Genomic DNA, 57,488 nt, shown 5'->3' on the forward strand with positions numbered 1-57,488 from the left:
GAATCATCAAGTTCATGATTTGTGCTCACCAGGCCAGCTCACCCGCCGGCCATAGTGGCGGATGCTACATAAGTCCGCTGTTTTCCCGCCTTCCCGCCCACGCCGCGCTCATTGAATCCTGGATCTCGGCGATGCAGAGCGCCATAACCCGCCCCTGATCCGCCTGCTCTTCGCCCCTCCGCTCATCGCACAGTGTTCTGGAAAGTCCAATGACCGACACCCTTCGCCCCGTCCACGTCATCGGCGGCGGTCTCGCCGGCTCGGAAGCCGCGTGGCAGCTCGCCTCCCGCGGCGTGCCCGTCGTGCTGCACGAGATGCGGCCGGTCCGCAAGACCGAGGCCCACGACACCGACAAGCTGGCGGAGCTGGTCTGCTCCAACTCCTTCCGGTCGGACGATGCCGAATACAACGCGGTGGGGCTGCTGCATGAGGAGATGCGGCGCTGCGGCTCGCTGATCCTGCGTTGCGCCGACGCGCACAAGGTGCCGGCCGGCGGCGCGCTCGCCATGGACCGCGACGGTTTCGCCGATGCGGTGACGGAGGCCGTCTCCACCCATCCCCTCATCACCATCCAGCGCGAGGAGGTCGCCGGCCTGCCGCCGGAGGAGTGGGACAGCGTCATCGTCGCCACCGGCCCCCTCACCTCGCCCGCCCTTGCCGAGGCTGTGCGCACCCAGACCGGCGAGGAGTCGCTGGCCTTCTTCGACGCCATCGCTCCCATCGTCTATCTGGAGAGCATCGACCTGTCGAAGGCGTGGTTCCAGTCGCGCTACGACAAGCCCGGCCCCGGCGGCACCGGCAAGGACTACATCAACTGCGCCTTCGAGAAGGACGAATACCGCGCCTTCATCGCTGCCCTGATCGAGGGCGAGAAGCTGGACTTCAAGGAGTGGGAGAAGAACACCCCCTACTTCGAGGGCTGCCTGCCGATCGAGGTGATGGCGGAGCGCGGTGTCGACACCCTGCGTTACGGCCCGATGAAGCCGGTCGGCCTGACCAACCCCCACAAGCCGGAACGACGCCCCTATGCGGTGGTCCAGTTGCGCCAGGACAATGCACTTGGCACGCTCTACAACCTCGTCGGCTTCCAGACCAAGCTGCGCCATGCCGAACAGGCCCGCATCTTCCGCATGATCCCCGGCCTGGAGAATGCCGAGTTCGCGCGGCTGGGCGGCATGCACCGCAACACCTTCCTGAACAGCCCGCGCATCCTCGATGGCGCCCTGCGGCTGAAGTCGCTGCCCCGCCTGCGCTTCGCCGGGCAGGTCACCGGCTGCGAGGGCTATGTGGAGAGTGCCGCCGTCGGCCTGCTCGCCGGCCGCTTCGCCGCGGCGGAACGGATGGGCCAGGAGATCAGCACGCCGCCGGTGACCACGGCGCTCGGCGCCATCCTCGGCCACATCACCGGCGGGGCGGAGGCGGAGACCTACCAGCCGATGAACGTCAATTTCGGCCTGTTCCCCCCGGTGGACGACAAGATCCGCGGGCGTGACCGCAAGCTGGCCTACACGCGCCGGGCGCTGGCCGATCTCGACGGCTGGCTGAAGGGCTGACTGGCAACCGCAAGCGCGGGCGTCAGTAGCGCCCGCGCATCGCCGCCCAGCCCAGCCAAAGCTGACGGAATGGGTTGGCCAGCATCACGCGCGGGGCGAACACATCGTTGCCCTCCCGCGCGATCACGCCCAGATGCAGGTCGGCGAGCGTCGCCGGCAGCAGCGCCGGGACGGCGGCCTTGGGCACTTCGCGACGCAGGGCGCGGGCCTCGGCCAGATGCTTGCGGGCGACCTCGGCCACCTCCCCCACCACCGGCCGCAGCTGCGGCGTCGAGCGGCCGGCGAACAGGTCCTCGCTCTTGGCGCCATGCCGCTGCATCAGGTCTTCCGGCAGGCGCTGGCGATTCTGGCGGGCCAGGAATGGTACCGCGCGCAGGATGCCGGCGAGGGCGTAGGCGATGCCGACATGGCGCCCGGCCGCCATCGCCGCCGCGTCCCGCACACCCAGGATCTCCAACGCCAGCTGGACCAGCGGCGCCCCGGTCACCTCGGCATAATTGACGAGACAGGTCAGGTCGGCCGGCGGGGTGTCGTCCAGGTCTGCCTCGCGCGCGTCGATCAGCCGGTCGAACAGGGTGCGGCTCAGTTCCAGCCCGCGGGCGGCTTGCGCCAGCGGCTCCATCACCTCATGCCGCGGTACGGGTCCATCCTCATAGACGGCTTCGATGCCGTCGCGCCAGAATTGAAGTCTCATCTGGCCCAGGATCGGTTCGCTGACCACCTCCCGCGTTTTCGCGATCTCCAGGTTGAAGGCGTAGAGTGCGAATGTCGCCTCGCGCCTGTCGGCGGGGGTGAACAGACCTGCCAGAAAGTGGTCGTTGTCATATTTCCGAACCTCCCGTCCGCAATAGGACAGGTCGGTCGCAGCCTTCACCATGGGATGCCCGATTGGAAAAAGAGGGGAGGAGCGTTGGAAGGACGGGCCAAAGCCTGTTGCTACGCCTATATGAAGCACACACGGTCGCACCGCCAGCCCCGACGCGCAGCAGGCAGGGATCCCATGACGGATTTCAACATCGCCCCGACGAAACCCCGCAAGACCGGCCCGGTCGCCCGCAAGGATGAGACAGGTGAGAATTTCCCGGTCGCCTCGCGCCTTATTCCGAAGCACCTGCGTCCGCATGTGATCGCCTTCTACCGCTTCGTGCGTCTGGCCGACGACATCGCCGACGATCCGGATCTCGAACCGGAGACCAAGCTGGCCTATCTGGAGGCGCTGGAACGGGCGCTGACCTCCGGCCAAGCCAAGCACGCCTATCTGAAGCCGGCCACCGAGTTGCGCGAGAGCCTGCAGAAGACCGGCGTCAGCGACCGTCATGCCCGCCAGATCCTGCGCGCCTTCCGCCGCGACTCCGTCGGTGCCCGCTGCCACAGCTGGAGCGATCTGCTTCTCTACTGCCGCTTCTCCGCCAACCCGGTCGGCCGCTACCTGCTGGATCTGCATGGCGAGGGCGTGGCGGCCGGGCCGGCGTCGGATGCGCTGTGCTCCGCCCTGCAGGTGCTGAATCATCTGCAGGACGCGCGGGAGGACTGGACCCAGCTCGGCCGCTGCTACATCCCGCTGGGCTGGTTCGACGAGGCCGGGATCAGCGTCGAACGACTGGTGGAGGTCGAAAGCGACGTCCGCCTCCGCGCCATCTTCGATCAGGCGCTGGAGCATACCGACCGGCTGCTGGAGCGTGCCGCCGCCCTGCCCGGCCTGATCCAGCATCGTGGCCTGCGGATGGAGGCGGCGGTGATCCTCAGCCTCGCCGAATCGCTGTCGCGCCGGCTGAAGGCCCGCGACCCGATGAAGGCGCGCGTGACGCTGGGCACGCACCACAAGCTGGCCGCGGTGGCACGGGGGCTGGCGCGGAGCTTCTCCGCCGCATAAACTCCGGGGTCACACGTCGCGACATGTCGCTATAGGCACGTCAGGACGGGCAATGCCCAGGATGCTACAGATGACCCCTCCGCCGCTGGAGACGGCCCCGCTGGAACCGGTATCCACGACGTTGCCGGACGACAAGGCACCCGATACGGCGACCAGCGTCACCGCGAAGTCGGGCAGCACCTTCTACTGGCCGATGCGTCTGCTGCCCGCTTCCAAGCGGGCGGCGATGTTCGCCATATATGCCTTTTGCCGCCGCATCGACGACATCGCCGACGAACCGGGCGAGCCCGCCGCCAAACGGGCGGCGCTGGACCTCTGGCGCTGCGACATCCGCGATCTCTATGGCGGCGGGGCTCCCAGCGGACCGCTGACGGCCGCGCTGAAAGGCGCGATCGAACGGTACGGCCTGCCGCGGGCTGAGCTGGAGGCGCTGATCGACGGCATGGCGATGGATGTCGCCGGGGAGGACTCCGGTTCCTGCGGCATGCGGGCGCCTGACCTCGACACGCTGCGGCTCTATTGCCGCAGGGTCGCCGGTGCCGTGGGCATGCTGGCCATCCGCGTGTTCGACCGCGCCGATCCGGCCACCGAGCGCTTCGCCCTGGCATTGGGCGAGGCCTTGCAACTGACCAACATCCTGCGCGATCTGGCCGAGGATGCGGAACTCGACCGGCTCTACCTGCCGCGGGAACTCCTGCTGGCCGCCGGCATCGACGGCGACCGCCCGGACGAAGTCCTGGCCCACCCCGCCCTGCCCCGCGCCTGCGAAGCGCTGGCCGAACTGGCGGAGGCCCGTTTTGCCGAGGCGCGGGCCGCCATCGCCGGCCATGGGCGCGGATCGCTGTGGGCGGCCACCGCGATGATGGTGCTGTATCACCGGCTGCTGAGACGGCTGCGTGCGGCCGGCTGGCGCGATCTGAACGCGCGCGTCCGGGTTGGCCGGCGTGAAAGCGCTTGGGTGGCGGTGCGCTGCATGCTCGGCTTTCCCCCGGCCGCCTGATGAGCAAGGTTGGCACCGTCCATGTGATCGGCGCCGGGCTGGCCGGGCTGGCGGCCGCCATCAGACTGGTGGAGGCGGGCCGGCGCGTCGCGGTCTATGAGCAGGCACCGCAGGCCGGCGGGCGCTGCCGCAGCTTCCACGATGCCACGCTCGGCCGGTCGATCGACAATGGCAGCCATATGGTGCTCAGCGGCAACCGGGAACTGCTCGACTATGCCCGTCGCACCGGCGGCGGCGATGCGCTGGAGGAACTGCGCCCGGCCGCCTTTCCCTTCCTCGACTTGCGCACCGGCGCCGCCTGGACGCTGCGCCCCGGCGGGTTGTGGCTGTTCGATCCGGCCCGTCGGGTGCCCGGCAGCCGGCCGCTCGACTATCTGGCATCCCTGCGTTGCCTGACCGCCCGGCGCGGGCAGTCGGTCGCCGATTGCCTGTCACCCGACGGAGCGTTGTTCGAGCCGCTGTGGCGCCCGCTGGCGGTCTCCGCACTCAACGGGCCGGTGGAGCGTGTCTCCGCCCGGCTGTTCGGTGCGGTGCTGCGAGAGACGCTGCTGCGCGGCGAGGCGGCCTGCCGGCCGGTACTGGCGCCGCGGGGCCTGTCCGCCGCCTTCGTCGACCCGGCGCTGGCGCGGCTGCGGGCCGCCGGTGCGGCGCTGAATCTGGGCGCGCGGGTGGAGGGGCTGACCTTCGACGATGGCCGCGTGACCGGCTTTTCCGCCGGCGGCAATGCCGTGACGCTCGGTGCGTTCGACAGCGTGGTTCTCGCGGCTCCGGCCTGGGTGTCGGCGCGGCTGGTGCCGGGGCTGGCCGTGCCGCCGCCGGGCGCGGCCATCGTCAACCTGCATGTCCGGCTGGACGGGCCGGTGCGGCTGCCGGGCGGCCTCCCCTTCGCCGGGCTGGTCGGCGGCACCGCGGAATGGCTGTTCGCCCGCGACGACCTGCTGTCGGTCACCGTGAGCGATGCCGACGCCTTGGCCGACCTGCCGGCCGAGGAGATCGCCGCAAGGCTGTGGACGGAGGTCGCCCCTCACCTGCGACTCGGGGGTGCGATTCCTCCCTTCCGCGTGGTGAAGGAGCGGCGGGCGACGCCGGATCAGTCTCCCGAATCGGTGGCGCGCCGTCCGGGTGCCCGCACCCGCTGGAACAATCTGACGCTGGCCGGCGACTGGACGGAAACGGGGCTTCCCGCGACGTTGGAGGCAGCCGTGCGCTCGGGAAACCGGGCGGCCGAGGTCACTTTGTCGAACGGAAATAACCCTATACGACGTTCGAGAGTGTTTCCGGCCTTCACAAGCTTCCGTCATCGGCCTATTTGGACGGACGGAGGTGCCGTGCTCGCAAGGCCCGGCCCGGAAGGACAATCAAAGAAGAGAGGGTAAATCAAATGGCGTTCGAACTTCCGCCGCTTCCGTATGCGTACGACGCTCTGGCTCCGTATATCTCGTCGGAGACCCTGCACCTGCACCATGACAAGCACCACCAGACCTACGTCACCAACCTGAACAACCTGACCAAGGACACCCCGCTGGCCAACGCCAGCCTGGAGGAGGTCATCAAGGCCTCTGCCGGCGATGCGTCCAAGGTCGGCATCTTCAACAACGCCGCCCAGGTGTGGAACCACACCTTCTTCTGGCAGTGCCTGAAGAAGGACGGCGGCAAGATGCCGGCGGCCCTGGAGCAGCGCATCGTCGCCGACTTCGGCAGCGTCGAGAAGTTCAAGGAAGAGCTGACCCAGGCCGCCCTGACCCAGTTCGGTTCGGGCTGGGCCTGGCTGTACCTGGACGGCGGCAAGCTGAAGGTCGGCAAGACCGGCAACGCCGACACCCCGCTGGCGCACGGCCAGAAGCCGCTGTTCACCATCGACGTGTGGGAGCATGCCTACTACGTCGATTTCCAGAACCGCCGCGCCGATTTCGTCAAGGCGGTCATCGACAACCTCGCCAACTGGGACTTCGCCGCCGAGCAGCTGGCCGCGTGATCCTTCCCGTCGAGGGTTGTGAGTGCAAAGGCGCCCGAAAGGGCGCCTTTGTCGTTTCCGGGGTCAAGCGTCCCTGCCCGCCTTCAGCATCCCGGCAAGATGGTGGCCAACCTGCCGGCTGACGGCCCCGCGATCACCGGCGGCAAGCGAGCCGAGCAGTTCAGCATCACGGGCGTCGATCACCGCGACCTTGGCCGTGCGCACGACGGAGGGGGCCGGAAGCCCTGCCGTTTCAAGGTCGCCGACAGGCACATCCGATGGCCATCCGCGGTTTTCGGCACTGGTGATCATCAGAACCCATAGCAGGCTGTGACTTGCCTGCAGGTCTTCGGCCGCGACGACCAATGCCGGTCTACGCTGGCGAACCGGACGGTCGGCGTAGGGGAACGGGACCTTGACGACGTTCCAGGTTTCAAAGGTCGGCATAGGCCTGCCGATCCGCTTCGCTGTCCCATTCCGTGAAGCAGCGGAACGGGTCGTCCGCAGCAGCCGGAGCGGCGCGGGTCAGGATGACGCGGCCGTCTTCGATGCGATAGGCGATCTCGTCGCCCTCATGCAGACCCAACGCAGCCCGCACCGGCTGTGGAATCGTCGTTTGGGCCTTGCTGGTCAGCTTGCTGGTGATCATGGGGGGCACCGCGGTAAGGAACATCCTTACATTAGTACCCGGTCGCTACAGCTTCAATGGATGTTAAACCGGCAGCATCGCCGCGGCGACGCGCCGACCCTCGGCCAGCAGGACGTTGTAGGTGCGGCAGACCGCCCGGCTGTCCATCAGTTCCACCACGATGCCCTGTTCGCGCAAGCCGAGGCGCAGGTCCTTCGGGATCATCCGCATGGTGGGACCGGTGCCGAGCAGCAGGATTTCCACCTTCGGCTCGGCCTCCAACACGGACGAGAAGTCGCCCACCGACAGGGAGGCGGCATCGGTCGCCTCCCATGCCAGAGTGCGGTCGGGCAGGACGATCACCGCGCCAACGCGCCACTGGCCGGAAATGCAGAACTGTCCCGGACCGTAGCCGTCGATGACCTGACGGTCCGACGGGATCATCGGCATGATGTCGGCCATGCTGCCCTCTCCTTCGCTAAACGCCCGGCCTTACGGCGTGGTTGCCGGAGTGTTGCCCGCCGAGGCGGCATCGGGAGTGCCGCGCCGCAGGCGGTTCTCGCCAAGGAACAGCAAGATTGGTGCGGCGATGAACACCGACGAGCTGGTCGCAAGGATAACGCCGAAGATCAGCACGATGCCGAAGTCCTGCAGCGCCTCGCCGCCGAACAGCGCCAGCGGAATGATGGACAGCAGGGTACAGACCGAGGTGCCGACGGTGCGGTTCAGCGTCTCGTTGATCGACATGTCGATCAGGTCGCGCAGCGGCATCTTCTTGTAGATGCGCAGATTCTCGCGCATGCGGTCATAGACCACGACCTTGTCGTTCACCGAATAGCCCATGACGGTCAGGATCGCCGCCACGGCCGTCAGGTTGAACTGGATGTCGGTGATGGCATAGAACCCGACGATCTTGGTGATGTCGAGGATCAGCGTCACCACCGCGCCGAAGCCGAACTGCCATTCGAAGCGGAACCAGATGTAGACCAGCATCGCCAGCATGGCGAGGCCGAGCGCCAGCATGCCGTTGGCGAACAGTTCACCGCTGACCGAGGCGCCGACCGCTTCGACGCGGCGCACCTGGGTGCCGGGGATCGCCTGCGCCAGCGTGTTGCGCACCTTGTCGGCGGCCACCTGCTGGGCGGCATCGTCGCCGGGCTGGCGTTCCAGGCGGATCAATACGTCCTGAGTCGATCCGAACTCCTGCAACGCCACCTGCCCCATGCCGAGGCCGGACAGTGTGTGGCGCAGCGACGCGAAGTCGGCGGCCTGGGGCGTGCGGGCTTCGATGACGATGCCGCCACGGAAGTCGATGCCGTAATTCAGGCCGGGGTGGAAGAACAGGATGACGGATGCGATGGACAGGATCGCCGACACCACGAGGCCGGCGATGCGGCCGTTCATGAACGGGATCTTGGTGTTGTCGGGGACGAGGCGGAGATGGAACATCGGATGACCTCTCAGACCGGCAACACGGCCGGACGCGTCCGGCGCAGCCACGTCACCATCATCAGGCGCACGAGCACCGTCGCGGTGAACATGGAAATGAGGATGCCGAAGGTGATGGTGACGGCGAAGCCCTTGATGGTGCCGGTGCCGAAGATGAACAGCAGCGCCATCTTGATGGCCGTCGTCAGGTTGGAGTCGACGATGGTGCTGTAGGCGCGGCTGAAACCGGCCTCCATCGACGCGAAGACCCCACGGCCCTTCTTCGTCTCTTCGCGGATGCGCTCGTTGATCAGAATGTTGGCGTCGACCGCCAGACCCAGTGTCAGCAGGATGCCGGCGATGCCCGGCAGCGTCAGCGTGGCGTGCAGCAGCGACAGCGCCGCGATGGTCAGCACGATGTTGACCAGCAGGGCGAAGCAGGCGAAGGCGCCGAACAGCCCATAGCAGGCGATCATGTAGACGCAGACCATCAGGAAGCCGACGACCACGGCGGTCAGGCCGGCGCGGATGGAATCGGCGCCAAGGTCGGGACCGACCGTGCGTTCCTCGATCACCTTCAGCGGGGCCGGCAAGGCGCCGGCGCGCAGCAGCACGGCAAGGTCGTTGGCGCCGGCGGCGGTGAAGTTGCCGCTGATCTGGCCGCGACCGCCGGTGATCGGCTCGCGGATGACGGGGGCGCTGATGACCTTGTTGTCGAGCACGATGGCGAAGGGCCGGCCGACATTCTGCTTGGTCACTTCGGCGAAGCGGTTGGCGCCGGCGCTGTTGAACTCGAAATTCACCACCCACTCGCCGGTCTGGCTGTTGGTGCCGGCCGATGCGTTCTGCAGCGTGGCCCCGTCGACCTCGACCTTCTTGCGGATGACGTATTTGGATTGGTAGCGATCGCCCTCGGCCGACGGCAGGATCTCCGAACCCGGAGGGGCGCGGCCGGTGTTGGGATCGGCATTCACGTCGACCAGACGGAAGGTCATCTTGGCGGTGGTGCCCAGCAGCCGCTTGATGCGGTCGGGATCCTCCACGCCGGGCAGCTGGACCAGGATGCGGTCGTTGCCCTGGCGGGCGATGGTCGGCTCGTTCACGCCGGTCTCGTCGATGCGGCGACGGACGATCTCAATCGACTGTTCGATGGCCTGGGTGGCGCGGTCGCGCAGCGCGACCTCGCTCAACGCCACGGTCACCGTACCGCCATTCACGGTCACCTCGAGGTCGGGCTGCCCACCGCCCAGACCGGTGCGGCCGACCGGGCTGGCGAGCTGGCGCAGGGCCTTCACCGCCTCCTCGGCCTGGGCCGGGTCGCGCAGCTGGACGGTCACGGCGCGCTCACCGGCGTTAAGCGCGGTGTAGCCGACATTGGCGGTGCGCAATTGCTGCCGGGCGCCGTCGACCAGACCTTCCACCCGGTCGCGGATGACGGTGGCCATATCGACTTCAAGCAACAGATGCGATCCGCCGCGCAGATCGAGACCCAACGACACCCGGGTGTTGGCGTACCAGGACGGCAGCGCCGCCAACGTGTCGCGGCCCAGGAAGTTGGGCAGCATCAGGATGAAACCGGCGATGCAGGTCGCCAGGATCAGGTAAATCTTCCAGCGCGAAAAATAGAGCATGCGTCACTCGAATCCGATCAGACACCCGGTCCGGGCGACCGGTCCGCCGCTTGCGGGCGGACGACGGCCGGGCCGGACGGGAAGCGCCTTCGGGCCGACCCGCGGAAGAGGGGCCCGGCTGCGGCTTACTTGCGGCCGAACAGCTTGCCGATCCCGCCGGCGGCGGGGGTCTCGGCCGGCTTGGCCTCGCCCTCGGTGGCCGGGGTGGCGTCGCCGCCGGACTTGCCGGCCGGCTCGGTCTTGGCGAGCACGAGGTTCACGGTGGAGCGCAGGCAGCGCACGCGCACGTTCTCCGCGATCTCGACGGTGATCTCGTCGTCGGTGCCGACCTTGGTCACGGTGCCGATGATGCCGCCGCCGGTCACGACGCGGTCGCCGCGGCGGATGGCCGACAGCATGGTCTTATGCTCCTTCATCTTCTTCTGCTGCGGACGGATCAGCAGGAAGTAGAAGACGACGAAGATCAGGATCAGCGGCAGAAACTGGACGAGCATGTCACCGCCGCCGCCAGCCGGGGCCGCCGTCTGTGCATAAGCCGTCGAAACGAACATCTGGAAGCTCCTTACAGGTTTGGTCTCGGCACCGGATCGGCGTTCCGCCGGGACGCCGCGACTATAGCCGCCCATGATCGGGATGCAATGGTGATGCGCCACAATCCGCAGGGCGGCCACAGCTTGTGTGCTTGCCCTGCTGTGTTACCGTGCGAAGGCGTCGGAAAGATGGCTGCGCGGGCGCCCACTTTCCATGGAACATCCTGAAAAAATATCCGGAAAATTATGTCGCAATCCGTCAATAGCTCAGGCATGGGCGCTGGTGCAGATCAGTCGCTCGCCCCCCTGCTGACCCGCATCGCCGAGGCGCTGGAGCGTCTGGCCCCGCCGCCCGACCGGCCGCTGGACTTCGGCGCGGCGGACGCCTTCGTCTGGCATCCCGATCCCGACCGGCTGGAAGCGGTGCCGGTGGTCAACCGCGTCGACATCATGCTTCTGCAGGGGATCGAGCGGCAGCGGGAGATCCTGCTGGACAACACCCGCCGCTTCGCCGCCGGGCTGCCCGCCAACAACGCCCTGCTGTGGGGAGCGCGCGGCACCGGCAAAAGCTCGCTGGTCAAGGCCGCCCATGCCGCCATCTGCGCCGAGCGGCCGGGCGAACTGGCGCTGGTGGAAATCCATCGCGAGGACATCCCCACCCTGCCCCGCCTGCTGACCCGGCTGAAAGGCGAGGCGCGCCGCTTCATCCTGTTCTGCGACGACTTGTCCTTCGACCATGACGACGCCCATTACAAATCGCTGAAGGCGGTGCTGGACGGCGGGATCGAAGGGCGGCCGGACAATGTGGTGTTCTACGCCACCTCCAACCGCCGCCACCTGATGCCGCGCGACATGATCGAGAACGAGCGGTCGACCGCCATCAACCCGGCCGAGGCGGTGGAAGAGAAGGTGTCGCTGTCGGATCGCTTCGGCCTGTGGCTGGGCTTCCACAACTGCGACCAGGACACCTATTTCGCCATGATCGAGGGCTATGTCCGCCATTTCGGCCTGGACATCCCGGCTGACCGGCTGCGCGCGGAGGCCGTGGAATGGTCGGTCACGCGCGGAAGCCGGTCGGGCCGGGTGGCTTGGCAGTTCATCCAGGACCTGGCTGGCCGCCTCGGGAAGCCCCTTCGCTGACCTTGCGGTCCATCTGGTCGCTCGGGTCGACGGCCTGGCTGCCCTTGCGCAGCTCGAAATGAAGCTGGGGCGAGGACACGCCGCCGGTCTGGCCGACCCGGGCGATCACCTGTCCCCGCTTCACCGTGGCTCCCCGCTCCACCTCGATCTTGTCGAGATGGGCATAGGCGGTGATCCAGCCGTCGGAATGCTTCAGCAGCAGCAGGTTGCCGAAGCCGCGCAGCTCGTTGCCGGCATAGGCGACCACGCCGTTGTCGGCGGCGACCACCGCCGTGCCCTTCGGCGCCGCGATGTTCAGACCGTCATTGTGCAGCCCGTCGGGCTTCGGCCCGAAGCCGGAGATCAGCTTGCCCTTCACCGGCCACAGGAAGCGGGCGCTGCCGCGCGGCGGCGGCGCGCCGACTTCGGCCTTCGGCTCCGGCTTGGGCGGCGGCGCGGCGGTGGCCACCTCCTGCTGGGGCGCCGCCGGGGGCGGCGTGGTTGCCGCCGGGGCCGGGATCGGCGTCGGAGCCGGCTTGCTGCCGGGCGGGCGCAGCATGGTCGGCGCCTGCCCCGGCTGGTAGGGCGTGTCACCCTGGACGGACGGCGCGGACGGCGTCTGTTGGACGGACGGCTCCGGCACGGTACCCGGCTTCGACGGTGGCGGCAGCGGCGTGGCCGAGATACCGCCCGACGGGGAGGATGCACCCGGCGGCGGCAGGTCGGCCGACTGGATCGAGCCATGCCCGGCCGTCGAGCCACCCGGCGCATTCCCCTGCGGCGTCAGGGCGACGGCACCGCCGCTCGCCACGCCGCCGGATGCCATCATGGTGCCGCTGCCGTCGTTGGCGCCCGGCAGACGCAGGGGCTGGCCGACCTTCACGGCATAGGGCGGCGTCAGGTTGTTCAGCCGCGTCAGTTCGCTGACGTCGACATTGTACATGCGGGAGATGCTGTAAAGGCTGTCGCCCTTCTGAACGATGTACTGGCGCGAGGTCGGCAGGACCAGCCGCTGGCCGACCTCCAGCCGGTAGGGCGCCGCCAGCTTGTTCGCCTCGATCAGGTCGCGCAGGGGCACATTGTACCGGCGCGACAGGCTGTAGGCGCTGTCGCCCTTCTGCACCGTGATGGCGCCGCCGGCCGAATCCGGCACATCGGAGACGGTGGTGAAGGGCGCCAGCCCGCCCACCCGTTCGCAGGCGCCAAGCGCCAGGACGGCTGTGGACAGGACCATTGCGGACAGCAGGTGCTTGGGCATGGCGGATTTCATGCGGAACGGACCGGTTGCGGCGGGTCGGACAGCAGCGGAACGAAACGGACGGGCCACAGGTCCTCCCGGATAAGGCCAGCTTCGGAGCGCCGGAAACGCACGACCCTCTGGCCGCGGTGATCGGTCCCCAACGGAATGACCAAGACACCACCAACGGCGAGTTGATCCGTCAAGTCTTTTGGCGGCTCCGGCCCACCGGCGGCTGTGACCAGTATACGGGCGAAGGGCGCCTGCTCCGGCCAGCCCCGCGTCCCGTCGCCGAGCCGCGTGGTGATGTTGCCGATGTCGAGCGCCTTGAACCGCGCCTCCGCCTCGCACAGGAGCGGTTTCAGCCGCTCGATGGTGAAGACCCGGCGGCAGAGCCGCGACAACACCGCCGCCTGATAGCCGGAGCCGGTACCGACCTCCAGGACAAGATGCCGCGGCTGCAGCTCCAGAGCCTGGGTCATCAGCCCGACCACCAGCGGTTGGCTGATGGTCTGGCCAAGGTCGATCGGCAGCGCCGTGTCCTCCCACGCCCGGTCCTGGAAGGCTTCCGGGACGAACAGCTCGCGCGGGATCCGCTCGATCGCCGCCAACACCTTCGTGTCGGTGACGCCGGCCCCGCGAAGGGCCATCAGCAAGCGGATCTTGCGCGGGTTGTATGTCACACGAAAGCCTGCCTCAACGTCTGCAATGTCGGCGTGTGGGTGAGGTCGAGATAGACCGGCGTCACCGAGATGCCGCCGTTGAACACGACATGGATGTCGGTGTCGTCCGCCACGTCGGCCTCGCCGCGCAGGGTGCCGATCCAGATATAGGGCTTGCCGCGCGGGTCCACACGCTCGAACAGCTCGTCGCCGATCTTGCGCTTGCCGTGACGCACCACCTGGATGCCCGTCACCTCCGCCGCCGGACGGGCCGGGAAGTTGACGTTCAGCAGCACGTTCTTCGGCCAGGCCACCGTCACCGCCTTGCGCACCACGTCGGCGCCATGGGCCGCTGCGGCGGACCAGTCGATGGGTTGGCCCGGCTCGTAATGCTGGCTCATGGCGATGGCCGGGACGTTCAGCAGCGTCGCTTCCATCGCCGCGGCGATGGTGCCGGAATAAGTCACGTCCTCGCCGATGTTGGAGCCCTGGTTGACGCCGGACAGCACCAGCGTCGGACGGGCGTCCCTCATCACATGGTTGACCGCCAGCAGCACGCAGTCGGTCGGCGTGCCGTCGACGGTGAAGCGGCGTTCGTCCAGCTTGCGCAGGCGCAGCGGCCGGTTGATGGTCAGCGAATGGCTGGCCGCCGACTGCTCCATCTCCGGCGCGACGACCCAGACGTCGTCGGACAGCTCGCGCGCGATGGCTTCCAGGACCTTCAATCCCTGCGCATGGATGCCGTCGTCGTTGGTGACGAGGATGCGTGTCCGGGACAGGTCGAGCGGCAGGTCGAACATCAGATGGAAATCCTCTCCACTCCGCGCATGTAGGGGCGGAGCGCTTCGGGAACCAGGATCGAACCGTCGGGCTGCTGGTAGTTCTCCAGCACCGCGATCAGGCAGCGCCCGACCGCCACACCCGATCCATTGAGGGTGTGCACGAATTGAGTTTGCTTCTCGCCCTTCGGCCTGCAACGGGCTTTCATCCGCCGCGCCTGGAAATCTCCGCAATTGGAGATGCTGGAGATCTCGCGGTAGGCGTTCTGGCCGGGCAGCCAGACCTCGACGTCATAGGTCTTGCGCGAGGAGAAGCCCATGTCGCCGGTGCACAGGACGATGGTGCGGTAGGGCAGCCCCAGCCGCTCCAGGATCGTCTCGGCGCAGCGGGTCATGCGCTGGTGCTCGTCCTCCGACTGTTCCGGCGTGGTGATGGCGACCATCTCCACCTTCCAGAACTGGTGCTGGCGGATCATGCCGCGGGTGTCGCGCCCGGCCGACCCGGCTTCGGCGCGGAAGCAGGGGGTCAGCGCGGTGTAGCGCAGCGGCAATTCCTCAGACGCCACGATCTGGTCGTTGACCAGATTGGTCAGCGGAACCTCGCTGGTCGGGATCAGGTAATGGTCGGTCGAGGTGGTCTTGAACAGATCCTCCTCGAACTTCGGCAGCTGGCCGGTGCCGAACAGCGCGTTGTCGCGCACCATCAGCGGGGGGGCGATCTCGGTGAAGCCGTGCTCCGACGTGTGGATGTCCAGCATGAAATCGGCGAGCGCGCGCTCAAGACGGGCCAGCCTGCCCTTCAGCACGGTGAAGCGGGCGCCGGACATGCGGGCCGCCGCCTCGAAATCCATCAGGCCCAGCGCTTCGCCCAGCTCGTAATGCTGCTTGGGGTTGGCGATGTCGGGCGGGGTGCCCCAGCGGCGGACCTCGACGTTGGCGGTCTCGTCCGGCCCGTCCGGCACATCGTCGGCCGGGATGTTGGGCAGGCCGGCGAGCAGCCCGTCGAGTTCGGCGCCGAGCGCGCGTTCCTCCTCCTCGACCTGGGGCAGCCGCTCCTTCAGGGTCGCCATCTCGTCGAGGATCGGCTGGGCGTCGCGGCCCTCGCGCTTGGCGAGACCGATTTCCTTGGCCGCTTCGTTCCGGCGGGCCTGCATCTCCTGCATCTGGGTCTGCGCGGCACGGCGGCGGCCGTCGAGGTCGAGCACGGAGGACGACATCGGCGCCAGTCCCCGGCGGCCAAGGCCGCGGTCGAAGGCTTCGGGATTCTCACGGATGGCGCGAAGGTCGTGCATGGCTCGAACAATCAACGAATTGTGTGGGGGATTGGTTATACGGCGCGACCCCGCCAAGGTCCAGTGCAAGCCCGTCCATCGACATGATCCAAAGGGATCTGCGCAAAAGGGATCTGCGCGGACGGCATGGCCGCTGCGCCCCGGCTGTTGTTGGAACCGACGGGCACGACAGGGCAATGTCCGTTGTGCGCCGCAGTGGACGGCGCCAATGCCAGAAAAACGGAGCCGAGCGCGTGCGCGACGAGATCGAGACCGGTGCTGAGACCGATGCAGAGGTCGCCTATCTGCAGGCCGGCACCCCCGCCTATCGCCGCGCCAGTCGCATTCTGTTCGTCGCCGGATTCTCCACCTTCGCCACGCTGTACTGCGTGCAGCCGCTGCTGCCGGAGTTCGTGCAGGAATTCGGGGTGACGCCGGCCGAATCCAGCCTGTCGCTGTCGCTGACCACCGGCGTGCTGGCGGTGGCTTTGCTGGTGGCGGGCGCCATCTCCGACGGGATCGGGCGCAAGCCGGTGATGGTGGCGGCCTTGCTCGGCGCCGGCATCCTCGGGATCATCGGCGCGCTGATGCCGGGCTGGCACGGATTCCTCGCGGTGCGGGCGCTGGAGGGGCTGGCCCTGAGCGGCCTGCCGGCAGTGGCGATGGCCTATGTCTCTGAAGAGGTCGATCCGAAATCGGCCGGCGTCGCCATGGGGCTCTATATCGGCGGCACCGCCATCGGCGGCATGTCCGGCCGAGTGCTGACCGCTGTGGTCACCGATCTCGGCACCTGGAGGCTGGCGGTGGGGGTGGTCGGGGCGCTGGCGGTGGCAGCGGCCTTCACCGTCTGGCTCGCGCTGCCGCCGTCGCGCCATTTCGTCCGCCGCGCCGCCGGGCTGCCGGCACTGGTGCGGGCGTGGCGCGGGCTGCTGACGGATCCGGCGCTGCTCGGACTGTTCTCGCTCGGCTTCCTGCTGATGGGCGGCTTCGTCACCGTCTTCAACTATATCGGTTTCCGCCTGAGCGAGCCGCCGTTCGAACTGCGGCCGGCCATCGTCGGCGCGGTGTTCCTGGTCTACAGCTTCGGCGTCGTCAGTTCGCCGCTGTTCGGCGGCTGGTCGGGGAGGTTTGGATCGCACCGTACGCTGGCGGCGGCGGTGGCGCTGATGGTGGGCGGGCTGGCGCTGATGGAGATCGACAGCCTGTTCGCCATCGCCCCCGGCATCGCCCTGTTCACCTTCGCCTTCTTCGGCGCCCATTCCATCGTGTCGGCCTGGATCGGGCGGCGCGCGGCAGTGGCGCGCGGGCAGGCCTCGTCCATCTATCTGTTCTGCTACTATCTGGGTTCGACGGTCGCCGGAACGCTGGGTGGGCTGTTCTGGCACGGCTTCGGCTGGACCGGGGTCGCCGCCTTCGTCGGGCTGCTGATCCTCATCGCAGTGGGTGTGACGGCCGGGCTGCAGCGCAGCCGCTGACGGCGCGGCGAAGGGTCGCGCTTGTCGTTCGCCATATTGCGTTGCGCACGGGCGCGCATCAGGCTGGAAGGGTTCGTTGGGCAGGAGTGCGCAGGGTGAGTGACCTGACCGTCTATCTGGAAAACGATGCCCGCCGCCCGGAATTCCGCACCGCCGACCCGGCGTTGATGGCCGGCCATCTGGCCCATATCGGAATCCTGTACGAACGCTGGACCGCCGACACCTCCCTGCCCGCCTCCGCCGACGCCGACACCGTGCAGCGGGCCTATGCCGCGCCAATCGACCGGCTGAAGGCGGCCCGCCGTTTCTGCACCGCGGACGTCGTTCGCGTCACTCCCAAGACCGAGGGTGTCGAGGCCCTGCGTGCAAAGTTCCTGCACGAACACACCCATGCGGAGGATGAGGCGCGCTTCTTCGTGGAGGGTGCGGGCGCCTTCTACATCCATCTCGACCGCCGTGTCTTCCGCGTGCTGTGCGGGGCGGGTGACCTGCTGAGCATTCCCGCCGGCACGCCGCACTGGTTCGACATGGGGCCGCGGCCGCGCTTCACCACCATCCGCTTCTTCAGTCGCCCCGAAGGCTGGATGGCGACGCCGACCGGCGACACCATCGCCGCGCGCTTCCCGCTTTTCGAACCGGAGGCTGTGGAGGCGGCCTGACTCCGCCCCATTTCCGTCCCAAAAAATTCACTTGAATCACGGACGGAAAAGCGTAAATCAATCGACACGACGCACCCGCACGTGCCTATGGCCCTCTGTGGTTATGCTACGACGTACCGCGTCCTTTTTGGCAGAACCGGCCATTCCAGTGGGCCGGTCCCGAGAGGGAGGTCAGTATGTACGCTGCCCACGGTGGGGCTGTGAGACGGTAGCCCTTTAGCCGGTAAACGACGCGCTGTTGCCTGGAGCTTCACAGCCCGGGGCCGCTGCTCGCACCGGCTATTTCCGTCTCCCCCTTTCCAAAATCCGATCAACCGCCGATTCCGCTGCGCCACCCGCGCCCCAGCCCTGTGCTGGCCGGTTCGTGACGCGGCTGGGGATCGCCGTCTGCTCACCGGGCCGGCCTGCACGCCGCTGTCCGGGGATAGGAGTGCGCCATGGGTTTCCTGCGTTCCCGTTCCGCCGTCACCCCGCTCCGCCGCGTCGGCCTGAACGACAGCAGCGTCGTTTCGCTGTCCACCGGCCGCCGCTCGACCGTGACCCAGGCTGTCGCCCTGCACCGCCCGGAAGAGCCGATGCACTGCATCCGCCCCGGCGTGCTGGCCGACACCGCCGGCAGTTTCCTGACCGCCTTCAACGGGGCGACCGACGCGGTCGGCCGCGGCGGCGACGTGCTCTATGCCGTCAAGTGCAACCCTGAGCCGGCCGTGCTGCGCGCCCTGTGGGCCGGCGGCGTGCGCCGCTTCGACGTCGCCTCCCCCGGTGAGATCCGCCTGATCCGCCAGATGTTCCCCGACGCCGTCCTGCATTACATGCACCCGGTCAAGGGCCGTCTGGCGATCCGCAACGCCTATCACCAGTATGGCGTCCGCGACTTCGTGCTCGACAGCCGGGAGGAGCTGGACAAAATCCTGGAGGAGACGGACGGTGCCGCCGACCTCGGCCTCGTCGTGCGCCTCGCCCTGCCGAAGGGCAACGCGGTCTACGACCTGTCGGGCAAGTTCGGCGCCGCGATGGCCGATGCGGTGGAGCTGCTGCGCGCCGCCCGCGCCGTGGCGCCGAAGGTCGGGCTGTCCTTCCATGTCGGCTCGCAGATGCTCGACCCGTCGGCCTACGAGCGCGCCATCGCGCTGGCCGGCCGCGTCATCGCGGAGAGCGGCGTCGCCATCGACGTGCTGGATGTCGGCGGCGGCTTCCCGGTGTCCTATCCGGGCATCACCCCGCCGCCGCTCGGCGACTTCATGGCCGCCATCGCCCGCGGGATCGCCGCCCTCGACCTGCCGGCGCACTGCCGCCTGTGGTGCGAGCCCGGCCGCGCACTGGTCGCCCCCGGCGTCTCGCTGGTGGTGCAGGTGGTGAAGCGGCGCGGAGCCGAGCTGTTCATCAACGACGGCGTCTATGGCGCCCTGTCGGATGCCGGCGTGCCCGGCTTCCGCTTCCCGGCGCGGCTGATCCGCCCGTTCGAGGCGATGACCGACGCCGAGAGCGAAGCCTTCAGCTTCTACGGCCCGACCTGCGACAGCGCCGACAAGATGGCCGGCCCGTTCCACCTGCCGGCCGACGTGAAGGCCGGCGACTGGATCGAGCTGGGCCAGCTCGGCGCCTATGGCTCCTGCCTGCGCACCGCCTTCAACGGCTTCGATCAGGCGCGTGTCGTCGAGGTGTCGGACGCGCCGCTGCTCGCCACCCCCGGCTACGTGCTGCGCTCCTGCGCGGCCTGAAAAAGAAGCCGGATTCTGTGGATAAAGCGTAAAGACATCCGTAACATTCAGTGGCCCGGCGCGCCCCGTTTCCTCTTCTCCGAAGTGGGCGGGCGCGCCGGCTCATGTCGTTGGCCTAAACTACCTCGGGGAGACAAAAAATCATGGCCCTGGACACGAAGCTCTGCACGTTCACAGGCCGCATGGTCATCGTTGGATTCGGTTCGATCGGCCAGGGTGTCTTGCCGCTGCTTCTCCGTCACATCGACGGACTTACGGCCGACCGAATCACCATCGTCACCGCCGAGGAGCGCGGACGGGAGGAGGCGGAGCTTTACGGCGTCGCGTTCCACAACAATCCGCTCGACAACGACAATTTCTTCCAGGTTCTGAAGCCGCTGATCGACAAGGGCGATTTCCTGGTCAACCTGTCGGTCGACGTGTCGTCGATCGCGCTGATCGAATTCTGCCAGCGGGTCGGCGCCTTCTACACCGACACCTGCACCGAACCGTGGGCCGGCGGCTATACCGATTCCAGCCTGTCGCCGTCGCTGCGCTCCAACTATGCGCTGCGCGAATCGGCGCTGGCGCTGCGCAGCCGCTATGAGAGCGGCCCGACCGCGTTGATCACCCATGGTGCGAATCCGGGTCTGGTTTCGCATTTCGTCAAGCAGGCGCTGCTGAACATCGCCGCTGACACCGGGGTCGAGACCGATGTCCCCACCGACCGCGACGGCTGGGGACGGCTGGCGCAGAAGCTGGGTATCAAGACCATCCATGTGGCGGAGCGCGACACCCAGGTGTCGAACCAGCCCAAGCAGATCGGCGAGTTCGTCAACACCTGGTCGATCGACGGGTTCGTCAGCGAAGGCTGCCAGCCGGCCGAACTCGGCTGGGGCACGCACGAGAAGCAGCTGCCGCCCGACGGCCGCCGGCACGAGTTCGGCTGCGACGCCGCCATCTATCTGATGCGGCCGGGCGCGGCCACCCGCGTGCGCACCTGGACCCCGCTGGAGGGGCCGTTCCACGGCTTCCTCATCACCCACAGCGAAGCGATCTCGATCTCCGACTATTTCACCGTGCGCGAGGGCGACACCGTCGTCTACCGCCCGACCTGCCACTATGCCTATCATCCCTGCGACGATGCGGTGATGTCGCTGCACGAACTGGCCGGCAAGAACTTCAACATCCAGGCCGAACAACGGCTGATGATGCACGAGATCACCGGCGGCATGGACGAGCTTGGCGTGCTGCTGATGGGGCATCCCAAGGGCGCCTACTGGTACGGCTCGCGGCTGGACATCGACACCGCGCGGTCGCTGGCCCCCTACAACAACGCCACCTCGCTGCAGGTGACCTCCACCGTCCTCGGCGGCATCGTCTGGGTGCTGGAGAACCCGAATCGGGGCTTGGTCGAACCGGACGAGGTGGACTTCCGCAGGGTGCTGGACATCGCCGACCCCTATCTCGGCGAGGTGGTCGGCGCCTATGGCGACTGGACGCCGCTGCAGGACCGCAATGTCCTGTTCCCCGAGGACATCGACGAGGATGACCCCTGGCAGTTCAAGAACTTCCGGGTCGTTTGAGAGAAATCGGATGAAGTGCCGCAGCCCCCGCTGCCCCGTCGGCGGCGTCGGCTGCGGCAGTGCTGCCACAGGGCGCATGGCGACACGGTGACATTGCCCGCCGAAGGGCTTTGAAACCGTTGACTTGGGCTTTCGCTTCCCCCAATCGTTCAGCCATGCCCAAGCACGTCTCCCGGCGCGCCCGCGCCAAAGCTCCGACCGCCGCCACCCTCATCATGCGCTCCGGCATCGTCGGGCTCATGGCGACTTGCGGGATTGCCGTGGTGGATCTGGCCATTCCGGATCCGGCGAACGCCCAATCGCCCGCGACCCAGGTTCCGGGAACGAAGCCGGACGCCGCGGCCGTGCGGGGAAGCGCCGACGGCACTGCGTCCAAGCAGGAACCGGTCCTGCTGACCGCCGATCAGGTCACCTTCGACGAGGTGAACAGCGTCGTCACCGCCAGCGGCAATGTGGAGCTTGCGCAGGGCAAGCGCAGCGTCCGCGCCGACAAGATCACCTACAACCAGAAGACCAAGGTCGTCACCGCCACAGGCAAGATCCGCCTGGTGGAGCCGTCGGGCGACATCATCTTCGCCGATTATGCCGAACTGACCGACAACCTGAAGGACGTGTTCATCGAGAACATCCGCGTCCTGATGACCGACAACGGCCGCATGGCCGGCAACGAGGGCGAGCGGCGCGAGGGCCGGCTGACGCGCGTCAACCGCGGCGTCTACAGCCCTTGCGACCTTTGCAAGGAAGACCCGACCCGTCCGCCGCTGTGGCAGATCCGCGCCGTGCGCATCGTTCACGACAACGAGGAGCACGAGGTCCGCTACAAGGACGCGACGATGGAGATCTTCGGGATCCCCGTCGCCTACACGCCCTACCTGTCGCATCCCGATCCGTCGGTGGACCGCAAGAGCGGCTTCCTGACGCCGTCCTTCGGCAACAACTCCAATCTCGGCGCGATCCTCAAGACCCACTACTACTGGGACATCGCGCCGGACCAGGACGCCACCTTCGACCTGCATTACTACTCGCAGCAGGGGCCGCTGCTCGGCGGCCAGTACCGCAAGCGGTTCGAGAGCGGTCGCCTGGAACTGGAAGGCGCCATCACCCGCGGCGACGTGGCCAACACCACCATCGTGCCGAAGGAAACGCGCACCCGCGGCTATGTCGCGGCGCGCGGCCTGTTCGACATCGACGAGACCTGGCGCGCCGGGTTCGACGTGAAGCGGGCCAGCGATCCGACTTTCCTGCGCCGCTATTACGATTTCCGCGAAGACTACCTGACCAGCAAGGCCTACGTGGAGGGCTTCCGCGGGCGGAACTATGCGGCGGTCACCGGCTACAGCTTCCAGGACATGCGGTACGGGAACACCGTTCCCGAGCCGGTCGCCCTGCCCTATGCGCAGTACAACGCGCTGGGCGAGCCGGGCAGCCTGCTGGGCGGCCGCTGGTCGTTCGACACCAGCCTGCTGGCGGTGTCCCGCTTCAAGAATGCGGGCCCGGACACGCAGCGCTTCATGGCGCAGCCGGGGTGGGAGCGCAACATCGTCTCCAATGCCGGCTTCGTCACCACCCTGTCGGGCAGCGTGCTGGTCGCAGGCTATACGGCGCAACAGTTCAACACGGCCGATCCCACCACCCGCGGGAACGACAATGTCAGCCGCTTCCGCTTCTTCCCGCAGGGGCAGGCCACCGTCCGCTATCCGTTCGTCCGCTACGGCGAAAGCTCGTCCCAGCTGGTGGAGCCGATCGGCCAGCTGACCTTCGCGCCGAAGCTGCCGAACGGCCGCGTTTTCCCGAACGAAGACAGCCTGGATGTCGAATTCGACGATGTGAACCTGCTGCAGCCCAACCGCTTCACCGGCATCGACCGGCTGGACGACGGCATGCGCTTCACCTATGGCCTGCGCACGGCGATCTACGGCCATACCCAGGGGTCGGCCAGCCTGTTCCTGGGCCAGAGCATCCGCCTGACCGACAGCAATGTCGGCTTCACCGGCGATTCCGGCCTGGAAGAGCGGGTGTCCGACTATGTCGGCCGCCTGGACCTGCAGCCGGCCGACTGGCTGGACGTCAATTACGGCTTCCGCGTCGACCACGAGACCTTCCGTCCGCGTCGGCATTCGCTGAACGCATCCGCCGGTGTGCCGCTTCTGCGGCTGTCGACCTCCTACACCTATGTCGACCAGACCACCGCGCGCAACGCGGTGACCCGCAACCGGGTGGAGCAGGCAAGCTTCGGGGTGTCGTCGCAGTTCACCGATTACTGGAGCCTGGGCGTCAGCCACACCCAGGCGATGGAGCCGCAGCCGGGGCCGCGCTCCAGCCTTGCCGTGCTGTCCTATTCCGACGAATGCCTGGTCTTCCAGACCATCGCGCGCCGCGATTACACCGTCAGCACGACCGGTGAGAAGGACGGCAACACCATCTTCTTCCGTCTGGTCTTCAAGAATGTCGGCGAGTTCAAGAGCCCCGGCATCAACGCCAGCTTCCTGGGCGGCGGTTCGGCCAACCAGTAAGCGCGGATCGGTGGGAAAAGGCGGCAGTTACCGACGGCCAGGGGGTTGCATCCCTTGGCCGTTGCCGTTAGCCATTAACGCCCGACGAGACAGCCCGCCGCGACCGGAATCATGACCCTGGGACGTTACGACTACGAAAGACGCTACCGCAAACGCATGCGGGCCGGCGTGATCAAGTTCGCGCTGCTGGCGGCACTGGTGCTCGGTGTCGGGTTGTTTTCCTACCAGATGGGGATCGAGCAGCTGAAAGGCCGCGATGTCACCCTGAGGGAGGAGATCGCCACCCTGTCGCGCCAGAAGGCCGAGCTGGAGCTGCTGGCGAGCCAGATGCAGCACGCCGCCCGCACCGCCGAGGCGCGCGTGGCCGAACTTGACGGCCGTCTCCAGCGCGAGGTGCCGACCGGCGACCTCGCCAAGCTGACCCAACTGGTTGCGGAGCGGCTGAAGGGTGGGCTGGACGCCAACCGCCTCGCCTTCGTCATTTCGCAGGCGCAGGTTCCGCGCAACTGCCAGCCGACCGACACCAAGCGCTTCACGCTCAGCACGCCGCTGCTGAAGGGCGGCGCTCGCGGCGTCACATTCGGCAACGGCACCGTCACGGTCACCGGCGAGGGTCAGTCGGCCCACAACCCCCAGGGCAACGCCGAAAGCTGGTTCGATCCGGGCCAGCCGGTGACGATTCGCATCACCGGCATGGGCGGCAAGGGCACCACGGTCAGCGGCGTCCTGCCGCTGCACCAGTCGCTGGTGGTAGACAACAGCGAATACCGCTTCACCATCGCCGCCGCCCAGCGCTCCTTCGTCGAGGTCACCGCCGACCGCTGCGCCTATCCCTGAGGCGGGACGGCGAACCCGCGCGGCGGCTCGCCGGCCGCGTGGATGTCCCACATCGTGGCATAGGCCGCTTCGATGGACCGGGTGAAGCGGTCGGTGTCGAACAGCGGGGCGGTCGCCCGCGCCTGTTCCAGCCGCAGCTTCAACGCCGCCAGTTCGGCGGGCTGTTCGGCCAAGCGCCGCGCCGTCGCCTCATACGCGTCCCAATCCGACACCGCCAACTCCGGCAATCCGATCGCGTGCAGCAGGCTGGCGGCCACCCGCCCGGCGAAGGAGCGGCCGAGGACCGTCAGCACCGGCAGACCGGCCCACAGCGCGTCGCTCGCAGTGGTGTGGGCGCCGACCGGGCTCGAATCGAGGAACAGGTCGGCCAGCCGGTGGCGCGCCAGATGCGCCGGACCCGGCAGGCGCGGGGCGAAGACCAGCCGCTCCGGCGCCAAGTTTCGCCCCGCCGCCGCACGCCGCAGGTTGACCGCGACCTCCGCCGGTCCTTCCAGAAGCCACAGCACCGATCCCGGAACGCGCTCCAGAATCCGGCACCAGCGGCCGAACAGCTCGGGACCGATCTTGTAGGATGCGTTGAAGGCGCAGAAGACCACCGCTTCCTTGGGAAGCCCGCAATCGGCGCGGGCCGGCACCGGACCGATGGCGCGCTTGCGGTCGTTCGGCTGGTAGCTGTCGGGCAGATGGACGATTCGCTCGCTGTAGAAGCGCTGATGGTCGGCCGGGACCACGATTGGATCGGCGATGACATAGTCGATGGCCGGGCTGCCCAGCGTGCCCGGATAGCCCAGCCACTGCGCCTGCAGCGGCGCCGGCCGATGGGCGGCGATGCCGGGGCGGGCGTTCTGGGTGTGGCCCTTCAGGTCCACCAGGATATCGATGCCGGCCTCGTGGATCAGGCCGGCCGCCTGCTCGTCGGTAAGGGCGGACAGGTCGATGAAGCGGTCGAACCCGGCGACCAGACGGCGGCGCAACGGACCGCCGTCGTCGGGACCATAGGAGCAGCCGACGACCTCGAAGCGGTCGCGGTCGTGTCGTTCGATCAGTTCGGCGATCAGAACCGCGGTCGCATGTTCGTGGAAGTCGGCCGAGAGATAGCCGATGCGCAGCTTCGGTCCGCGGATGCTGCGGGTCGGAAAGGCCGGACGGATGCCACGCGTCTTCCAGGCTGCATAGCGTTCGGCGCAGGCGCGCTCCAGCGCCGGTCCCGCCCCTTCGCCGAGGAAGATCCAGGGATGGGCCTGCTGCGTCCTCCCCTCCCGCACCAGTTCGACCAGCTTGCCCGATAAAGCGGTCAGCCCGTCCCAGCGGCAGAGGTGGCGGCGCTGCTGAACCAGCTGGGCAAGCACCCCGCCGACGTCGGGCAAACCGATGCGCAACGCGCGTTCGAAGCCGACGATGCTCGCCGCGCCGTCTTCCGCAGGGCCGCCGCGCTGCCCACGTTCCTTCAACGTCAGGGCGAGGTTCGCCTGCCCCTCCGCCAGATCGGGCCGCAGGCTGAGGCAGGCGCGGAATGCCGCGACGGCGCTGTCCATGTCACCGCGGTCGCGGTGGAGGGCGGCCAGAGCCAGCCGGGCCGGCACCAGGGTGGCGTCGAGCGCAAGCGCCCGCCGCAATGCCGCCTCGGCCTCGTCGAGCCGGCCGAGGTCGCGCAGCAGGACGCCCTGGTTGCAGGGGGCGGGCGCGAATTGCGGCATCAGTCGGGCCGCCTCGCCATAGGCCGCCGCCGCCTCAGCCGGACGGCCCAGCGCCTGCAGGGTCACGCCCCAGTTGTAATGGTTGCCGCCGAAATCGGGCAGCCAGGCGAGCGCCTTGCGGTGATGCGATTCCGCTTCCGCAAGCCGGCCCTGGCGCCGCAACGCCTCGCCGAGATTGGAGCGGGCGACCGCTTCCTCCGGCGTGCCGGCCTGCCCCAACGTGTCGAGGGCCGAGAACAGGGCCGACATCAGCGCGCCGTCGCCGGGCTTGCCGGCCAGACGGCGGCGCAGATCGGCGACGGCGCGCTGGCCGGGCAGAGACGCGGAGGTCACTTGCGCTGCCACTGGCCCGCGGCGGTCATCACGAACTGGCCGGCCGGGGTACGCTCGATCAACTGCTGGCCGGCGACCGCCTGGACCTTGTCCAGCGCCGTGCCGTTGCCCTTGGCGATTTCCTGATAACGGGCGAGGCGCTGGGCGTTCACCTGCTGCGCCAGCGCCTGGGCCGAGGCCGGCGCGCCGGGGACGACGCCGACCAGACCGTCGGGACGCTCGCCCACCTGACCGGCGGCCTTGGCGGCGGCCAGCGCATCCTGCGCCAGGGCCAGTTGCGGCAGGGCGGACACCAGCAGTCCGGCGGCCAGCGCGGACAGCGCGAGCCGGTTGAAACGGCGGCGGCTGATGGGATCGGTCTTCATCACTTCTTCCCCTTCGTGGAAGAGGTCGTGGAGTCGGTTGGCAGGCCGAACAGGGCGGGATCGTTGCGGATGGCGTCGTCGACGTCGCGTTCCAGCTTGACCCGCACCTCCTGTTCGATCCGGACGTTCAGGTTGATCTCGATGGGCTTGTCGGGCGCTTCGATCTTCACCGTCGGGGAGCAGGCGGCAGCGGCGGCCGAGATCAGCAGAGCAGCCGCGAGGGCCCCAGGTGGATTTTTGGCAGGTCGGATTTTGGTCTGCATAATGGCGGTCAGGGGTCCTTCTGGTCGAAGCCGGTCATCCGGTCCCGCAGCGTGTCGGGGATCCGGTAGACGTCGAGGTTCTGGCGCAGAATCCGGTCGAGCGCGCCGGACAGCTTAAGGTTAAGCGCGACCGGATAGCCATCGTAGAATGACGGGTTCGATCCGCGCAGCGAGAGGCCGGCGCTGAGCTCGCCGCCGGCCTGCCCGTCGATGGTGATCCGCAGGGTGTCGAAATGGAAATCGGTCATCGCCCCCATCAACATGGCTGTCGGGCTGCCCTCCTCCCCCTTCATGGCGGGTGGCGGCTTGTCCGGGTCGTAGCGCAGGGTGCCGGGGCCCGCCGATTCGAGCACGCCGCCGTCGAGCGTCACCTTATCGCCGGCGAACACGACCGGCAGGGATCCCGCCAGCGTGCCACTGGCCGCCAGCCCGTCGAGCGCGATCAGGTCCAGCAGCTTGGCGGCATCGATGCCGTCGGCATGCAGGGTGACCCGCCCCTTGGGCTTCTCGGGCGACAGCACGAACGGGTCGGCGCGCAGAAGGCCGCCGGCCCAGTTCCATTCCGCCCTGTCCACATCCAGCCGCCCGTCGCGGCCATAGCCGAACAGCAGCGTGCCGTCGGTCAGCGGTATGCCGACGTCCAACAGTCCGATCGACAGCTTCTGCCCATCCGGGATCACCGGCGGCGACAGGCTGGACAAGGCGATGGTGCCGCTGACCCCGGCGACGGTCACCGGCCCGGCGGCCCCGGCAAGTCCCTTCACCACCGCCTGTCCGGCCGTAGTCACGCCCTTCGCCGTCAAAGCGACCGTCGCCTTGCCCGACAGGGTGCCCGACGCCTTTTCCAGGAACGTCGCGGCGAGCGGCGAAACGGCGCCGAGGCCGGGGCCATCGGGGGCAAGGCGGAACGGCTTCGCCACCACCTGCAGCGTGCCGGTGCCGGCGATCTGGTCATAGGTGCCGTCGAGCGTGAGGGAGAGGAGCCCGTTCGCGCCCTTGGCGGTGCCGTCGATCGCCCATGGCCCCTGCCCTGCCTGCACCGCCTGCACCGTGACGGCCAGCGGCACGACGGGCGCCGGCTTGGCGGTGTTGGTCAGTTGCCCGACCACGGCATCAGCGTGCCGTCCGTCGCCATCCTGCGCCAGCCGCAGCAGGACCTTTTCAGCGCGCACTCCACTGGCGGGGGCATCGAGACGCGGCGCCTGCAACTCCGCCATGATTGTCATGGCGTCGGGCGACCAGCGCACGAGCACGGCTTCGCCCACCGGACACAGCGTCGCCCCCTGCGGCAGGCCGAGCGGCTGCCCGGCAACCGTGAGCCGTTCCGCCTTGGCCGGCAGGCAGCCGACGGGTGCGACGGTCACCGCGCCGCCGTCCATCCCGATCACCAGCGCGCCGGACAGCGTCACGCGCCCCGACATCGGCAGGTCGAGCGCCGGGGCCGCCGCCTCCAGCGGGCCGCTGTCGACGGCGAACTCCAGCCGCAGGCCGCGCCAGCCATCGGCGATGCGCAGGCTGGTGACCGTCATCGCGGCCCCGGTGAAGCCGGCGTCGCGCAAGGTCTGCGTGGCCATCCCGCCGATCAGCGCCGGACCGGCCAGGATCGCACCGCCCAGCCCGACCACGGCCAGCGTGACCGTGACCGCCACCGTGCCGGCTATCGCCCGTCCCAGCCTCAAGCCCATGCCCTTTCCGTAAAATTCCGTCATGACCGGCATGCCATGTCCATGTCCGGATGAACACCCGGACGAGTGGCTGTCATCCGTGACTTTTGGCGGAGACTTTCGGCGGATCGCCATCCCCGCCAGCGCGGCTTTGCATTCCGACGCTTTTCCCCTATGGTCCGTGGCGCGGATTTCGGCTCATCGGAGTGTTTCGCATGAAGCGGTGGACCCGCGCGTTGCTGGCGGCCCTGTTCGCCACAATCTTCACTGTCTCGTTCTTTACAGTTTCTCAAGGGGAGGCGAAGGCCTTGGATCCGGAAAACACCATTTACCTCGACCTGAAGGACGGTCGCGTGGTGATCGAACTGCGGCCCGACCTGGCGCCGAACCACGTCGCCCGCATCAAGGAACTGACCCGCCAGGGCTTCTATAACGGCGTCGTCTTCCACCGCGTCATCGACGGCTTCATGGCCCAGACCGGCGACCCGACCGGTACCGGCATGGGCGGCTCCGGCAAGAAGCTGAAGGCCGAATTCTCCAGCGCTCCGCACATCCGCGGCACCCTGTCGATGGCCCGCGCCCAGGATCCGGACAGCGCCGACAGCCAGTTCTTCATCTGCTTCGCCCCGTCCCAGTTCCTGGACCGCCAGTACACCGTCTGGGGCCGCGTGGTCGAGGGCATGGAATTCGTCGACATGATCAAGAAGGGCAGCCAGTCCCGCAACGGACAGGTCACCGACCCGGACAAGATCATCAAGATGCAGGTCGCGGCCGACGTGAAGTAACGCCTCCTCCGCAGCCGTTCAGGGAAAGGGGGACCGGTGCGCCGGTCCCTTTTTTCTTGGCGCCGGTTTTCGTCCGTCAACCGCCGGCGAGCGAATTGGTCATGGCCCGCAGCAGATCCTTCATCGATTGCGGCCGGTCCTGCCAGCGCATGGCCAGCCCGGACAGCAGCACCTTCTCGAATCCGGGGGCCAGCGCCACGCCCAACTCGGACGGCTTCGGCACCTTGTCGTTCATGAAACGGGAGGTGGCATCGGGAGGGGTGCGGCCGGTCAGCGCCAGATAGATCGTGGCGCAGAGCGCATAGACGTCGGACCAGGGCCCCTGCCGCCCCTCGTTGGAATATTGCTCCGGCGGGGCGTAGCCGGGCTTGAGGATCACGGTCAGGCCTGCGCCTGGACGGGCGGTCTGCCTCGCGGCACCGAAATCCAGCAGCTTGCGATCGCCCGCGTTGGTCAGGAAGATGTTGTCCGGGCTGATGTCGCGGTGGATCAGTCCCTGCTCGTGAATAGCCTGCAGCGCCTTGGCGATCGGCATCACCACCGACAGCGTCCGTTTCACGTCGATCCGGCCGCCGCAGTCGGCCAGGTATTTCTTCATGGTGCGGCCTTCCAGCAGCTCCATGACCAGATAGGCGGTGGCGTTCTCTTCGAAGAAATCCTGGATGCCGACGATCTCGCGCACGTCGCGCAGGCGGGCGAGCGTCCGAGCCTCCTCCAGGAACTTGGCGAGGCCGGCGGCGAAGGTCTCGGCATGCTCGTCGGAGAAGGGGGAGACGGCGGCGGCGTTGGGAACGCGGGAGATCAGGTTGGATGGATAGTATTCCTTGATCGCCACCTTCACCTGCAGCCGGTCGTCCCATCCCAGATAGGTGGCGCCGAACCCGCCCTGCCCCAGCACGCGCCCGGCACGGTAGCGGCCATGAAGCAGCGTCCCCGGCACCAGATGCACACCCGGCCGGTTGTCCGATTTCGCCGGGAAACCGCAGGCGCCGCAGATCTCCGTCCGGCCTTTCGCGGAATAGCAGCTTGGGCATAGTCCCGCCGTATCGTCGGTGACCACGGGGGTGGTGCCGGCCGCACCGCGCTGCTGGCTGGCCGGATGAAGAATTGTCTCGGCGTTGCGAACCGCCCTGGACGGCGGTGGCGCCACCTCCACGGTGGCCGGCAGAGCGGGCGGCAATACGGGGGGCAGAACGGGCGGCGGGGCGGGCGCGGTCGCCATCTGGCGCAGCCGATCCAGCAGTTCCAGCAGCCTTCGCACCTCCGCCTGGGCGACCTCGCTTTCGGGCTGGGCGAGTTCGGCCTGGAATTGCGGCTGGCGGACGATTTCCAGGATGTGCTGGCGCATCAGCGGCAGGGCGCCGTCCTCGCGGATCAGGCCGGAACAGGCGACCTCCGCCAGCCGGACGGTGCGGCGGCGCAGGACCGGTTCCACCTGCTTCAGGCGAACGGCGAGCTGTCCGGTCTTCACGAAATCGTCGACCGCGCGTTCGGCGCGTCCGGCGATCCGCTCGCAGGCGTCCGCCGGCAGCGGCGCGGCGCGGATCGCCGCCAGCGCGCGGACGAAAGCGCGTTCCAGCAGGGCCGTGTCCGGCGTCTGCACCAGCATGTTCTCGATCAGCAGCTCGTTGCAGACCGCCGCGTCGAGGGACGCGAGGATCTCGTCGGCATGGCGCTCGGCGGCCGGCACGGCGGCGATCCGGGTCAGGTAATGGATTCGGCAGATCAGGTCCGATTGCCCTTCGCCCATCCCGATGATGGAGCGGCGGTAGGCGCTGGCCCCTCCCTGCTCCAGCCGGCGCGAATAGCGGACGGTCAGCGCATCGGCCATCGCCGCTCCGCCGACCAGACCGTCGCGGGTCAGCAGATGCCCGACCAGCGTCTTCAGCATCTCCGCCTCCTGGTCGAAGGCGCCGCGGCCCAGCGGCTGGGGTGCCTTCAACTGGCGGCGGATGCGGTCGAGCACCGCGGCCTTCGCATGGGGCAGCTTGCCCTGGCGGAACAGGGCGTTCAGCACGCCGATGCGGTTCGGCCCCATGGCCTCCATGCCGATCCGGCCGAACAGCATGTCGCAGAGGGTGGACAGCAGCGTTCCGGGCAGCAGATTGGTTCCGAACAGGTCAGACCCGGCGGCGGTGGAGGCCAGGACGTCGCCGATAACTCCGTCGACGGCCGCCGCCAGGCGCTCGTCCCGGTCCCATTGGTGCAGTTCGAGGAGGCGGTCCAGCTTGCCGTTCCAGCTCTTTATCTCCACCAGTTCCAGGGCGATGGCGACGCGCTGGTCATACTCGGCATCGCCGGTGGGAGTCCTGGCTCCCTGGGAGAGCAGCCAGTCCACCGGCTTGCGGCCGCGCGGCATGGCGGCGAATGCGGCCTGGGCGGCGCGCGCCTTGGCCCAGCTTTCATCCACCGCGGCGCGGATGGCGCGTTTGCGCGTCTGCTGCTCCTGCCCCGGCGCGCGGGCCTGGGCCGCCGCGACCTTGCTCAGGGCCGCTTCGATCAATGTCCCCTGTTCCAGACAGGCTTTCAGCGGCTTGGCGAGATGGATCACTTCCGTCGGGGTCAGGAACAGCGGGTCCAGGTACGACCGCAGCACCGTGCCGATCACCAGCCGGGCCGGCAGCGCGTGGTAGTCCGGCAGCGAATCGCACGGCTCCACCTCGTCGAGCGTGGCCATGGCCGACGACGAAGTCGGCATCGCGCGGCTGAGTTGGGGAGTGGACACTCCGGGCCTTTCCTGGACGTGACGGACTGCGCAGCCGGGCTGCAACACCGGCGCCACTTCCGCGTTGTCGATACAACCGGCATTCCGCATCCGCCGGGGAGCGGTGCCGGACGGGCATCGTCGCGCAACGAGGGTAAATGACGAGTGTACGATACCCACATTTTTCGACAAAAACAGATGAACTGTGTCAGCGTCGAGGCAGCGGGCGCCTTGCCGGCGGCGACCGTTTCCTTCGGCCTTCGCATGTGCGATAAGAATCGGGACGCCGACGATGGGAGAATCGCATGATCCGGACGGGCACCATCATCGCGTTGCGGCACGGGCCGATGACACTCACCGCGGCCCCCCGGTGCGGCGGTTCGCTGGCGAGTTGGAGCCTGTCCACCGCCGATGGCCCGGTCGAGCTTTTCCGGCGGGCCTCCGACCGCGCGCTGGCCGGAAGTTTCGCCCCGGACATGGCCTGTTTCCCGCTGGTCCCCTTTTCCAACCGCATCGGCGGCGGCCGGTTCGTCTTCCAGGGCCGTGAGGTCGTGCTCGCCACCGATCCCGGATCGCCCCACCGGATCCACGGCCATGGCTGGTCATCTCCCTGGAGCGTGGAGGCCGTCACCGACGACGCCCTGCGCATGGGGTTCGCCCACCGGGCCGACGACTGGCCCTGGAGCTATCGCGCGGCGCAGACGGTGGCGCTGGACGGCGAAGGACTGACCGTCACGCTCGACCTCGTCAACGACTCGGACAGCGACATGCCGGCCGGGCTGGGGCTGCACCCCTATCTGGTCAGGTCGCCGGGGAGCCGTGTGACCGCCGGCGTCCGGACGGTCTGGGAGAACGACGACACCATCCTGCCCTGCCGCAACCGGCCGCTACCTGCCGCCTGGGATTTCCGCCATGGCGTGACCATGGACCATGTGGCTCTGGACAACGGCTTCACCGGCTGGAACGGCTCGGCGACGCTGGACCGTCCGCGCGAGCGGCTGCGCCTGACCATGCTGGCCGACGGTCCGGCCGGACACCTGATCGTCTACGCACCGCCCGGCGAACCCTATCTATGCCTGGAGCCGGTCACCCACATGACCGATGCGCTGAACCGTCCGCAGGAACCCGATGCCGGGGTGATCGCCCTGCCACCGGGTGAACGGCTGTCGATGACCGTGCGTTTCCTCGTGTCACGACCCTAGAGCGCCGCCCTTCGTACCGAGTTCGCGAGCAAGGCCGATGAAGGCCCTGAAGGCGGCCGACGGGTTTCGCCGTCCGGAATAGTAGAGGCAGAGACCGGAACGCGGCGGCGTCCAGTCATCGAGCACGCGAACGAGACGCCCCGCCTCTATGTCGGCCCGCACGTCCGGCTCCATGAAGAAGCCGAGGCCTACGCCTTCGAGGACGGCGATTCGCGCCAGACTGGCCTCGTCCAGCGTGATCGGTCCATTTACCTCGATCTGCGCCGACTGCCCGTCCTTCTCGAACTGCCACCGGAATAGCGCTCCGTTCGGCAGACGGACACGAATGCACGGGTGAACGAGCAGGTCGGGCGGCCGGCGCGGCCGCTCATGCGCCGCGAAATATGCCGGCGACCCGACGACTGCATAACGCTGCGGCCGACCCAGGGGAACCGCGATCATGTCGCTCGGTACGAGGTCTGCCGCACGCACACCAAGGTCGAACCCCTCGGCGACGATATCCACCAGCCGCCCTTCGGTGACGAGGTCGACATGGACTTGCGGATGACGGCGAAGGAACTCCAGCACCAGCGGCGAGAGGAGTTCGCGCGCTGCTGTGGCGAAGGCATTGATGCGAAGTGTGCCCGACGGAATGATCTGCTGCGACCGCACGGCTTCCAGGGCGCCGTGGACATCCTGCAATGCCGGACCAACCTGCTCGACGAACACCCGCCCGGCATCGGTGAGAGAGACGCTCCGCGTCGTCCGGTTGAACAGGCGAACGCCAAGGCCCGCTTCGAGTTTTCCGATGGCATTGCTGAGCGCCGTCGTCGACATACCCAGGTCGAGCGCCGCTGCGCGAAAGGTGCCCCGTCGCGCGATGGCGATGACCGCATCCAGATCGTTCAGTTCAGCCTCGCGCATTGTCCCGCCAATCGAAACGCCTCATCCAGCTTTATCCCGATTATCGAAACACATGTCCAAACCTAATTTGGAAAGGGCAAGGAGACTTCGATCAGGAGGAATGGCGCGATGACACTCCCTTCACCGGTCTTGGCCTACATCGATGCAGACGGAAGGAACGACGGCGTGGCGCTGATCGACGCCTTCGCGCCCGATGCCGCCGTCAAGGATGAAGGTCGCACTCACGTTGGTCAAAAAGCGATCGGCGCGTGGTGGCGGGCTGCGAAGGCCAAGTACCAACACGTGATCGAACCGCTCGAATCGACCAAAGACGGCCGGACCACCAGAGTTCTCGTCAACGTGACCGGTCAATTTACCGGCAGCCCTGCCAGGATGGTCTTTGCGTTCCGGGTGGAGGACAGCCGGATTGCCGGCCTGGAGATCAACCCATGAGCCCCTTCATCAGCCTGGACGGCAAGCGAACGCTCGTCACATCGGGCACGCGCGGCGCCGGTGCGGCCACTGTCGCGCTGTTTCGCGAACTCGGGGCCCGTGTGCTGACTGCAGCCCGCTCGCGTCCCGACAGGGCGGACGAGGCGATGTTCGTCTCCGTGGATCTGACGACCCCGGACGGGTGCGCCACGCTCGCGGCGGCGGTGCGCGAACGCTTGGGCGGGATCGACGTCATCGTTCATATGCTGGGTGGATCCTCCGCTCCCGCAGGCGGATTCGCGGCGTTGAACGACGCGGTCTGGAGCAAGGAACTCGACCTGAATCTGATGCCCGCCATCCGGCTCGACCGCGAGCTTGTGCCGGCGATGGTGGCGCAGGGCCATGGTGTGGTCATTCACGTGACCTCGATCCAGCGCCAGTTGCCCTTGCCGCAGTCGACCACAGCCTATGCCGCCGCGAAGGCCGCGCTCTCGACCTACAGCAAGAGCCTGTCGAAGGAGGTCTCACCCAAGGGCGTGCGCGTGGTCCGCGTTTCGCCCGGCTGGATCGAGACCGAGGCAGCGGTAAGTTTGGCCGAGCGGCTCGCGAAGGACGTCGGCACCGACTATGAAGGCGGCAAGCGGATCATCATGGACTCGCTCGGCGGTATTCCCATCGGGAGGCCATCGAAGCCGAATGATGTCGCCAACCTGATCGCGTTCCTCGCATCCGACCGTGCCGGGACCATAACCGGCACCGAATACGTCATCGACGGCGGTACCATTCCAACCGTGTGACGCACGATCGGCGGTACAAGCGGACCCGGCTTCTGCCGGCACCCATTAGCGGCAGCGGACGAATTCCGCCGCGAAGCCGGCCGGCGGTTCCATGCGCAGGATCAGCCGGTCGAAACGCGGCGAGTCGGCCGGCAGAAGCCGCAGGGTCGCCAGCGGTGCCCGGGTTCCTGGCGCAGTGCCCGCCGCTGCCTCGGGCTGAGCACCGTCCACCGGACCGGCCGGCAGAAGCGCCACCCCCTGCACGGGGTCGCCGTCGGCCGCCAGCGTGCCATCCAGCGGGAACAGCTGCAGCCGCGGCTCCACCGCGTGGAGGCTGCGGTCGGTCCCGATATCCAGATAGGAGCTTCGGCAATCGTCGATGGCGGTGCGGTCGGCCGGATCGGCCTTCGCCCAGCGGCCGGCCAGCGTCGACAGCGAGACCTTGCGGCTGACCGGCGGCATCGGTGGCTGGGGTGCGGCGAACTGCCGGGCCGCGGCGCCGGTGACGGACAGCGGCAGATCGCCGACCGGCCGTGACCGGGCCTGCCGCTCCGCCTCAAGCGCCGCCGTGCGCTTGCGGACGACGCGCAGCAGGCAATCCGCGCGCGTCCTGGTCGATTTCTCGTCGGCCAGATCGGCCGCGGTCACCGGGCAGGACTCGTCCCGCCGCGCCCGCCAGACGGTCTGGCTGTCCTCGATCGCCGCACGGCCGCTGTCGTCGGTGGTGGCGCCCAGTGCCGCCAGCGCCGCATCCATCGCCGCACCGGCCGCCGCCAGCTTCGCATCGCGACACATCAGCCGCGCGGCCGGCGTCTCCGCCGCCTCGCAGCCGGGCGCCGCCTCTGGAGCGGCGGCCTCCGGCGGCGGAGTGTCCGCCGGAGCCGATAGGGCCGGGACCGCAGTCAGGACCGCGAGAGTCAGGACCGCGATCGGGGAGCCGGCAGCCAGGAAACCGCCGACCAGGGACAGGGCGCGCATCGCAGGAAACCTTGGATAAGGAAGCGGAACGTCACGAAGCGGGGAAGGCCTCCAGCACAGACTTGACCTGACGCTGGAAATCCTGGTCGGTGCGATAGCGCGTCACGACCGACTTGTCACGCTCCACGAAAAACAGCATGTCGTCGCGGCTGGGCAGCATGCGCGGATTCGGCTTTTCCAGCAGTTCGCCGTTCCAGTCGATCCGCGCCATGAAATAGACCGCGCGGGCGAACAGCATGAACAGCTTGTTGTCCGGTGCCAGCTTCTCCCGCCGCAGCAGCGCATAGTAATAATAGTTGCGGCCATGGAAATAGTTGGTGTGGATCGCCTGCAACGCCGCGAATCTCTCGTCCGGGCTGTTGACTTTCTTGATCTGCCTTTCCAGGCGGAAGCCGGCGAAGAAATATTCCCTCGCCTCGTGTTCGAAGGAAAAGGCGCTGCCCTTGATCAGGGCCATCTGCTCGCCGTAGCGCTTCAGCGCGCGGGTCATCAGCAGTTCGAGGAAACGCTGCTCCACCGCGAACCTGTCGGGGATGTTCGGCAGCATCTCGAACACATGGCGCATGTGATAGGGATGGCGCACGACGACGACCGGAACCGACAGCTTCCTGTTCTTCGCCGGCGCCCGCTTTTCGGCCACCAGCGTGACGGCCGGCGACAGCGAGGCCATGGTCGCCTGGATCGTATCGTGCAGTTTCCAGCGCAGCTTGGTGTCGGCCGATTGGCTGCCGAGATTCATGCGGGCGAAAAACCGCTTCACGCGGCTGCCGAAGGTTTCCTTCGGCAATTTGTGCGTCGGCAGGTTGGGGACGATCAGCGGATTGCCGAGAATGTCGGCGGACGGCGGCAGCGGCTTGAAATTGAAATATTTTCCGGTGACGACGCCCCGTCCGGCGCCGCCGGGACCGGCATCGCCCGCCCCGCCCGCACCGCGGTTGCCGCCCATGAGTGAAGAAGCCGCCACCGACACCATCCAGACGCGATTTCCCGCCGCCGCGATACTCCGATCGCTTAGGATATAAAGGGTAACGCGAACGGAAGAAAGCCGCAGCGCGCGTCATCCGCAACTTCGTGACTTTTTCGCAACTGCGGTAGGATCGGTGCGGGGGCACTCTGTCGGGTGGGGTTTATCGGTGTTACCGTTGCAGCGGCGACCCTGGACCAAACCGGGGCGCGAACATCATCGAACAGGCATGAGGCGGGGTTTTCCATGGCGATCCACGTCGCGCTGAACCATAAGACGATCTATCGCTACGACCGGCCGGTGTCGCTCGGCCCACAGATCATCCGGTTGCGCCCGGCGCCCCATTGCCGGACACCGATTCTCAGCTATTCCCTGAAGGTCACGCCCAAGCAGCATTTCCTGAACTGGCAGCAGGATCCGCAATCGAACTTCCAGGCCCGCTTCGTCTTCCCGGAAAAGACGCGCGAGTTCATCGTCGAGGTCGATCTGGTCGCCGAGATCGCCGCGATCAACCCCTTCGACTTCTTCCTGGAGGAGAAGGCGAGCCACATCCCGTTCGTCTACGACGACTGGCTGTTGCGCGAACTGCGCCCGTATCTGGAGACGGAGGAGCCGGGGCCGGAACTGACCGCCTATCTGCAGGACATTCCGCGGGAAAAAACGCCGACCATCGATTTCCTGGTCGCGGTGAACCAGCGGCTGCAGCAGGACATCGGCTATGTCATCCGGCTGGAGCCCGGCATCCAGAGCTGTGCGGAGACGCTGACCAAGCGCACCGGCTCCTGCCGCGATTCGGCCTGGCTGCTGGTGCAGATCCTGCGTCACCTGGGGCTGGCCACCCGCTTCGTCTCCGGTTACCTGATCCAGCTGACCGCCGACCAGAAGGCGCTGGACGGCCCGTCGGGTCCGGAGAGCGACTTCACCGACCTGCATGCCTGGGTGGAGGTGTTCCTGCCCGGCGCCGGCTGGGTCGGGCTGGACCCGACCTCCGGCCTGCTGGCCGGCGAGGGGCACATTCCGTTGGCCTGCACGCCGGACGCCTCCTCCGCCGCCCCCATATCCGGTCTCGTCGACGAGGCGGAGGTCGAATTCGGCCATGAGATGTCGGTCACCCGCATCTACGAGGCGCCCCGCGTCACCAAGCCCTACACCCCGCAGCAATGGGCGGCGATCGAAGCGCTGGGCCACCGGGTCGACGAGGATCTGAAGTCCGAGGACGTCCGCCTGACCATGGGCGGCGAGCCGACCTTCGTCTCCATCGACGACATGGACGGCGCCGAGTGGAACACCACCGCGCTGGGTCCGCAGAAGCGCAAGATGGCCGCCGACCTGATCCACCGGCTGATGGTCCGCTTCGCTCCCGGCGGCCTGCTGCATTTCGGCCAGGGCAAATGGTATCCCGGCGAATCGCTGCCGCGCTGGGCGATGACGCTCTACTGGCGCCGCGACGGCGAGGCTCTGTGGGCCAACAGCGACCTGCTGGCGCGCGAGGACACCGATTACGGCCACACCGCCCAGGATGCCGGCGTGTTCCTGATGGCGCTGGCAAAGCGGCTGGGCCTCGACCCGAACCTCGTGCTCGGCGCCTATGAGGACCCCTGGCACTATCTGCGCAAGGAGGCGCAGCTTCCGGTCAATGTCGATCCGCTGAACAGCAGGCTCGACGACAAGGAGGAGCGGGAGCGGCTGACCCGCGTCTTCACCCGCGGCCTGAGCGAGCCGGTGGGCTTCGTCATGCCGATCAACCGCCGCATGACCCAGCAGGGGCCGGTCTGGCTGTCCAGCACATGGCCGCTGCGCCAGGAGAAACTGCTGCTGATCCCCGGCGACAGCCCGGTCGGCTACCGCCTGCCGCTGGGCTCGCTGCCCTGGGTGTCGAAGTCCGACTATCCCTATGCCTGGGAAACCGACCCGTTCGAGGATCGCGGCCCGCTTCCTCCTCATCCGGTTCAGCGCCGGCAGGAGATCCGCGGTGCCGTTCAGGAATCCGACCGCGGCGTCCACACCGACAAGCGGATCGCCCAGCGCCAGCGCATCATGGCGGAGATCCGCGACGAACTGCCGGAGGAAGGCAAGTCGGCCTGGTGGGTGGTGCGCACCGCCCTGAGCTGCGAGGCGCGCAACGGGCGCCTGCACCTGTTCATGCCGCCGATGAGCACGCTGGAAGACTATCTGGCGATGCTGGCGGAGATCGAGGCGACGGCGGTCGAACTGGAGATGCCGGTCGTCATCGAAGGCTATCAGCCGCCGAAGGACCCGCGCCTGAACTCCATGGCCGTCACCCCCGACCCCGGCGTGATCGAGGTGAACATCCACCCCGCCCACAGCTGGGACGATCTGGTGCGCAACACCATCGCCCTGTACGAGGATGCGCGCCAGTCCCGCCTGGGGGCGGAGAAGTTCATGATCGACGGGCGCCATTGCGGCACCGGCGGCGGCAACCATGTGGTGATGGGCGGCGCCACCGCGGCCGACAGCCCCTTCCTGCGCCGCCCCGACCTGCTGCGCAGCCTCATCACCTATTGGCAGAACCACCCTGCCCTGTCCTACGTCTTCTCCGGCCTGTTCATCGGCCCGACCAGTCAGGCGCCGCGCGTGGACGAGGCGCGCGACGACCAGCTCTATGAGCTGGAGATCGCCTTCAACCAGATCGATCAGGCGGCGGCGAGCGGCAACTGCCCGCCCTGGCTGGTCGACCGGGTGCTGCGCAACCTGCTGGTCGACGTGCAGGGCAACACCCACCGGGCGGAGTTCTGCATCGACAAGCTCTATTCGCCGGACAGTTCCACCGGCCGCCTCGGCCTTGTCGAGTTCCGCGCCTTCGAGATGCCGCCGCACGCGGAGATGAGCCTGACCCAGCAGCTTCTGATGCGGGCGCTGGTCGCGCGCTTCTGGAAGCATCCCTACAAGGGCAAGCTGGTCCGCTGGGGCACCGAGCTGCACGACCGATTCATGCTGCCGCACTTCGTCCAGCAGGACATGGCCGACGTGCTGCAGGACCTGCGCGACCACGGCTATCCGCTGGAGGACAACTGGTTCGCCCCGCACTTCAACTTCCGTTTCCCGGTCTACGGCCATGTCAGCCAGCGCGGCATCACCATGGAACTGCGGATGGCGCTGGAGCCCTGGCACGTCCTGGGCGAGGAGCCGGGCGGCGGCGGCACAGTGCGCTATGTCGACAGCTCGGTGGAGCGGGTGCAGGTGCGCGTCAGCGGCCTGATCGACGCCCGCCACGTCATCACCTGCAACGGCCGGCGCGTACCGCTGATCCCGACCGGGGTGGAGGGCGAGTTCGTCGGCGGCGTGCGCTATCGCGCGTGGCAGCCGCCCTCCTGCCTGCACCCGACGATTCCCGTCCACACCCCGCTGATCTTCGACATCCTCGACAGCTGGGCCGGCCGGTCGATCGGCGGCTGCACCTATCACGTCATGCATCCGGGCGGCCGCAACTACGAGACCTTTCCGGTCAACGCCAACGAGGCGGAGGGCCGGCGTCTGGCCCGCTTCTTCCCCTTCGGCCACACGCCCGGCCCGATGGACGCCCCGGCGGAGGAACGCAATCCGCAATTCCCGATGACCCTGGATCTGCGGCGGGGGTGACAAGGGCTGGTCCACCTCTCTTCCGGGAGCTATCATATTCACACATCTCAGAGTGTTGTAAGATATTGGGATAAAATCACTTTTTCGGCCGTCATTCCCGCGAAGGCGGGAATCCAGACTTTGCAGGCCCTTGCACTGGACAGCCTGGATCCCCGCCTTCGCGGGGATGACGGAAACTTCATTAAATTCCAGCGGCTTAGCAATGCCAGGAATTCTGTGGGTGCCATAGCTTCCGGGAGAGAAGTAAATTCCCATGACCGACCCGTCATCCATTTTTCAGCGTCATAACGTGATAGCACTACCCGCATAACGATTATCGGAATTACCCTCTTCGGTCGAAGGCCAAAGCGCCATACACCAGATGAGGGAATGACGGGGATGAAGCTACCCTTCTACGCGACGCTGGCGGCCAGCGCGCTGCTGCTCAGCTCCTGCGCCGAGCCGCCGCAGCCGCCGCGCCCGGTGCCGGTCAAGCCGCCGGTCGAGGTCAACGGCCTGTGGTACCTGGACCAGGGTTGGTCGCAAGAGGCCCGCCAGTGGTACTACAACACCACCCAGGGCTCGCAGATCATGCGCTATGACTGGTTCATGGCGCTGGAGGATCCGCAGACCAGGCAGCCCTTCGTCAAGAGCATCACCCGCTACGGCTATGCCGCCGGGACCGCCAGCAGCTGGAACCCCGATCTGCTGCCGGTCGGCTTCGTCAAGGACACCGATCCCGACAAGACCGCCTGGTTCGGCATGACCTGCGCCGCCTGCCATACCGGCGACGTGACGGTGAACGGCAAGACCATGCGCATCGACGGCGCGGTCACCACCGGCGACCTCTATGGCTTCATCAGCGGGCTGAGCGGCGCGGTCCACACCACGGTGACCAGCGACGCGGCCTTCCAGCCCTTCGCGACCCGCGTGCTGGGCGCCAACGCCACCGATCAGCAGAAGCTGGCGCTGTACAACGACCTGAAGGCCTTCGACCAGTCCTTCGCCGCCTTCGTCGCCGCCAGCACCCCGGACACGCCCTGGGGGTCGATGCGCACCGACGCCTTCGGCATGATCTTCAACCGGGTTTCGGCCATCGACCTGAACCTGCCCAAGAACAACCGCGCGCCGAACGCCCCGGTCAGCTATCCCTTCCTGTGGGATGCGCCGCACCAGCCGCGGGTGCAGTGGAACGGCCTGCTGCCGAACGCCACCGCCTTCGATGCGCTGGGCCGCAATGCCGGCGAGGTGCTGGGCGTGTTCGGCAAGGTGGCGCTGAAGCCGCCGGCCGACGCCGCGCACTATTATTACAAGTCGACGGTCCGCGGCCAGAATCTGGTCGACATGGAGAACCAGCTGCGCAAGCTGCGCTCGCCCGTGTGGCCGGACAGCCTTGCCGGCAATGTCGACATCGTCAAGGCCGCGGCCGGCGAGACGATCTACAAGGAAAGCTGCGAGAGCTGCCACGCCATCCTGCCGCGCGGCGAGACCTACACCACCGCGCCGATCCAGATGGTGCCGCTGTTCAACTGGGCGAAGCCTGACGACGCCAAGGCGGTGATCGCGGCCTTCGGCACGATCTGCACCAAGGGCGTCGATGCCGCCGTCTCCGCCGGGATGGTGACGGTCAATTATGCCGCCGATCCGAAGATGGCGGTCGACGCGCTGTGCCGTCAGGTCGATACCGGCGTCCTCGCCAACGTCGCCATGCCGCCGCAGCTGTTGGGCGGCAAGCCGCTGAAGAACCCGGATCTGGCGGCGAACCTGCTGTCCAACGCGGTGATCGGTGCCATCCTCGGCGATCTGGTGCGCGAACCGGGCCTGCTGGCCGACCTGCTGAAGGGCGACAACGCCCCGGCTCCGTGGCTGACCGCCAGCGCGCCGGCCAGCTGGTCGCCCGAATCGCAGGCGAAGGGCGGCACGCTGGACACCACGCCCTTCGTGAAGCCGGGCGCCAAGATGACGGCCGACCACCAGAAGGTGATCGCCGCCCTGACCGGCCGCGGCCAGACCAAGCCGACCGTCGGCGCGGTGCCCGCCGGTGGCCGTGCGGCGAAGGCCGCCGCCGCTCCCGCGAAGTCCACCTCCGGCGGGGCGACCGCCGACGAGGAGGCGCTGGCCGCCACCATCAAGCAGCTGCTGGCCTACAAGGCGCGTCCGCTGGACGGGGTGTGGGCGACGGCGCCCTTCATGCACAACGGGTCGGTTCCCAACCTGTACGAGATGCTGCTGCCGGCATCCCAGCGGTCGGTGGCCTTCCGTATGGGCAGCACCTCCATCGACCCGGTCAAGGTCGGTGTGGATTCGTCCGCCAAGGATGCCACCTTCGTCTATGACACGACGAAGCCCGGCAACCACAACAGCGGCCACGAATTCGGCGCCGGCCTGACCGATACCCAGCGCTGGCAGCTGGTGGAATACCTGAAGACGCTCTGACCGTTACCGGGATTTCCGCAACAACCGGCAAGCCGGAGCGTCGCTATTCGCGACGCTCCGGCCTTTTTCATTCGTGATGGTCGCCAACGGCCCATGCGGCTGCGAACGGATAATGGCGGAATCTTTCCTCTTTCGGATGGATCTGCCGGCCGCCAGCCTTGCATCGCCGGGCCTGGACGTTCAGACTGTTGCTTCCTTCATAGGCAATACGCACCAGTACGACCTTGTCCCAATCCGATCAGCCTTTCCGCGCGCCGGCATCCGTGATCCCGTCGGGGATGCCGCCGGTCCCTTTCACCCAGGGATCGCTGTTCGGCGAGGCCGACGCCATCGGCTATGGCTCGGGCCAAGTCTATGACGAGATGGTGAACGGCCAAGGGCGGCTGCGGCCGCACTGGCAGACCTTCATGAGCACGCTTGGCCCCCTCGACGCCGAACAGATGGCGCAGCGGTGGGAGGAGGCGCGGCGGCTGCTGCACCAGAACGGCGTCACCTACAACATCTACGGCGATCCCAATGGGATGGAGCGGCCCTGGCCGCTCGACATGATGCCGCTTCTGCTGCCGGCCCATGAATGGAAGGCCGTCGAATCGGGGTTGATCCAGCGCGCATCGCTGCTGAACGCCATCCTGACCGACCTGTACGGGCCGCAGACGCTGACCCGTTACGGCCGGCTTCCGCCGTCGGTGATCCATGCCGACCCCGGCTTCCGCCGCGCGGTCCACGGCATCCGGGTGCCGAACGACGTGCATCTGCACTTCTACGCCGTCGACCTCGCCCGTGCGCCCGATGGGCGCTGGTGGGTGCTGTCCGACCGCACCCAGGCGCCGAGCGGCAGCGGCTATGCGCTGGAAAACCGCGCGGTGATCGCCAAGGTGCTGCCCGACAGCTTCCGCCATTGCCAGGTGGAGCGGCTGACCGGCTTCTTCGACACCTTCAAGGAAACGCTGCTGTCGATCGCGCCCCGGAATGGCGGCGCCAACGGCGGCACCGGCAGCGGACGGGCGCCGCGCGTGGTCCTGCTGACCCCGGGTCCCTACAACGAAACCTATTTCGAGCACGTCTATCTCGCCCGCTATCTCGGCCTGACGCTGGTGGAGGGGGCGGACCTGACGGTGCGCGACCGGACGGTCTATCTGAAGACCCTGTCGGGACTGGAGCAGGTGGACGTGATCCTGCGACGGCTCGACGCCGATTTCGCCGACCCGCTGGAGATGCGCGCCGACAGCTCGCTCGGCGTCGCCGGGCTGATCGAGGCGGTGCGGGCCGGCAACGTGGTGATGGCCAACGCGCTGGGTTCCGGGCTGATGGAATCGATGGCGATGAAGTCGTCGCTGCCGACGCTCTGCCGCCATCTGCTGGGGGAGGAGCTGCGGTTGCCCGGCGTCGCCAGCTGGTGGTGCGGCAACGACGCCGAACGCGCCTACGTCATCGATCATCTCGACGGGCTTGTGGTCAAGCCTGCCTTCCCGTCGCTGTCCTTCGAGCCGATCTTCGGCGCCCAGCTGTCGGCCGCCGGACGCTCGGCCCTCGTCGAGCGGATCAAGCGCCGTCCCTGGTATTTCGTGGCTCAGGAGCAGATGGCGCTCTCCACCGCGCCGGTCTGGCAGGACGGCCGGCTGCAGCCGCGGCCTCTGGTGCTGCGCGTCTTCCTCTGCGCCACCCCCAGCGGCGGCTATGCGGTGATGCCCGGCGGCCTGACCCGCGTGTCGAGCGAATCCGGCCGGCTGGTGGTGTCGATGCAGAGCGGCGGCGGCAGCAAGGACACCTGGATCCTGGCGCCGCGTCGGGCCGACGTCGCCTCCACCCAGCCGCGCCCTGCCCTGGCGGCGGAGCCGACGGCCAGCGGCGCCCGACCGTCCGCCAACGACCTGCCCAGCCGCGTCGCCGACGGCCTCTATTGGCTCGGCCGCTATGCGGAGCGGGCGGAGGGGGCTTTGCGCCTGCTGCGCGCCACCCAGAGCCGGCTGATCGACAGCAACATGCCGGGCGCCACCCTGCAGCTTCGCCCGCTGCTCGACCTGCTCAGCTCGCTCGGCATGATCCCGGCGGAGATGGCGCGGGTGACGGAGAGCGGCGCGAATCGCGGCCTGCGCGAGGCGCTGCACGCGGCGGTGACCGATCCGGACCATCCCAACAGCCTGCGCTCCCAGGTGCTGCGCCTGCACCGCACCGCCTATTCCGTGCGCGACCGCCTGTCGATGGACATGTGGCGGGTGGTGTCGGCGATCGACCGCCAGACCCAGCCGCCGAAGAGCCGGATGGACGCGGCCTCGCTGCTGCTGCGGCTGGACGACGTGATGATCACGCTGGCCGCCTTCTCCGGCTTGGAGCAGGAAAGCATGACACGGGGCGCCGGCTGGCGATTCCTCGACATCGGACGGCGGATCGAACGGTCGCTGCACATGATCGCGCTGATGCGCGGGGTCCATGTCGCCGACCTGGACCGCGAGGACGAGCCGGTGCAAGCCGCCACCCTGTCGGTCCTGCTGGAACTGGGCGAGAGCGTGATGACCTACCGCGCGCGCCACCTGACCAGCGTGCTGCGCACCCCCGTGCTCGACCTGCTGCTGGGGGAGGAGGCTAACCCCCGCGCGCTGGCCTTCCAGCTTGCGGCGCTGGACCGCCACCTGCGGGCATTGCCCAGCCAGGGCGTCGGCACCGGGACGGACCCGACCGGCGGCGCGCTGGCCATCGTCGCCGCCGCGCGCAACAGCGTGGACCGCACCGACGCCATGGCATCCAGCGAGGGGTTGCGCACGCTGCTCGACACGCTGGCGATGTCGTTGCCGGATGTGTCCAATTTCCTGGCGCACGCCTATTTCAGCCATGCCTTCGCACGATCGGCCTGACGCGATGACGCCCCCTTCCCCCGCTCCCGGCCCCTTTTCCAGCAGTGGCGGCCTTTCCACGCGTTACCGCGTGCGCCACGCCACCGCCTACGACTATGGCGAGGATGTGCCGATCTCCCACCATCTGCTGCATCTGTGCGCCCGGCCGCACCCGCGCCAGCGTATCCGCCGCAGCCTGCTGACCATCGATCCGGTCCCGGCGGTGCGGGCCGAACGGGTGGATTATTTCGGCAACACCGTCACCTATGTCGCGGTTCAGGAACCACACCGGACCTTCTCCGTGATCGCCGAAAGCGAGGTGGAGGTGTTCGAGCTGCCGGCGCCGGTTCCGAACGAATCGCAGCCTTGGGAACAGGTGCGGGACAGTCTGCGCGGCCTGACCGGGCCGGATGACGGGGCGGAGATCACGCAATACTGCTTCGACAGTGCGCTCGTCGCCTCCAGCCCGGAACTGCTTGATTATGCCCGGGGCAGCTTCACCCCCGGCCGGCCGGCGGTGGCGGCGGCCATCGACCTGATGAACCGCATCAACCGCGATTTCGCCTTCGACCCCACCGCGACGACGGTGGCGACGCCGTTGGCGGCCGTGATGCGCAATCGGCGCGGCGTCTGCCAGGACTTCGCCCACATCGCCGTCGGCTGCGCCCGCGCCGTCGGCCTGCCCGCACGCTATGTCTCCGGCTATCTGCGCACCCTGCCCCCGCCGGGACAGCCGCGGCTGGTCGGCGCGGACGTCAGCCATGCCTGGGCCTCGGTCTGGTGCGGGATCGCCGCCGGCTGGTTGGACATCTGCCCGACCAACGCCTGCGTCGCCAACCGCGATTTCATCACCGTGGCCTGGGGGCGCGATTACGACGACGTCAGCCCGGCCCGCGGTGTCCTGGTCGGCGGAGCCGGCCATGGCCTGACCGTCAGCGTCGACGTCGAACCGCTGGAGGACTGAACAACCCGCTCACGCCTCCTGCGGCAGGCCCAGCATGCGGTGCAGCGTGTTGCAGATGGTGCGCGGGTTGACCGGCTTGCTGAAGATCTCCAGCGGCTTCCAGCGCTCGTGCGTCAGGTCGCTGTCCTGGGTCAGGTACCCGGTCATCACCACCACCGGCAGGGTCGCATCCCGTTCGCGGATTTCCCGGATCAGCGTCTGGCCGTCCATGCGCGGCATGCGCAGGTCCGTCACCAGCGCGTGCACCCGTTCGCAGGCATAGCGCTCCAGCGCCTCCACGCCATTGGCGGCGACAGTCACGCGGAAGCCCTTGAAGGTCAGGAAGTCCTCCAGCGCCATCGCCGCCAGCACCTCGTCCTCCGCGATCAGGATGTGCAACGGATCAGGCATGCGAGAACTCCCTGTCGGATGAGGAGACCGGTTGGCCCGGCAGGGTGATGGTGAAGCGGGCGCCGCGGCCTCCGCCCTCCAGGTCGACGTTGCGGGCTTCGATCCGTCCGCCCATGCCGTCGATGATGCCGTATCCGATCGACAGGCCAAGGCCGGATCCCTTCCCGACCTCCTTGGTGGTGAAGAAGGGATCGAAGATCTGCGGCAGCACAGTGGGGTCGATGCCACCGCCGTCGTCGGTCACCTGGATGACCACGCTCTGTCTGTCCGGGTCGTCGCCGACTGCCACCATGATGCGTCCCGCCTTCCCACCGGTTGCACGAAGCGCGACGATAGCATCGCGCGCGTTCGAAAACAGGTTGAGTATCACCTGCTCCAATTCAAGGGGGCGTCCGGTTACCGGCAGTTGCGCCGAGCTGGCGCTCTCGACGATCTCGACGTCTTCCAGCGCATATTGATGGCGCACAAGCTCCACGGCGCTCTGCACGCAATTGGCCGGATGGAAGGCCCGCATGCCGCCGCCGTCCCGCCGGCCGAAGGTGCGGACATGGTCGATCAGCTTGCCCATGCGGTCGGTCTGCTCGATCACCAGTTTCAAGGCCTTTTCGGCACGGGCGGGTTCGAGCAGATTTTCCTGCAGGCGGTTCAGGGTGTTTTCGGTCCAAAGCCGGATGACGTTCAGCGGCTGGCTCATCTCGTGCGCCATGCCGGCGGCCAGCGTGCCCAGCGTCGCCAGCTTGGAGGTTTGGACCACCTCCTCCTGCAGCCGCTTGCGCTCGGTCACGTCACGGCCGCTGCCCAGGATTTGGATCACCCGTCCGGCGGCGTCCTTCACCGGCACCAGCATCGTGTGGAAGACCCGCTGGCCGACCGGCAGGTCCAGCGTCTCCTCGTAATCTATGCTCTCGCCGCGGTCACGGCACTGGGTGTAGCGGGGAACGATAGCCTCCGCCACCTCCGGATCCAGCGCATCGTTGACGCGCTTGCCGCGCAGCCGCTCCGGATCCAGACCGGTCGCCCGCGCCAGCGCCGGGTTGATCGCCTCGAAGGCGAACTCGCCGTCGGGCTCGACGCGGACGATGAACAGCGCCTCGGCCAGATTGTTGAAGAAGCTGGAATAGCGGGTCTCCATCTCCCTGCGCGTCGCCACCTCCAACGCAAGGGCGCGGTTGCTGGCCTCCAGTTCCCGTGGGCTCGGAAGGGCCAGGAGGCGCGGCATCAGCCACCAGAGTGCCGCCGCCGTTGCCAGCGACGCCAAGGCGGTGATGAACTTCACCAGCCCTTCCAGCACATAATCGGGAGTCCACAGCGTCCAGACCGACAGAAAATGGGTCGTGCCGCAGGCGATGATGAACAGCGCGAACAGCAGCGCCACCCAGCCGAAGGCCACGTCGCGCCGCCGCATGACGAAATAGGTCAGCGCCACAGGGATTGAGAAATAGGACAGGCCGATCAGAATGTCGGACCCGACATGCAGCATCAGGATATCGGGGCGCCAGAGCAGGCAGACCCCATGGGGTATGAATCCGCCGCTATCCAGAAGCTCGTCCAATCCCATCGCCATGTCCGCCTCTTTTCCGACCATACCCGTCCGACGGAGGCCATCGCTTCAGTGTCGAAACCATCACCCGCATTGCACAAGGTCCGCCACCGGACCGACGCCGTCAAGCCGTCAGTCCGGCTGATAAGCCTTTACAGGTTTTCTCGTGAATGGACGCCCGCCCACGCCCGTGGCGCATGTGGGCGGGCGGTTGGGCGGACGTCGTTTTTACGCGGCCGTGTGGACCTTGCGGTTCTGCTCGCGCGTCTTCAGGAAGCGCAACGCCGGAAAATCCTCCTGCGCCCGGTTCAGGTGCCAGGCATTGCGGGCCAGGAACACCAGGGCGCCGTCATGGTCCTCCGCCAGCGCCGAACGGTTCAGCTCGATGAACTTTTCCAACTGGACCTTGTCGTCGGTCTCGACCCAGCGGGCGGCGTCCAATCCGGCCCCTTCGAAGCGGGCGGCGATGCCGTATTCCGCCTCGATCCGCGAGGCCAGCACTTCGAACTGCAGCTGGCCGACGACACCGACGACCCAATCGGCGCCGGTCAGCGGCTTGAACACCTGAGAGGCGCCCTCTTCGGCGAAATGCTCCAGCGCCTTGCGCAGATGCTTCACCCGCATCGGATCGTCCGGCCGGACTCGCTGCAGCAGTTCCGGCGCGAAGCTGGGCACGCCGGTGAAGCGCAGATCCTCGCCCTCCGTCAGCGTGTCCCCGATGCGCAAGGACCCGTGGTTGGGGATGCCCATGATATCGCCGGGCCACGCCTCTTCCGCCACCTCGCGGTCGCGGGCCAGGAACAGCACGGCGTTGTTGACTGCCATCAGCTTGCCGGAGCGGATGTGCTTCAGCTTCGCGCCGCGTTTGTAGCGGCCGGAACAGAGGCGGACGAAGGCGATGCGGTCGCGGTGGTTCGGGTCCATGTTGGCCTGGACCTTGAACACGAAGCCGGTGACCTTCTCCTCGTCCGGCTGGACGGTGCGCGGATCGGCCGGCTGCGGACGCGGCGGCGGCGCATTCTCCGCCAGACCGGACAGCAGTTCGCGCACGCCGAAATTGTTGATGGCGGAGCCGAAATAGATGGGCGTCAGGTGACCGGCGCGATAGGCCTCCAGATCGAAAGCCGGCATCAGGCCGCGCGCCATCTCCACCTCCTCGCGCAGCTTGGCGACGGCGTGGGCGGGCAGCAGCTCGTCCAGACGGGGATCGTCCAGACCGTTGCACTCGATGCCCTCGTCGATCTCGTCGCCCTTGCTGCGGTCCATCAGGATCAGCCGGTCGCGGATCAGGTCGTAGCAGCCCAAGAAGTCGCGGCCCATGCCGATCGGCCAGCTGGCCGGCGTGACCTCCAGCGCCAGCGCGCTCTCGATCTCCGAGATCAGGTCGAAGGGATCCCGCGCCTCGCGGTCCATCTTGTTGCAGAAGGTCATGATCGGCACGTCGCGCAGACGGCAGACCTCGAACAGCTTCAGCGTCTGCGCCTCGATGCCCTTTGCGCCGTCGATCACCATCACCGCACTGTCGACCGCGGTCAGTGTGCGATAGGTGTCCTCCGAGAAGTCCTCGTGGCCCGGCGTGTCGAGCAGGTTGAAGGTACGTCCATCGAAATCGAAGGTCATGACCGAGGCTGTGACGGAGATGCCGCGCTCGCGCTCCACCTTCATCCAGTCCGACTTGGCGCGCCGCTGCTCGCCGCGGGCCTTGACGGCGCCGGCCATCTGGATGGCGCCGCCGAACAGCAGCAGCTTTTCCGTGAGCGTGGTCTTACCGGCGTCGGGGTGCGCGATGATGGCGAAGGTCCGACGGCGGGAGACGGCGTCCTGAAGTTCGGACATGCGCGAAGTCCCGTGACTAGAAAGGCGTTATCTGGTGCGAACGGCGAAAGGGCCGACAGGCGAAAAACGCCCGTCGGCCCCCGTCGCATTACATAGCAGTGCCGGCCCTGGGATTCCAGAGCCTTGGGATCGGGCTGGGCCGCCTGTCTTACAGAGCCAGCTCGGCGATCTGCACCGCGTTCAGGGCGGCGCCCTTCAGCAGCTGGTCGCCGCAGACGAACAGGTCGAGGCCATGGTCGCCGAACACCAGGTTGCTGCGGATGCGGCCGACCTCGACGTCGTACTGGCCGGTGGCGTTCAGCGGCATCGGATAGGCGCCGGCGGCGGGATCGTCCACCACCTTCACACCGGCGGCATCAGCCAGGACGGCGCGGGCGGCGTCCGGCGTGACCGGCTGGATGGTTTCCAGCGTGATGGCCTCGGAATGGGCGCGGTAGGTCGGGATGCGGACGGCGGTGCAGCTGACCAGCAGGTCCGGGACCTCCATGATCTTCCGCGTCTCCCACGTCACCTTCATCTCCTCCTTCGTGTAGCCGTTTTCCTGGAAGGCATCGATCTGGGGGATCAGGTTGAAGGGGATCGGATGGCGGAACACGCTGTTGGTGACCGGCTTGCCGTCCAGCTGGTTGCGCGTCTGCTCCTCCAGCTCGGCCATGCCCTCGGCGCCGGCGCCGCTGGTGGCCTGATAGGTGGAGACGATGGCGCGCTTGATGCCGAAGGCCTTGTGCAGCGGCCCGAGCGCCACGACGGCGATGGCCGTGGTGCAGTTCGGGTTGGCGATCAGGCGCGAACCGGCGGCGTAGGCCTCGCGGAAGACGTGGGCGTTGATTTCCGGAACGATCAGCGGGATGTCGGCGTCGTAACGGAAGGCCGAGCTGTTGTCGATCACCAGCGCGCCGGCCGAGGCCAGATCCTTGGCATGCGCCTTGGCGAAGTCGCCCGACACCGCCAGCAGGACAACGTCATAGCCCTTGACCACCGCGGCGTCGAAGGCCTGCAGGGTCAGGGCGCCGTAGGGGGTCTCCTGCACCTTGCCGGCGGAACGCTCGGAGGCGAACAGGCCGAGTTCGGCGACCGGGAAGTTGCGGTCGTGCAGGACCTTGACCATCTCGCGGCCGACGGCGCCGGTGGCGCCGACCACGGCGACGCGGAGGGACTTGGAAGAAGCGGAGGCGTTGTTGCTGCTCATGGCGGGGTTCCGTCCTGTCTATCGCACTGTTGATCGGACCGGCCTATCGGTCGTTCGGACAGCGGACCCCGGATACGACGAGGCCCCGTCCGTTGTCCGGCGGGGCCTGCCTCGTGGAAGAAACGCTGGTCGATCCGATCAGCACGCACCACGACGCTGCCCGCCGAAGCGAGTCGCTTTTTTGGTCGTAGTGGTGGTGATGGCCTTGCGGTTCATGGGGCCTTCTTATCCGAATGCGCAGGCATTGTAAAGCGCCTGCGCATTCGCCCATTCTAAAATTACCGGAACCCCTCGCCGTCATGGCTCGGGTGTACCGGGTGTACGTCCCAGATCTCCTGGGCGTACTCGTTGACCGTACGATCGGACGAGAACCAGCCCATGTTGGCGGTGTTCAGGATTGCCTTGCGGGTCCATTCCTCCGGATCGCGGTACAGCTGCATCGCGGCGTCCTGGGCCCGGCAATAGTCGGCGAAGTCCGCCGTCACCAGGAAATGGTCGCCGCCGTCGGTCAGCGCCTGGACGATCGGGTGGTAGCGGTTGCGGTCGTCCGGCGAGAAGGCACCGGTGGAGATCATGTCGAGCGCCCGCTTCAGGCTGGGGTTCGACGCGATCACATCGCGCGGATTGAAGCCGCCGCTGGCGCGCAGGTCGTTCACCTCCTCCGCGGTCATGCCGAAGATGAAGATGTTGTCCGGCCCGACATGCTCGCGGATCTCGACGTTGGCGCCATCCAGCGTGCCGATGGTCAGGGCGCCGTTCAGGGCCAGCTTCATGTTGCCGGTGCCCGACGCCTCCATGCCGGCGGTGGAGATCTGCTCCGACAAATCGGCGGCCGGGATGATGATCTCCGCCGCGGTGACGTTGTAGTTCGGCAGCAGCACGACCTTCAGGTTGTCGTGCACAGACGGGTCGTGGTTCACCACCTTGGCGACGTCGTTGATCAGTTTGATGATCAGCTTGGCCATGTGGTAGGACGGCGCCGCCTTGCCGGCGAACACCTTGGTCACCGGCACCCAGCTGACCGTCGGGTTGTCGCGCATCTCGTTGTACAGCGCGATGGTGTGCAGCACGTTCAGCAGCTGGCGCTTGTACTCGTGCATGCGCTTGACCTGCACGTCGAAGATGCTGTCGACCAGCACCTCCTCTCCGGTCTGGCGGGCGATGTAGGCGGCCAGACGCTTCTTGTTCTTGCGCTTGGCCCGGCGGAATTCCTCGCGGAACACCACGTCGTCGGCCTTTTCGCGCAGGGCCGCGATTTGCGACAGGTCGGAGATCCAGCCCTCGCCGATGCGGGTGGTGATCAGCTCCGACAGCGCCGGGTTGGCCTGCTTCAACCAGCGGCGCGGGGTGATGCCGTTGGTCTTGTTGTTGATGCGGTCCGGGAATTCCTGATGGAAGTCGGCGAACACCGTCTGCTTCATCAGCTCGGTGTGCAGGGCCGACACGCCGTTGACCCTGTGCGAGCCAAGGAAGGCGAGATTGCCCATGCGGACCCGGCGCTCGCCGCGTTCGTCGATCAGCGACAGGCGCGACAGCCTGGCGTTGTCGCCCTCGGCCTTGGCCTTGGTCCGGTTCAGGAACTTGGCGTTGATCTCGTAGATGATCTGCATGTGGCGCGGCAGCACCCGCTCGATCATCCGCACCGGCCAGGCTTCCAGCGCCTCGGGCAGCAGGGTGTGGTTGGTGTAGGCGAAGGTGGCCCGGGTGATTTCCCACGCGTCGTCCCAGCGCAGGGCGTGCTGATCGACCAGCAGGCGCATCAGCTCGGCGATGCCGATGGCCGGGTGGGTGTCGTTCAGCTGGATCGCCGCCTTGTTGGGCAGATTGTCGAAGGTGGAGTGATGCTGCAGATAGCGGCGCAGGATGTCCTGCAGCGAGGCCGACGTGAAGAAATACTCCTGCTTCAGCCGCAGTTCCTTGCCGGTCTCCGTCGCGTCGTTGGGATAGAGGACGCGGCTCAGATTCTCCGACAGGATCTTCTGCTCGACCGCCTTCATATAGGCGCCGTCGTTGAAGTGGCCGAAGTTGAAGTCGCGGGTGGCGCGGGCCGACCAGAGGCGCAGCGTGTTGATCGTCTCGCCGCCGAAGCCGACGACCGGGGTGTCATAGGCCATCGCCAGCACGCGGTCGGCATCGACCCAGCGATAGGCGCGCTCGCCGACGCTGTCGCGGAACTCCTCGACGCGGCCATAGAACTGGACCGGGTACAGCACCTCCGGACGGGCGAACTCCCACGGGTTGCCGAATTGCAGCCACTGCTCCGGATATTCGACCTGCCAGCCATTCTCGAAGCGCTGCTCGAACAGGCCGAACTCGTAGCGGATGCCATAGCCGTAGCCGGGCAGGCCCTGCGAGGCCATGCTGTCGAGGAAGCAGGCGGCCAGACGGCCGAGGCCGCCGTTGCCCAGCGCCGCGTCCGGCTCGGCATCGACCACGTCATCCATCGACAGGCCGAGACGGTCGAGCGCCTGACGGCATTCGTCCATGATGCCCAGGTTCGACAGGCTGTTGGTCAGCAGCCGCCCGATCAGGAATTCCAGGGACAGGTAGTAAACGCGCTTGGCGTCTTCCTGGTAATAGCTGCGGGTCGTGTCCATCCAGCGGTCGACGACGCGGTCGCGAACGGCCAGCGCCACGGTGTGGAACCAGTCACGGCGCGTGGCGGCACGTGCATCCTTGCCGACCGAGTAGACCAGCCATTCCAGGAACGACCGTTTGAGGCCATCGACATCAAGGCTGCGGCGTTCGATGTCGCGAGATTTAAACCGAGCGTCCATGTCCTGACTTTCTGCGTGAAAGGCCAATAGGAGCGGGCGGCTGGAAGGACGGCGCTCCAATCATGGGGGAAGTGTCTGCCCTGTTGGTTAAGCAAAGCTTTCCCAAGATGGAACGCACCGTCGTTTCGTCGTGGTAAAAGGGAGTAGGCTGTCGTCCCCTCCCCTTTTTCCCGTCAACGATGCTTCACGAATCCGATCCTGTCCACTGCGATGCAGCATTCATCCGCATCCGCCATGCCGAATTGGCCGACATAGCCGCGCTGCTGGCGATCGAGGAGCAAAGCTTCCCGACCGACCGGATGACGCAGCGCAACTTCCGTTATGCGATCCGCAAAGCAAAAGGTGTGGTGCTGACGGCATACCGCCAAGTGCCGAATGTGGGTGGGGCGCCACTTGCCTATGGGGTGGTCGGCTTCCATGCCGGCACGCGCTTCGCCCGCCTGACCTCATTCGCGGTGGCGCCGGGGAACCGCGGACAGGGGATCGGCCGCCGACTGCTGGCGGCGCTGGAGGCCGCCGCCGCCGCCCATGGCTGCCGTGGAATGAGACTGGAGGTGCGGGCGGACAATGCCGCCGCCATCGCGCTCTATACCGCGGCCGGCTATCGCCGATTCGCGGAATATCCTGATTACTACGAGGATGGAATGGCGGCGCTTCGCCTGGAAAAACCGCTGTTTTCCAACGACTGAGTGTTGCAGCGCCGCACCGGCGGGCGCGTTCGATGGTGGTAAGCCCGGCAAGCGGAGACGGGACCGGAATCTCCGCAATCTGCCACCGATGTCACTCTTTCCGGTTCCTGCGGTGGAACATCCGTGGAGGACGGCGCGTTTAGCTCCCGACACGATCAACGACGGGCAACAACGGGACCTCCTCAATGACGCCACCGCCGAACGGATCGTTCCGCAACACTCTCCAGGGGCCACCGACCCGCAGCAGATGACGGGCCGGCCCGGGAGGACCCTGGAGCCGATCGCCAGGGCGTACCGAGCGCTCAAGACCGCATACACACCGTCAGCCCTTCGAACCGGTGGCGCCGCTTTTGCGCGCCGGAAAGCCCAATGCCGTCCCCGCCCTGCGCCCCGCCCGTACTGCGAAGGGCGCCGCCGCTCACCCGGCCGGCGGGAGACGTACACAGACCGTGGAGGAAGGAAAGACCATGGCGTACTCGTTCGAAAACGAACTGATCCGCTGCATGCCGAACCTGCAGCGCTATGCCTGCAAGCTGACCCGTGACGCCAACGCCGCAGAGGACCTGCTGCAGGACTGCCTGGCCCGTGCCCTGTCGCGCCAGCATCGTTTCGAACCCGGCACGAACATGCAGGCGTGGTTGACCACCATGCTGAAGAACCTGCATTTCAACAACCTGCAGCGTGACCGCCATGTGACGAAGGTGGAACTGTGGGACGGCGCCATGTCGGTCGACGCGGCGCAGATGTCGCGTCTGGTCTTCCGCGACGTCGACCGCGCCTTTTCCTCCCTCACCCCCAGCCAGCGCAAGGTCGTGAAGCTGGTCGCCATCGAAGGGCGTCCCTATCAGGAAGCGGCCGAGACGCTGAACGTATCGATCGGCACCATCCGTTCCCGCCTGTGCCGGGCACGGGAGCGGCTGAACAACCTGATGGCCGCCTGATCCGACACCTTTCCTGATGGCCCGCCCGCCAGCTACGAACACTCCACGATTGAAAAGCCCCGGTGCAACCTGCACCGGGGCTTTTCGGATCGGCCCGAGGTTGTGAGCGTTGCCCGGTCAAACGAACGGTTCCCAACCAGCCCCTCAGCCGTTCACCACCGTGCCGCCGTTCGGGTGCAGCACTTGCCCGGACATATATGAAGAGTCATCGGATGCCAGGAACACATAGGCCGGCGCCACCTCGTCCGGCTGGCCGGCCCGCTTCATCGGCACATTGCCGCCGAAGCTCTCGACCTTCTTCTCGTCGAAGGTGGAGGGAATCAGCGGGGTCCAGATCGGACCGGGAGCCACGGCGTTGACGCGGATGCCGCGGTCGCTCAAAGCCATGGACAGCGACCGGGTGAAGGCGACGATGGCGCCCTTGGTCGCCGAATAGTCCAGCAGTTCCGGACTGCCCTTGTACGCGGTGACGGAGGTGGTGTTGATGATGCAGGCACCCTCGTGCATGTGCGGCAGGGCTGCCTTCACCATATAGAATTGTCCGAAGATGTTGGTGCGGAAGGTCCGCTCCAACTGCTCGGCGGTGATGTCCTCGATCGACTTCTGCGGATGCTGTTCAGCCGCATTGTTGATCAGGATGTCGAGGCGGCCATGCTCGCCGACGATGCGCTCCACTGCCTTGCGGCAGGTTTCTTCGCTGCCGACGTCGCCGCTCAGGATGGTGCAGGGCTGGCCCTCGGCTTCGACCAGCCGGCGGGTCTCGCGGGCGTCGTCGTCCTCGTTCAGGTACAGGATGCCGACCTTCGCGCCTTCGCGCGCGTACAGAACGGCGATCG

At 67.5% G+C, this 57,488-nt stretch carries 47 protein-coding genes (1 of these 47 running past the window's edge); 22 read left to right on the top strand and 25 right to left on the bottom strand.

All coding sequences use genetic code 11. The annotated features are described in order from the left end of the window. Nucleotides 1–209 precede the first annotated feature (209 nt). Nucleotides 210–1,553: a methylenetetrahydrofolate--tRNA-(uracil(54)-C(5))-methyltransferase (FADH(2)-oxidizing) TrmFO gene (gene trmFO / locus FZ029_RS17180; RefSeq protein ID WP_149270393.1), complete on the top strand. Its 1,344-nt coding sequence runs from the start codon at nt 210–212 to the stop codon at nt 1,551–1,553. A 22-nt stretch (nt 1,554–1,575) separates the two neighbouring features. Here trmFO and FZ029_RS17185 read toward each other — a convergent pair whose 3' ends face one another. After that, complete coding sequence (locus FZ029_RS17185; RefSeq protein WP_149270395.1) at nt 1,576–2,430, bottom strand: phytoene/squalene synthase family protein; 855 nt, start codon at nt 2,428–2,430, stop codon at nt 1,576–1,578. A gap of 123 nt (nt 2,431–2,553) precedes the next feature. On the opposite strand from FZ029_RS17185, the gene FZ029_RS17190 reads away from it, so the two are divergent. The 4 genes from FZ029_RS17190 (at nt 2,554) to FZ029_RS17205 (ending at nt 6,401) form a co-directional block, all read left to right on the top strand. Beyond that, nucleotides 2,554–3,426 (top strand): squalene/phytoene synthase family protein, encoded by an 873-nt coding sequence (locus tag FZ029_RS17190; RefSeq protein WP_149270397.1) that lies wholly within the window; start codon nt 2,554–2,556, stop codon nt 3,424–3,426. A 70-nt stretch (nt 3,427–3,496) separates the two neighbouring features. Continuing rightward, nucleotides 3,497–4,426 carry a presqualene diphosphate synthase HpnD gene (hpnD, locus tag FZ029_RS17195; protein WP_149270399.1) on the top strand — a complete coding sequence of 310 codons (930 nt, stop codon included), beginning with the start codon at nt 3,497–3,499 and terminating at the stop codon, nt 4,424–4,426. Continuing rightward, nucleotides 4,426–5,802 (top strand): hydroxysqualene dehydroxylase HpnE, encoded by a 1,377-nt coding sequence (hpnE, locus tag FZ029_RS17200; protein ID WP_149270401.1) that lies wholly within the window; start codon nt 4,426–4,428, stop codon nt 5,800–5,802. The genes hpnD and hpnE overlap by 1 nt, the downstream gene beginning before the upstream one ends. 5 nt (nt 5,803–5,807) lie before the next feature. After that, nucleotides 5,808–6,401 (top strand): superoxide dismutase, encoded by a 594-nt coding sequence (locus FZ029_RS17205; protein WP_109075681.1) that lies wholly within the window; start codon nt 5,808–5,810, stop codon nt 6,399–6,401. 63 nt (nt 6,402–6,464) lie between these two features. On the opposite strand, the gene FZ029_RS17210 is transcribed toward FZ029_RS17205, so the two are convergent. The 6 genes from FZ029_RS17210 to yajC all read right to left on the bottom strand — a co-directional run bounded on the left by FZ029_RS17210 (nt 6,465) and on the right by yajC (nt 10,618). Continuing rightward, nucleotides 6,465–6,827 carry a type II toxin-antitoxin system PemK/MazF family toxin gene (locus FZ029_RS17210; protein ID WP_149270403.1) on the bottom strand — a complete coding sequence of 121 codons (363 nt, stop codon included), beginning with the start codon at nt 6,825–6,827 and terminating at the stop codon, nt 6,465–6,467. After that, nucleotides 6,814–7,029 carry a type II toxin-antitoxin system PrlF family antitoxin gene (locus FZ029_RS17215; protein ID WP_109154606.1) on the bottom strand — a complete coding sequence of 72 codons (216 nt, stop codon included), beginning with the start codon at nt 7,027–7,029 and terminating at the stop codon, nt 6,814–6,816. Before FZ029_RS17215 ends, FZ029_RS17210 begins: the two co-directional genes overlap by 14 nt. A gap of 63 nt (nt 7,030–7,092) precedes the next feature. Next, nucleotides 7,093–7,470 (bottom strand): Mth938-like domain-containing protein, encoded by a 378-nt coding sequence (locus FZ029_RS17220; RefSeq protein ID WP_149270405.1) that lies wholly within the window; start codon nt 7,468–7,470, stop codon nt 7,093–7,095. A gap of 30 nt (nt 7,471–7,500) precedes the next feature. Next, the gene (gene secF, locus FZ029_RS17225; RefSeq protein WP_109075683.1) at nt 7,501–8,457 is read right to left on the bottom strand and encodes a protein translocase subunit SecF; all 957 of its coding nucleotides are present in this window, start codon (nt 8,455–8,457) and stop codon (nt 7,501–7,503) included. An 11-nt stretch (nt 8,458–8,468) separates the two neighbouring features. After that, complete coding sequence (gene secD, locus FZ029_RS17230) at nt 8,469–10,067, bottom strand: protein translocase subunit SecD (protein WP_149197004.1); 1,599 nt, start codon at nt 10,065–10,067, stop codon at nt 8,469–8,471. A 125-nt stretch (nt 10,068–10,192) separates the two neighbouring features. Next, on the bottom strand, nt 10,193–10,618 hold the full coding sequence (gene yajC, locus FZ029_RS17235; protein WP_149197005.1) for a preprotein translocase subunit YajC: 426 nt from the start codon (nt 10,616–10,618) through the stop codon (nt 10,193–10,195). Nucleotides 10,619–10,870: 252 nt separating this feature from the next. Here yajC and FZ029_RS17240 point away from each other — a divergent pair, with 252 nt between their 5' ends. Beyond that, nucleotides 10,871–11,737: an ATP-binding protein gene (locus FZ029_RS17240; protein ID WP_149270407.1), complete on the top strand. Its 867-nt coding sequence runs from the start codon at nt 10,871–10,873 to the stop codon at nt 11,735–11,737. On the opposite strand, the gene FZ029_RS17245 is transcribed toward FZ029_RS17240, so the two are convergent. From FZ029_RS17245 to serS, 4 genes are read right to left on the bottom strand one after another with little or no spacing between them, the layout of a single operon-like run. Then, nucleotides 11,694–12,974 (bottom strand): peptidoglycan DD-metalloendopeptidase family protein, encoded by a 1,281-nt coding sequence (locus tag FZ029_RS17245; RefSeq protein ID WP_247892348.1) that lies wholly within the window; start codon nt 12,972–12,974, stop codon nt 11,694–11,696. The two genes, FZ029_RS17240 and FZ029_RS17245, sit on opposite strands and share 44 nt — an antisense overlap. A gap of 8 nt (nt 12,975–12,982) precedes the next feature. Next, complete coding sequence (locus tag FZ029_RS17250; RefSeq protein WP_149197008.1) at nt 12,983–13,636, bottom strand: protein-L-isoaspartate(D-aspartate) O-methyltransferase; 654 nt, start codon at nt 13,634–13,636, stop codon at nt 12,983–12,985. After that, nucleotides 13,633–14,415 (bottom strand): 5'/3'-nucleotidase SurE, encoded by a 783-nt coding sequence (gene surE / locus FZ029_RS17255; RefSeq protein ID WP_149270411.1) that lies wholly within the window; start codon nt 14,413–14,415, stop codon nt 13,633–13,635. Before surE ends, FZ029_RS17250 begins: the two co-directional genes overlap by 4 nt. Then, nucleotides 14,415–15,686: a serine--tRNA ligase gene (gene serS / locus FZ029_RS17260; protein WP_149270413.1), complete on the bottom strand. Its 1,272-nt coding sequence runs from the start codon at nt 15,684–15,686 to the stop codon at nt 14,415–14,417. Before serS ends, surE begins: the two co-directional genes overlap by 1 nt. A gap of 233 nt (nt 15,687–15,919) precedes the next feature. Here serS and FZ029_RS17265 point away from each other — a divergent pair, with 233 nt between their 5' ends. The 6 genes from FZ029_RS17265 (at nt 15,920) to FZ029_RS17290 (ending at nt 24,435) form a co-directional block, all read left to right on the top strand. After that, a complete protein-coding gene (locus tag FZ029_RS17265) occupies nt 15,920–17,140 on the top strand; it encodes an MFS transporter (RefSeq protein WP_149270415.1) in 1,221 nt (406 codons plus the stop codon). A 95-nt stretch (nt 17,141–17,235) separates the two neighbouring features. After that, on the top strand, nt 17,236–17,799 hold the full coding sequence (locus FZ029_RS17270; RefSeq protein ID WP_149270417.1) for a cupin domain-containing protein: 564 nt from the start codon (nt 17,236–17,238) through the stop codon (nt 17,797–17,799). A 437-nt stretch (nt 17,800–18,236) separates the two neighbouring features. Next, on the top strand, nt 18,237–19,520 hold the full coding sequence (locus tag FZ029_RS17275; protein ID WP_149270419.1) for a type III PLP-dependent enzyme: 1,284 nt from the start codon (nt 18,237–18,239) through the stop codon (nt 19,518–19,520). 143 nt (nt 19,521–19,663) lie between these two features. After that, the gene (locus tag FZ029_RS17280) at nt 19,664–21,085 is read left to right on the top strand and encodes a saccharopine dehydrogenase C-terminal domain-containing protein (protein ID WP_149270421.1); all 1,422 of its coding nucleotides are present in this window, start codon (nt 19,664–19,666) and stop codon (nt 21,083–21,085) included. 155 nt (nt 21,086–21,240) lie between these two features. After that, the gene (gene lptD / locus FZ029_RS17285) at nt 21,241–23,598 is read left to right on the top strand and encodes an LPS assembly protein LptD (RefSeq protein ID WP_149270423.1); all 2,358 of its coding nucleotides are present in this window, start codon (nt 21,241–21,243) and stop codon (nt 23,596–23,598) included. A 111-nt stretch (nt 23,599–23,709) separates the two neighbouring features. Beyond that, complete coding sequence (locus FZ029_RS17290) at nt 23,710–24,435, top strand: hypothetical protein (protein ID WP_149270425.1); 726 nt, start codon at nt 23,710–23,712, stop codon at nt 24,433–24,435. Here FZ029_RS17290 and FZ029_RS17295 read toward each other — a convergent pair. Genes FZ029_RS17295 through FZ029_RS17310 form a run of 4 tightly spaced genes read right to left on the bottom strand, consistent with a single transcriptional unit; the run spans nt 24,426 to nt 28,811 of the window. Further along, nucleotides 24,426–26,465: a glycosyltransferase family 41 protein gene (locus tag FZ029_RS17295; RefSeq protein WP_247892349.1), complete on the bottom strand. Its 2,040-nt coding sequence runs from the start codon at nt 26,463–26,465 to the stop codon at nt 24,426–24,428. The genes FZ029_RS17290 and FZ029_RS17295 overlap by 10 nt on opposite strands. Next, entirely contained in the window at nt 26,462–26,830 is a 369-nt protein-coding gene (locus FZ029_RS17300) for a YdbL family protein (protein WP_149270427.1), read from the bottom strand. Before FZ029_RS17300 ends, FZ029_RS17295 begins: the two co-directional genes overlap by 4 nt. After that, the gene (locus tag FZ029_RS17305; RefSeq protein ID WP_149270429.1) at nt 26,830–27,093 is read right to left on the bottom strand and encodes a YnbE family lipoprotein; all 264 of its coding nucleotides are present in this window, start codon (nt 27,091–27,093) and stop codon (nt 26,830–26,832) included. Before FZ029_RS17305 ends, FZ029_RS17300 begins: the two co-directional genes overlap by 1 nt. Nucleotides 27,094–27,101: 8 nt before the next feature. Beyond that, nucleotides 27,102–28,811 (bottom strand): YdbH domain-containing protein, encoded by a 1,710-nt coding sequence (locus tag FZ029_RS17310; RefSeq protein ID WP_247892350.1) that lies wholly within the window; start codon nt 28,809–28,811, stop codon nt 27,102–27,104. A 161-nt stretch (nt 28,812–28,972) separates the two neighbouring features. On the opposite strand from FZ029_RS17310, the gene FZ029_RS17315 reads away from it, so the two are divergent. Beyond that, nucleotides 28,973–29,542 carry a peptidylprolyl isomerase gene (locus tag FZ029_RS17315; protein ID WP_012974050.1) on the top strand — a complete coding sequence of 190 codons (570 nt, stop codon included), beginning with the start codon at nt 28,973–28,975 and terminating at the stop codon, nt 29,540–29,542. 76 nt (nt 29,543–29,618) lie between these two features. Here the strand turns inward: FZ029_RS17315 and FZ029_RS17320 are convergent, their stop codons facing one another. Further along, entirely contained in the window at nt 29,619–32,267 is a 2,649-nt protein-coding gene (locus tag FZ029_RS17320; RefSeq protein WP_247892351.1) for a serine/threonine-protein kinase, read from the bottom strand. Between the two features lie 284 nt (nt 32,268–32,551). Between FZ029_RS17320 and FZ029_RS17325 the strand changes: the two genes are divergently transcribed. After that, complete coding sequence (locus tag FZ029_RS17325; RefSeq protein WP_149270431.1) at nt 32,552–33,448, top strand: aldose 1-epimerase; 897 nt, start codon at nt 32,552–32,554, stop codon at nt 33,446–33,448. On the opposite strand, the gene FZ029_RS17330 is transcribed toward FZ029_RS17325, so the two are convergent. After that, entirely contained in the window at nt 33,437–34,351 is a 915-nt protein-coding gene (locus tag FZ029_RS17330) for a LysR family transcriptional regulator (RefSeq protein WP_149270433.1), read from the bottom strand. The two genes, FZ029_RS17325 and FZ029_RS17330, sit on opposite strands and share 12 nt — an antisense overlap. Before the next feature lie 108 nt (nt 34,352–34,459). Here FZ029_RS17330 and FZ029_RS17335 point away from each other — a divergent pair, with 108 nt between their 5' ends. Then, a complete protein-coding gene (locus tag FZ029_RS17335) occupies nt 34,460–34,783 on the top strand; it encodes a nuclear transport factor 2 family protein (RefSeq protein ID WP_149270435.1) in 324 nt (107 codons plus the stop codon). Further along, entirely contained in the window at nt 34,780–35,559 is a 780-nt protein-coding gene (locus FZ029_RS17340; protein ID WP_149270437.1) for an SDR family oxidoreductase, read from the top strand. Before FZ029_RS17335 ends, FZ029_RS17340 begins: the two co-directional genes overlap by 4 nt. Nucleotides 35,560–35,604: 45 nt before the next feature. On the opposite strand, the gene FZ029_RS17345 is transcribed toward FZ029_RS17340, so the two are convergent. Then, complete coding sequence (locus FZ029_RS17345; protein ID WP_149270439.1) at nt 35,605–36,516, bottom strand: lysozyme inhibitor LprI family protein; 912 nt, start codon at nt 36,514–36,516, stop codon at nt 35,605–35,607. Nucleotides 36,517–36,547: 31 nt separating this feature from the next. Beyond that, nucleotides 36,548–37,462 (bottom strand): hypothetical protein, encoded by a 915-nt coding sequence (locus FZ029_RS17350; RefSeq protein WP_247892353.1) that lies wholly within the window; start codon nt 37,460–37,462, stop codon nt 36,548–36,550. A 264-nt stretch (nt 37,463–37,726) separates the two neighbouring features. Here FZ029_RS17350 and FZ029_RS17355 point away from each other — a divergent pair, with 264 nt between their 5' ends. The 4 genes from FZ029_RS17355 to FZ029_RS17375 all read left to right on the top strand — a co-directional run bounded on the left by FZ029_RS17355 (nt 37,727) and on the right by FZ029_RS17375 (nt 47,290). Further along, complete coding sequence (locus FZ029_RS17355; protein ID WP_149270441.1) at nt 37,727–41,080, top strand: transglutaminase family protein; 3,354 nt, start codon at nt 37,727–37,729, stop codon at nt 41,078–41,080. A 378-nt stretch (nt 41,081–41,458) separates the two neighbouring features. Further along, entirely contained in the window at nt 41,459–43,495 is a 2,037-nt protein-coding gene (locus FZ029_RS17365) for a di-heme-cytochrome C peroxidase (protein WP_149270445.1), read from the top strand. A gap of 278 nt (nt 43,496–43,773) precedes the next feature. Next, nucleotides 43,774–46,347 (top strand): circularly permuted type 2 ATP-grasp protein, encoded by a 2,574-nt coding sequence (locus FZ029_RS17370; protein ID WP_149270447.1) that lies wholly within the window; start codon nt 43,774–43,776, stop codon nt 46,345–46,347. 4 nt (nt 46,348–46,351) lie between these two features. Next, nucleotides 46,352–47,290, top strand: coding sequence for a transglutaminase family protein (locus FZ029_RS17375; RefSeq protein WP_149270449.1), 939 nt, complete (start codon nt 46,352–46,354; stop codon nt 47,288–47,290). Nucleotides 47,291–47,299: 9 nt separating this feature from the next. Here the strand turns inward: FZ029_RS17375 and FZ029_RS17380 are convergent, their stop codons facing one another. From FZ029_RS17380 to FZ029_RS17400, 5 genes are all read right to left on the bottom strand, one after another. Beyond that, entirely contained in the window at nt 47,300–47,680 is a 381-nt protein-coding gene (locus FZ029_RS17380; protein WP_149270451.1) for a response regulator, read from the bottom strand. Continuing rightward, nucleotides 47,673–49,244 (bottom strand): ATP-binding protein, encoded by a 1,572-nt coding sequence (locus FZ029_RS17385; protein WP_149270453.1) that lies wholly within the window; start codon nt 49,242–49,244, stop codon nt 47,673–47,675. The genes FZ029_RS17380 and FZ029_RS17385 overlap by 8 nt, the downstream gene beginning before the upstream one ends. Before the next feature lie 204 nt (nt 49,245–49,448). Beyond that, complete coding sequence (locus FZ029_RS17390; protein ID WP_085089362.1) at nt 49,449–51,056, bottom strand: peptide chain release factor 3; 1,608 nt, start codon at nt 51,054–51,056, stop codon at nt 49,449–49,451. Nucleotides 51,057–51,204: 148 nt separating this feature from the next. Next, complete coding sequence (locus tag FZ029_RS17395) at nt 51,205–52,245, bottom strand: aspartate-semialdehyde dehydrogenase (protein WP_149270455.1); 1,041 nt, start codon at nt 52,243–52,245, stop codon at nt 51,205–51,207. A gap of 278 nt (nt 52,246–52,523) precedes the next feature. Further along, on the bottom strand, nt 52,524–55,022 hold the full coding sequence (locus FZ029_RS17400; RefSeq protein WP_149197031.1) for a glycogen/starch/alpha-glucan phosphorylase: 2,499 nt from the start codon (nt 55,020–55,022) through the stop codon (nt 52,524–52,526). A 179-nt stretch (nt 55,023–55,201) separates the two neighbouring features. On the opposite strand from FZ029_RS17400, the gene FZ029_RS17405 reads away from it, so the two are divergent. Both FZ029_RS17405 and FZ029_RS17410 read left to right on the top strand, forming a co-directional pair. Then, nucleotides 55,202–55,711, top strand: a complete 510-nt coding sequence (locus FZ029_RS17405) for a GNAT family N-acetyltransferase (RefSeq protein ID WP_149270457.1) — start codon at nt 55,202–55,204, stop codon at nt 55,709–55,711. A gap of 467 nt (nt 55,712–56,178) precedes the next feature. Continuing rightward, nucleotides 56,179–56,652, top strand: coding sequence for a sigma-70 family RNA polymerase sigma factor (locus FZ029_RS17410; RefSeq protein WP_042695558.1), 474 nt, complete (start codon nt 56,179–56,181; stop codon nt 56,650–56,652). 144 nt (nt 56,653–56,796) lie between these two features. On the opposite strand, the gene FZ029_RS17415 is transcribed toward FZ029_RS17410, so the two are convergent. Further along, nucleotides 56,797–57,488, bottom strand: the 3' portion of a protein-coding gene (locus FZ029_RS17415) for an SDR family oxidoreductase (protein ID WP_149270459.1). 169 nt of this gene lie beyond the right edge of the window; the window shows 692 of its 861 coding nt (coding positions 170–861); the start codon falls outside the window, past its right edge; it ends in the stop codon at nt 56,797–56,799.

The sequence above is a fragment of the Azospirillum sp. Sh1 genome (assembly GCF_008365135.1).
Classification (GTDB): domain Bacteria; phylum Pseudomonadota; class Alphaproteobacteria; order Azospirillales; family Azospirillaceae; genus Azospirillum; species Azospirillum oryzae.

Excerpts from the sequence above, each read along its gene's own strand:
- FZ029_RS17190 (WP_149270397.1), top strand. The coding sequence starts at position 2,554 with ATGACGGATTTCAACATCGCCCCGACGAAACCCCGCAAGACCGGCCCG.
- hpnE (WP_149270401.1), top strand. The coding sequence starts at position 4,426 with ATGAGCAAGGTTGGCACCGTCCATGTGATCGGCGCCGGGCTGGCCGGG.
- FZ029_RS17220 (WP_149270405.1), bottom strand. The coding sequence starts at position 7,470 with ATGGCCGACATCATGCCGATGATCCCGTCGGACCGTCAGGTCATCGAC.
- FZ029_RS17395 (WP_149270455.1), bottom strand. The coding sequence starts at position 52,245 with ATGAGCAGCAACAACGCCTCCGCTTCTTCCAAGTCCCTCCGCGTCGCC.
- FZ029_RS17390 (WP_085089362.1), bottom strand. The coding sequence starts at position 51,056 with ATGTCCGAACTTCAGGACGCCGTCTCCCGCCGTCGGACCTTCGCCATC.
- FZ029_RS17280 (WP_149270421.1), top strand. The coding sequence starts at position 19,664 with ATGGCCCTGGACACGAAGCTCTGCACGTTCACAGGCCGCATGGTCATC.
- FZ029_RS17340 (WP_149270437.1), top strand. The coding sequence starts at position 34,780 with ATGAGCCCCTTCATCAGCCTGGACGGCAAGCGAACGCTCGTCACATCG.
- FZ029_RS17305 (WP_149270429.1), bottom strand. The coding sequence starts at position 27,093 with ATGCAGACCAAAATCCGACCTGCCAAAAATCCACCTGGGGCCCTCGCG.
- trmFO (WP_149270393.1), top strand. The coding sequence starts at position 210 with ATGACCGACACCCTTCGCCCCGTCCACGTCATCGGCGGCGGTCTCGCC.
- FZ029_RS17185 (WP_149270395.1), bottom strand. The coding sequence starts at position 2,430 with ATGGTGAAGGCTGCGACCGACCTGTCCTATTGCGGACGGGAGGTTCGG.
- FZ029_RS17400 (WP_149197031.1), bottom strand. The coding sequence starts at position 55,022 with ATGGACGCTCGGTTTAAATCTCGCGACATCGAACGCCGCAGCCTTGAT.
- FZ029_RS17375 (WP_149270449.1), top strand. The coding sequence starts at position 46,352 with ATGACGCCCCCTTCCCCCGCTCCCGGCCCCTTTTCCAGCAGTGGCGGC.
- FZ029_RS17205 (WP_109075681.1), top strand. The coding sequence starts at position 5,808 with ATGGCGTTCGAACTTCCGCCGCTTCCGTATGCGTACGACGCTCTGGCT.
- FZ029_RS17335 (WP_149270435.1), top strand. The coding sequence starts at position 34,460 with ATGACACTCCCTTCACCGGTCTTGGCCTACATCGATGCAGACGGAAGG.
- FZ029_RS17315 (WP_012974050.1), top strand. The coding sequence starts at position 28,973 with ATGAAGCGGTGGACCCGCGCGTTGCTGGCGGCCCTGTTCGCCACAATC.
- FZ029_RS17240 (WP_149270407.1), top strand. The coding sequence starts at position 10,871 with ATGGGCGCTGGTGCAGATCAGTCGCTCGCCCCCCTGCTGACCCGCATC.
- FZ029_RS17275 (WP_149270419.1), top strand. The coding sequence starts at position 18,237 with ATGGGTTTCCTGCGTTCCCGTTCCGCCGTCACCCCGCTCCGCCGCGTC.
- FZ029_RS17410 (WP_042695558.1), top strand. The coding sequence starts at position 56,179 with ATGGCGTACTCGTTCGAAAACGAACTGATCCGCTGCATGCCGAACCTG.
- surE (WP_149270411.1), bottom strand. The coding sequence starts at position 14,415 with ATGTTCGACCTGCCGCTCGACCTGTCCCGGACACGCATCCTCGTCACC.
- FZ029_RS17300 (WP_149270427.1), bottom strand. The coding sequence starts at position 26,830 with ATGAAGACCGATCCCATCAGCCGCCGCCGTTTCAACCGGCTCGCGCTG.
- FZ029_RS17370 (WP_149270447.1), top strand. The coding sequence starts at position 43,774 with ATGCCGCCGGTCCCTTTCACCCAGGGATCGCTGTTCGGCGAGGCCGAC.
- secD (WP_149197004.1), bottom strand. The coding sequence starts at position 10,067 with ATGCTCTATTTTTCGCGCTGGAAGATTTACCTGATCCTGGCGACCTGC.
- FZ029_RS17380 (WP_149270451.1), bottom strand. The coding sequence starts at position 47,680 with ATGCCTGATCCGTTGCACATCCTGATCGCGGAGGACGAGGTGCTGGCG.
- FZ029_RS17215 (WP_109154606.1), bottom strand. The coding sequence starts at position 7,029 with ATGATCACCAGCAAGCTGACCAGCAAGGCCCAAACGACGATTCCACAG.
- lptD (WP_149270423.1), top strand. The coding sequence starts at position 21,241 with ATGCCCAAGCACGTCTCCCGGCGCGCCCGCGCCAAAGCTCCGACCGCC.
- FZ029_RS17365 (WP_149270445.1), top strand. The coding sequence starts at position 41,459 with ATGAAGCTACCCTTCTACGCGACGCTGGCGGCCAGCGCGCTGCTGCTC.
- FZ029_RS17310 (WP_247892350.1), bottom strand. The coding sequence starts at position 28,811 with ATGCCGGTCATGACGGAATTTTACGGAAAGGGCATGGGCTTGAGGCTG.
- FZ029_RS17350 (WP_247892353.1), bottom strand. The coding sequence starts at position 37,462 with ATGGGCGGCAACCGCGGTGCGGGCGGGGCGGGCGATGCCGGTCCCGGC.
- FZ029_RS17355 (WP_149270441.1), top strand. The coding sequence starts at position 37,727 with ATGGCGATCCACGTCGCGCTGAACCATAAGACGATCTATCGCTACGAC.
- FZ029_RS17325 (WP_149270431.1), top strand. The coding sequence starts at position 32,552 with ATGATCCGGACGGGCACCATCATCGCGTTGCGGCACGGGCCGATGACA.
- yajC (WP_149197005.1), bottom strand. The coding sequence starts at position 10,618 with ATGTTCGTTTCGACGGCTTATGCACAGACGGCGGCCCCGGCTGGCGGC.
- secF (WP_109075683.1), bottom strand. The coding sequence starts at position 8,457 with ATGTTCCATCTCCGCCTCGTCCCCGACAACACCAAGATCCCGTTCATG.
- serS (WP_149270413.1), bottom strand. The coding sequence starts at position 15,686 with ATGCACGACCTTCGCGCCATCCGTGAGAATCCCGAAGCCTTCGACCGC.
- FZ029_RS17385 (WP_149270453.1), bottom strand. The coding sequence starts at position 49,244 with ATGGCGATGGGATTGGACGAGCTTCTGGATAGCGGCGGATTCATACCC.
- FZ029_RS17330 (WP_149270433.1), bottom strand. The coding sequence starts at position 34,351 with ATGCGCGAGGCTGAACTGAACGATCTGGATGCGGTCATCGCCATCGCG.
- FZ029_RS17345 (WP_149270439.1), bottom strand. The coding sequence starts at position 36,516 with ATGCGCGCCCTGTCCCTGGTCGGCGGTTTCCTGGCTGCCGGCTCCCCG.
- FZ029_RS17290 (WP_149270425.1), top strand. The coding sequence starts at position 23,710 with ATGACCCTGGGACGTTACGACTACGAAAGACGCTACCGCAAACGCATG.
- hpnD (WP_149270399.1), top strand. The coding sequence starts at position 3,497 with ATGACCCCTCCGCCGCTGGAGACGGCCCCGCTGGAACCGGTATCCACG.
- FZ029_RS17245 (WP_247892348.1), bottom strand. The coding sequence starts at position 12,974 with ATGCCCAAGCACCTGCTGTCCGCAATGGTCCTGTCCACAGCCGTCCTG.
- FZ029_RS17210 (WP_149270403.1), bottom strand. The coding sequence starts at position 6,827 with ATGCCGACCTTTGAAACCTGGAACGTCGTCAAGGTCCCGTTCCCCTAC.
- FZ029_RS17405 (WP_149270457.1), top strand. The coding sequence starts at position 55,202 with ATGCTTCACGAATCCGATCCTGTCCACTGCGATGCAGCATTCATCCGC.